Genomic DNA, 46,414 nt, shown 5'->3' on the forward strand with positions numbered 1-46,414 from the left:
AATTTAAACTCCTTCTATGCTTTCCAATTAATGGAAATGTAAAGGAGTTATTACTAAGCTAAAAATTTGGAGCTTTTTAAAATCGTGTAAAAAAGGTGGCTTATATGAACCAAATAAGGTAATATTCTCTTAGCTAGAAAATGTCTTTTTTTATACTCTTCAAATCGTCGTTTTATTAATTTAATCCCTCGTACTGTAGTTTAATTCCTGACCTATTTCCGGCTAATTTCGCCTATCACAGGTATTAATAAAATAAAGGTATATTGAAATGTCTAAAACAGTAAATGGGATTGTCAAATGGTTTAACGAATCAAAAGGTTTTGGTTTTATTGAGCAAGAGTCTGGTCCAGATGTATTTGCTCACTTTAAAGAAATTATAGGTTCTGGCTTTAAAAGTTTGTCAGAGGGTCAAAGAGTACAATTTGTTGTAGCTCAAGGTGCCAAAGGTCTCGAAGCAAAGAATATAATGGCGGTGTAATTAAGCTTTAATATTTTTACCACTACATTCCCACAAAATGTAGTGACTTAATAGAAATTTTAAGTTAATGCTGTCAAAATATGTCAGCATTAATTTTAAATTTATACTGTGTCCAGAACCCAACGTCTTTTTGATCTCATCCAAATACTGCGGCGTCATCGCTATCCGGTTAGTGGAAAACAATTAGCCGAAGAACTTAATGTCAGCCTTCGTACAGTGTATCGAGACATAGTCACTTTACAAGGGCAAGGCGCATCAATAGAAGGCGAGCCTGGGCTTGGCTACATGTTACGTCCTGGTTTTATGCTGCCCCCTTTAATGTTTTCTGAGGAAGAAATTGAGGCATTGGTGCTCGGTTCACGCTGGGTAGCACGTAGAACCGATAAGAAACTAAGGCTTGCTGCAACGAATGTCTTGGCTAAAATATCTGCTGTCCTTCCTGAAGATCTTCGCCAACATCTTGATTTTTCAGGGTTACTTATTGGTCCTGTAAAAACTACTATAGAAAATGATGACGAAAAAGAAGCCTTAATACGCCTTGCTATTCGTAAAGAGTATAAGCTTCAAATGACTTATGTTGATGTTAAAGGAGATGAGTCCCAACGGGTTATTTGGCCACTGGCACTTGGTTTTTTTGAAGAAGTTCATATTATTGTCGGCTGGTGTGAGTTACGGGGAAGCTTTCGTCATTTTCGTACAGATAGAATTGTCCATTTAACGCAGCTAGAGACACGTTATCCGAAGCCTCGCCAACCCCTTCTAAAAAAATGGCGTGAAATGAATATTCCTGAGTAATAAGTCTTTTCACTACTGACATAAACTGTCACTCTATGCCAGTAAACTACATTGGAACTTACAATGATTTTAAAAGGGAAAAACATGATGCTCGAACCAAGTGCTATTGTACTTTATGTTGATAATCTTTTAACAAGCAGTGCATTTTATCAGGATTTACTTGGAATAAAACCAGAAGAAGCTTCTCCCACATTTCATTCTTTCAAGTTAGCAAATGGAATGGGTTTAGGTTTAAAAGCAAAACATTCGGTTGAGCCGCCCGCTCATGAAAATGGCAGTGGTGAATTAGCGTTCACACTTGATAATAACAGGGGGGTTGATGAACTATTTGTAGAATGGCAAAGAAAGGAAATAAGCATGGCTCAGTCACCAACTCTTGTACCTTTTGGTTATACTTTTCTTGCACTAGATCCAGATGGCAATCGACTGCGGGTTGTCTCACTCAAAAAAGCATAATGTCAAATTTGATCGTGATTACCTCAACAGAACATGTCCAAAAAGGTCGATTATCAGGCTTCATGCAAGTTTGCCATTAATGATCAGGATATGCGACTGATTATTAAAGAGTCCCATTAACGATTAATAGGAGAAATCTAAATGTCAGCTATACAACCCGCATTGAAACCTATTGATGGCTTTACAGTAACAGGCTTCACGGTAAGAACTAAAAACAGCGATGAGTTCAACCCAGAAACCGCAAAAATACCTAATCTGTGGCAACAATTCTATTCCAGCAACCCCACCCCTAATACTATTTTTGCGGTGTATTCAGGCTATGAATCTGATGCAAATGGTTCTTACGACGTTACTGTAGGCACACTCAATAACAATCAAAGTGTTGAATTAAGTGCTGTTAAAATCAATTCAGGCAATTATCTTGTATTCCAGGGTAAAGGCCCGATACCCCAAACAGTCATTGAAACATGGAAACGCGTCTGGGATTATTTTACCGTAGAAACTCCCTATCAACGTTGTTTTATGACTGACTTTGAAGAGTATAAAAATAGTGATGAAGTAGCTATTTATATCGGCGTTAAGTAGTTAGTTACCTGAATTTTTCATTGAATAGAAACATCACCGGCACACCATAACCCGTCAAGCATTCTGTTGAGTGCGAGCGACAAGCTCAAACTGCGCGGGTTTTATGTCTATTCTTGACTCTACCCGCTAAGAGCAGCAAATAATACTACATTACAATAAAAATGCGTTTGAAAATAACAGGCCACCCCCTATAACTTTAAATACCACTTATACCACCCATTAGATATTTAACCGAAGAAAAGCCTGCTTCGAGTAATATATTCAATGCCTGAATACTTCTTTCGCCGGAATAGCAATATAAAATAATAAGGTGGTTTGGATTTAATTCGGTGAGCCGTTCAGGTAATTCAGTTAAAGGTAGCAATTCTCCGCCTATATTGTGAGCCTCGTGTTCTTCTGTTGAACGCACATCAACCAAAGTAACCCACTGTTTTTTTAGAAGCCTATGCATATCCTTTGAGGTTATAGAATAATTAGCCAAACTCAACCAATGAGCAGGCTTTGACGGATAGTGAAGATTTTGTAGGGGTTGATTATGTCCGCACAATTGGCAGTCCGGATTTTGAGAGAGCTGAATTTCCCTGAAAGTCATCTTTAATAAATCGGCAACCAATAATCTGTTTTCCAGTAAATGACCTATGCCCAATAGCCACTTAATGACTTCTGTTGCTTGAATAATACCCATTATTCCCGGCACGACACCTAATATACCGCCTTCATTACAGGGAGGGATAATTTTAGGATCCGGAGGCGTAGGGAATAAGCAGCGCAGGCAAGAACCTTGTTTGCGATGAAACAAAGAGCAATAGCCTTGGAACTGCGAAACACTTGCATACACATAAGGTTTTCTTTGTGAAAAACAAACATCATGAAGTAAATAATTTGTGTAAAAATTATCTGAACAATCCGCAACAATATCATACTCACTGACAAATCTTTCTACACTATCTTCTGTAAGTTTTTCACAATAAGTATCCACCTGAACAGTTGAATTTAATGCCAAAATTTGTGCAGAAGCTGATGCCGCTTTTGAATCAGAGATTTGCGATTGCCGATAAAGTACTTGTCTTTGTAAGTTACTTAATTCAACGGTATCAGAATCCACTAAACCGAGTCTGCCAATTCCGGCTGCAGTCAGGTAAAGCAATAAAGATGATCCCAATCCACCTGCTCCAACACATAATACACGAGCCTTTTTTAGTCTTTCCTGTCCAGATAGCCTTATTTCCTGCAAATGAATTTGTCTTGAATACCGAAGCAATTCTTCAGAAGAAAGTGAGTTATTCGCCATAGGCCTGTTCTCTTATTGTTTTTAACAATTGTTTCGTTACCCTGTCAGGGTCAGCGGCTTTGGTAATGGCTGAAATCAACGAGATGCCTTGAACGTTGGTTTTTAAAACGTTAGGGAGTCGTTCTAAACTGATTCCTCCAATAGCTACCAAAGGATATTGGAGTGTTCTACGCCAACGTTGGAGTTGTTCAATACCTTGTGGTTTAAAGGACATGACTTTGCTTGTGGTGGAATAAATTGGACCACACGCAATATAGCTAGGATTGAACGTATGTGCAGTTGCCACTTCATAATAGCAATGGGTACTTATGCCTAAGTACAATCCTGCTTGACGAATTTTGGTAATATCAGCTCCAAGTAAATCTTCTTGCCCCAAATGAACTCCTTCAGCCCCGTACTGAATGGCTAGCTCCCAATAATCATTAATAAATAATGTAGCACTATATTTTTTTGCTAAACGTACACTGCGTTTAACTTCCTCTGCCAGTTGCTTTCCTTGCAAGTCTTTTATTCTTAACTGAATCGTCTTAATACCTAAGGGCAATAGCTTTTCTAGCCAATGGCTTCTGTCAACGACTGGATATAATTCTGTGTGGCAGGTTTTAAAAGAGGGAGGCTCTTGCTTCAAAGGATTGGGAGAAAGATAGGGAAGATCAATTTGATTTTCAGGCCAGGCATCATGAAATACTCTTGCTGTGCCCTTCACAACTTCAATGGAATTACGAATTCCACGATGTACATACATTTTTGCAATAACAAGTGCATCTTTTATTGAATAACCTAGAGCCAAACAAGCTGCAATCGCAGAAGAAAGGGTACATCCTGTGCCACGATAATTTTTATTAGGCAAGCGTTTGTTTGCCAGCCAAAATGATTCTTGACCATTCGTCCAATAATCCTGGCTCAACAAACTATCTTTAACATGACCACCTTTTAGTAGAATATTTTTAGCACCAAGAGCCAATAAAGCATGCGCTGCTTCTTGAATCTCTTCATAAGATCCAAGTTGTCGACCCAGGATTTTTTCGGCTTCGATGCGATTGGGGGTTACAACGTCTACATAAGGAAATAAACGGATTAAGCTGTTTATATATTGTTTCTCATTTTCTAAAATTAATGAATTTCCTGTAGAAGAACTAAGTACAGGATCGAGGACTGATAACCCCGAATAATTTTCTAAAAATTGAAGGATTTTCTCATGCGTTTTAATCATCCCCAGCATGCCCATTTTAATGACATTTGGCTTAAATTCTTGCCATAAAGCATTACATTGAGCAGCGATATGATCAGCTGATAATGGTGCTATTGCGGTGACACCAGAGGTATTTTGTGCTGTAACTGCCGCAATAATGGCACATGACTCCACATTAAAATGTTTAAAAATTTCTACATCAACATGAGATCCTGCAAGTCCGGTAGGATCAACGCCAGCAATGGACCAAGCGATGGGTTTTTTCATGATAAATGCACCGATTGATGCCAAAAAGGAGTATCAATTAAAGCAGTACTTGGGTGTGCTATATCTCTTGCATGCATCATTCCGGCCTCAAAAGCCTGATGTCCTGCAACAATTGCATTTCGGAAAGCTTGAGCCATAATGATGGGATTAACAGCCTGGGCAACAGCCGTGTTCAATAATACACCGTCAAATCCTAATTCCATTACTTGCACTGCATGCGAGGGTTTGCCGATGCCTGCATCAACAATTAACGTTGTCTCTGGAAAGCGATGACGCAAAGTCTCTAAAGCAAAGGGATTAACTAATCCTTTACCTGAGCCAATGGGAGCTCCCCATGGCATTAATATTTTACAACCCACATCCACTAATTTTTGACAGATGACCAAGTCATCTGTGCAATAAGGAAAAACCTCAAACCCTTCATTAATTAATCGCTTGGCTGCCTGGACTAATTCAAAAGGTTCAGGTTGTAATAAATAGTCATCGCCAATCACTTCTAACTTAATCCATGACGTCTCAAACAATTCTCTTGATAACAGTGCCGTATTAATGGCAGTTTTTGCATCATGACATCCAGCTGTATTTGGTAGAAGGTGACAACCTAATCTTTTAACAGTCGACCAAAAAAATTCTCCATCTAAACCATTTGGCCCTTGACGCTTTATTGACAGGGTAAGGACTTCCGTCTCAGAAACTTTAATCGCTTGCTCCATGGTATCTAAAGATGGATAACATGCAGTCCCAAGCAGCAAGCGATTTTTTATACTTTTTCCGGCTAAATTCCACATCATTAGCCTCCTTGCATTGGAACAATAATATCTATCCTATCGCTTTCACGCAGCAAAGTAGTGCCGTAAGAGGGGCGAGGTATAAATTGATTATTTATCGCAATGGCAAAATGTAATTCAGTGTAATTATGAGCTAACAAAAACTCCTGCAAGGATAGCTCAGATTTTATCTGATATTTCTTATTATTAAGGTAGATATTGATCATCTGTAACACTCCCAAATTTCTGGATACCGAATAAAGCGATGATGGCTGTGAAGACGTCTTAGAATTTCCTCAACTAATGCGGGCGCGATTAGATATCCATGACGATAAAGGCCATTAACTGCAATAAGCCCTTCAGTAAATTTAATGCAGGGTAAATGGTTCGATAAAGTAGGACGGCAATGCGTTACTGTTTTAATAATACGCGCCTCTGAAAAACCTGCATGTACATAATAGGCTGCTGTTAATAACTCCAATGTGGTGCGAACTGAGATTGGACTATAATCATGGGCTTCAATTTCACTGGCCCCAACAAGATAAATATTCCCTGGGCGAGGAACTATGTAAAGGCTATAGCGAGGATGTAAAAAACGAATGGGCCGTTTTAATTGTACTTCTGGCGCATGCAACCAAAGTAATTCCCCTCTCAGGGCACGTAGATTACTAAACGTAGAATAAGCACCTAATCCTCGACAATCAAAAACCATGTCAAAAGGATGGGTACTGGTTTTTGTAGTAATTAATTGTGGCGCAATGGAGGTAATTTTTGTATTTACATAACATGTTAAGCGGTTAATATTAAAATATTTTTGAAGAGCAGACATTAATGCCTGGCAATCAATATGCGCTTCATTAGAAAAATAATAGGCTTTTTCAAATTGAGTTATCTCTGGTTCTAATTGATTTAAATCCAACTGGGTTAGTTGCTTAAATAGTGCCTGCTGAGTTGATTGATTTGCAATGCGTTGACTAAACATCTGCCATTCTGCTTGATCTCGAGGATGACATAACACAATAGTTCCTGAGCGCTGAAAATAAATTGATTCTGGCAACTGCTCAATAATACGTGGCCAATTCATGCTAATAGACTCCTGGCCAAGAGAAGAAATCAGCGCCGTTGCTCTATCTAATTCAGAAAAAGGCGTTAACAATCCTGCTGCAGCCAAACTGCAATTTGAAGTACCTGCTTGATCAAAGAGCGTCACTTTCCAGCCTGCGTTGTGTAATGCAAGCGCGAGCAAACGCCCCATGATACCCATTCCCACAATCCCTGCTTGCATCATTATTCTTCAAGACAACAAGCAATGGGTTTTAAATCGGAATAAGGGACTTTAGGTAAAAATTCATTGGTATAACATCGGGAGATATCAAAATTTTTATTAATGATATTCAAATGCTGGGTATAACGCCCTACTTTATTCCAATCTCTTTCTATATTGTGTAATGAGCGTGAGAAAAAAGGTAAAGTATGGGTAAAAATCTTTTGATACATGGGGGTGCGTAATTGCGGTTTGGCTTGACACATTAATTCATAGGCTTCTTCGGGTTGTTCCGTGGTAAACGCTGCTCCTCGTTGGGTTGCTTTAAGAAATCCTTGCACTAATTCTGGCTGTTGTAAGGTTTGTTCCGGAACAATAAATTGAATTGAGCAGAAGCAACAACAGCCAAGTCCTGCTAACTGATCAAGGCGCAAAAATACGGTTTCACCTTTTCGTTGTTCCAATTCAATACGTTGGAAATTAATAAATCCAATGCCTGTGTCAATAACATCCCGACAAATCGCATCCGTTACATTCATTCCAATTCGGATTGCTTGGTAACTTGTAGGATCAATCCCAGCAAGCTGCGCCAGATCATCAATAATTTTCTTACCAAACTCGCCGATGTAGCCAACTCGCTTCCCAACAATATCATGAAAGGAATTAATTCCACTTGATTTCAATGCAATCAATCCTGTTGGTGGCTCATCAAGCAAGGTGCCAATGGATGTAACAGGATAACCCTTAGCTTTCGCTGCAACCGTATGAATCATTGCTTTTACACCAAAATCTACGGTTCCTAATCCAACAAGCTCCGTAACATCACTTGGGTCGGCTGGTTCTAAAATAGCAAGTTTAATATTTTCCTGGGAATAGAAACCAAGTTGTTCAGCCACAAAAATTGGTGTGTGGTAGGGATTAGCATACCAATTCAGTAATAAAGTGGTTCTGGTAGATAAATGAGAAGACATAGCCATAACTCCTATAGGAATGTGAATGAATTCCGGAGATGGCAAAAGGGATCCTGTTCCATAAAATAATAGAACATGGATGTATTGAAGGCGTCCTTACGCTGATATGACTCAGATCAAGTTCGACGGGTAATTCTCAGTCGGTTTCCCGACACCCCGCGCCATCTAAAAACCAAAGTATGCTATATTCTAATTTCTTATTTGTCAAAGCATGTGCAAAAATTAGAGTCTTTTGACGGTTTATTTTGCGAAGCAAAAATGCAATGTCAACAGAATCTAAGGGAATCTGACCAAATGAAAACCACCAATCCATACAAAATAGAAGTCGTTGCTTACGACAGGCTTTGGCCAAATCTGTTTAAAGACGAAGCTAATCGTATTCAAAAATCTCTAGGCCCCTGCCTTAAAGAAATTTATCACATCGGTAGTACCAGTATTCCTGGTATGCCAGCAAAGCCCTGCATTGATATAATGTTGGGGCTTGATAATATAGATGACATCCATTTTATAGCGGAAAAACTAACTCAATTAGGTTATGATCCTGCTCGGCGTCAAATTATTCCTCACGTGAGCTTTTTTACACAGCGTCAAGATCAAGCAATTCGTTTTCATTTGCATTTACATGAAAGAGGCAGTCCCCAAATCAAACGTCATGTAAACTTCAGAGATTATGTGATTCAACATCCTGATGTAGCTCATGATTATGCACAGCTTAAAATGCAGTTGGCTACTCACTTTGCTGATGATATTTATTCTTATGTCGCAGGGAAAGACAAGTTGGTGCAAGAAATTGATGCTAAAGCAAAGCTCTGGAAAAAAAGAAAAAGAGATTATCCACCGCAAAACACAGGCCGTATGGCAAAAGATTGGTCTTATGAAAAGCTAGTTAAAGCAATGGAAGCCAACTTAAATGTCCATAGGACTCATTTCGCTCAATATTTGAATCAAGTGGAATTAGTCAGGGTACCAGGCTTTACTCTCGTTAATTCAGGATTAACAGATGACACGTTTAATTATGCACTAGATGCTGATTTTTCTTCATCAAACGCTAATAAGAAAATTTCAGAAGTAACGGATTATTTTACACAGAAAAATAATCCATTTTCATGGTGGATTAGTCCTCACGATAAACCCAGTGATTTATTCCTCTATTTAGAAAATAAGGGTTATGAGAATACAGAAAATAATCGCGCCATGTATTTTGATTTAGATGCCTGGGATGGTGAAATTTTTTCTATGCCAGAATTAAATATTATTTGCGCAACCGATGAAAAAACATTACATGACTTTGCATTAGTACTTACTAATGACGAATTCTCTTTCAAAACCTATTTTTCGTGGGTTGCTTCAATCTTAACCGATGACGATCCCATTGAATATTATGTCGGCTATGTGGATGGAAAACCTGTGGTACGAGGTTTAACCTGCTATTTTGCACAAGTTGCAGGACTACACTGGCTATCCACAGCCCCCTCTGAACGCAGAAAGGGTTATGGTAGAGCCATGCAAGAATATCGATTAAAGCGGGCAAAAGATCTTGGTTATCACATTGCTGTTTTACAGGCATCTAATGAAGGCTATCCGCTCTATCGACAGTTAGGATATAAAGCATGTGGTCATTTTCGCGAATACAAAATAAGACAGGCTGCTTCTTTAAAAAAAGCGCTTAATGTGGACAAAAGGTGAAACTCGAAAAACAAAGTGAAGGATGATATTTTCTCGAAGGCCCCAAATAGCCAAGAAACTTTAGTTGGCATGTCCTATACTAATTGTACTATTTTTATTCCAGAAAATCATGATCCCTATAGATTCGATCTTCTCTGGCAAAGAATTAGAGGAAAGGGCGAAAGAAATTTCGCAGGAAGAAAAGCAACTTTATCAAAAATTTAATCAGCTTTTCAATGAAAGTTATGATTTTTCCAAAAGCTTTGCGGAGCAGTCTTCTTCTTTTTTATTAGCACTGACTTCCTGTTATGAGGAAATACAACAACTTAACCAAAAACAAGTGCAATTAGCGACGCAATATTTTGCATTATCTGAGCCTGAAAGAGAGCTTTTTTGGAAAAATTATTCTCCTGATAGTAATAAGAAGCCCTCTTATGAAGCATTTGCGGCTCTTGTAGACAACAGCCCGAAGTTAAATGACGCTCAAAAAATTAAAACCAAGGCAGATGCCCTGCAACTGATGTTTTATGAGACAGGAACAAAAATGATTGCTAAAACGGTAGATCATGTAAGGAATTACGTCTCACAAAACAATCCGAATAATAAATTTTCAATTATCGCTGAAGGCTATTCTATAGGAATGCAAAGTGATAATAGTATGAAACCCTCTCCCGAAGCACAACAACATGTGGAAAATTTTTCATGGCAAAATAACTTCGCAAACTTTGCTGAGTTCAAAAAATTATTCCGCCATCCACATAATATTAAAGTCAAACCTTCGGGCATTTTATTGCTATCCGTGAATGAAACCGATGATGCTTTATATATATTTCCGGGCATTGAATCTCCTGACAGCAGCAAAATTATTTTATTTGCCTCCCCTAGCTATCAATCCTTATACCACGAACTTGCCCATCTTAACCGGGCATTTCGAGGCTCCGGCAAGTCTGCTTTTAGCATGCCCAGTTTATTTAGAAATCTTTACTCCCGCGATACAGAAGAAATTTGGAATATTAATCTGGGTAAATCCAGTGATAATAGTTTGCAAAAAGAGCGGAAAGCCCCTTTACGCATTGCTCACTCTCAAGGATTTACCTTAATCAAAAAAGACACCCAACTGGAAGTAGATCAAAATACTTTATTCCCCAACGTGGATTACGTTAGCACCTCCTTATGCAATGGCGAAGCGCTTTTTGGGAGACGTGATTTTAGCAACCTTGCTCCCAGGGATAATCAAATCATCAAACTATCATTACAAGGTATTAAAGAGAAAGTGGCATTGTCTAATTCTACGGTTGTTCTTTCAATTGTTTCGTCCACACTGGTTGAATCAGACTTTAGAAATGCAAATTTAATAGAACTTCATGCCTCATTTTCAAGCTTAACTCGCTGTAATTTTGACAATGTGCAAATAGAAAACGGTTCTTTTAGCAAATTTTGTGATTTAAGTGCTTCACAATTTAAGGGTGCCAATTTAAAAGGGACTGTATTTAGGGATTGCGACTTGTCGCATTGTAATTTTAATGGTGCTGATTTAAGTGGAGTGACATTCAAAGGTAAAATAGTCGGCATAGAAACCTGTTGCTTTGACAACGCCCTTATAACAGACATCTTATCACCCACGCTTCAAAGTTTGGTGGCGCGAAATGAAATGTCGATCAATAATGCCATTGAAACAGAAATTAAGCTCTCCAATCTTGTAGAAAAATTACAAACCTGTTATTTAGCTGATTTAAATGCCATTCTTTATGTGCTTAATTTTTTTAAAAAAGATGAAACACTGATAAAAATGGTTGGAGCCAATTCTTTAACCCCAGAAAATTTAGTGGAATTTTTAAAAGCAACGGGCATTGAGACAGGGGCTATCACCTTACTACAAACCAAAGCCGTACAAGAGGTGTTTGCTCAAGGAAATCCTGAAGCATTGCTTAACATCCTACGACAGGAAACCCATAAAACGATGAGTCTGGAAAAGTTGCATGCAATATTTAAACTGCTTGGCAACTCTGATGTCCTAACCACCTTGATGACTGAGAAAAAGCTCAGCCTTGAGCAAATTCATACCATTATTAAGCTGGACACCTATAATGCGGAACAATTTTTTGATGCCATACACCGATCTAAGGCCATCCGTTCTGCTCTTTTAAGTTCAGCGATTAGTGTTGACGCAATCATTGCTATAACTCAACAGAAGAAGTCATCAGAAGCGCTTAAACCCCTGGATGAACTCGATGACTCGGTAATTTCTATGGAAGAGCCTGTTACCTGCAAAAGTGTGCTGATTGAAGAAGTAAAAAAATTACTTGCCGCTCAGGCCTCTCAACAGAGCACTGCCTCCAGATCTCCCTGATCGTCATTTCGTAGAAATAAACATTAATCATTTTCTGGCGGGAAAGAATCAAATTCACCATCTGCCAAAGGATTATACTGTTCCTTTTGTTCTTTCTTCTCCTTCCTATTTTTATCCAGCTCACGAAACAGTGCATCAATGTCTTCAGGATGTTCCTCATCGCGCTCTGCTTTCTCTTTTTTTATCTTTTCCAGCGCTTCTTTGGATAAAATCGTCATCTTTACTCCTTATTAAACTCCTCTTAAAGCATAGCAGCTTAAAGCCATCGAGTAGTACTGCTTTAATCCCAAACGTATTCAGGATACCATAGATTCAACTTACACGATTGAGAATTCCATGCGTAGATTAAGCTTGTTTGATAGTCTTATCGATGAGATTGATGCGGCTTTACGTACCTTAATGCCACCGAAAACACGTCCAAGTACACGACGCACACCAGCAGCCTCTATTTCTGAAAAATCATTAAATGCTGCTGAAAAAAAACACGTAGCGGGCCTCATGCGTGTTAACCACTCAGGAGAAGTTTGTGCGCAGGCACTTTATCGCGGTCAAGCCTTAACCGCACAGCTTGTTGAGGTGAAAACGCAAATGACTAAGGCCGCCGCTGAAGAAATTGATCATCTTTCCTGGTGTGAGCAGCGCCTGGATGAATTGAACAGCCAACCAAGTTTGTTAAACCCCCTGTGGTATTTTGGCTCTCTTATGCTGGGAATAGTAGCAGGAGCTGCAGGCGATCGCGTGAGTCTTGGCTTTGTCGCTGAAACAGAAAAGCAAGTTTCAACGCATCTGCAAAAACATTTACGGAAACTGCCTGCTCAAGATAATAAAACCAGGCATATTTTAGAACAAATGCATGAAGATGAAATGCATCACGCAGATATTGCCATCGCCGCTGGAGCAGTTGAACTACCTGAATTTATTAAGCAAATAATGAGCGCTGTTTCCAAACTCATGACCTTTTCCAGCTATCGTTTTTAGCCATGATAACTCTAGTACTTATTCTCACCGGATTTGCATTAGTGTTGCTGAATGCTTTTTTCGTTGCCGCTGAATTTGGTATGGTTAAATTACGACAGACAAGAGTCGCACTTATCCAGGAAGAATACCCCTGGCGTGGAAGCCTTCTGGCAAAAGTGCACAGGAACCTGGACGCTTATTTATCTGCTTGTCAATTAGGAATTACTTTAGCCTCTTTAGGATTAGGTTGGATTGGAGAGCCAGCCTTTACTCGCTTACTATCACCAGCATTTGAATGGTTGGGTTTGGTTAATCCTACTCTCAACGAATTCATCAGCTTTATTGTGGCCTTTTCTCTATTATCATTTTTACACATTGTTGTAGGGGAGCTAATGCCCAAATCATTAGCAATTCGCCAAAGTGAACAAATTTCTCTTTGGACGGCAACGCCTTTGTATTTCTTCTACTGGCTTATGTATCCAGTGATATGGCTGCTGAATACCTGCTCTAATTTTCTTTTAAAACAATTAGGGCTGGACGTTATACATGCCGGCGAACAATTTCACTCCAGTGAAGAGATAAAATTAATTTTGCGTTCCAGTGAAATCCATGGAGAACTTTCTCAACAAGAGAGCAGTATTCTTGCCCATACTCTTGAGTTAGGCGATTTACGCGCAATTGATGTGATGCGCTCCTATGATGATATGGTTACACTGGAAACACCTATCAATAGTAATGAGCTGATTGAGACATTAAATCATTATCGATACAGCCGCTATCCTGTTTACGACAAGATCAAAAAACAAATTATCGGTATATTGCATGTTAAAGATTTGCAGCTTTTATTGCATAAAGCAACGTCCAATGCCGAGCTTTCACTTAATGAGATAGCAAGACCTGTTCCCAAAATTTCCTATCGACTACCCGCTTTGGCTTTGCTGCGACAATTTCAGGCAGGTATGCCGCATTTGCTTTGGTTTACGGTCGTCGTGGAGCAATTGTGGGTTTTTTAACCCTGGATAATTTACTCCACTTGGTGATTGGCGTTATTAAAGATGAATTTCATAAAACTCAGGATGAATGGATAACTCATGATGATGGCAGTATTACCGTCAAAGGAGACTGTCCATTATATACCATCGAAAGGGCTCTACAACGAGATTTGACTTTGGAGACGGAAGAAGAAGAGGAAATGGCGACCATTGCCGGTTTAATTATCCACAAATTAGGAAGAGCGCCCAAACAGGGGGAAACCATTGCATTTCATGACTTTTTTGCCACCATAGAACGCGTCCAGGCCTCTCGCATTCATCAGGTAAGGGTAATGCCGGTTATCACTGATTAAGGTATTATGTCCTAATAAGAGGCTTAAGCAACCTGTTTAGCGGGTTATGACATGATTGTATGTCTTGTGATTTAACGGGAACAAACCAAGGATTAGCATGACCACAGGCACTTTGTTCATCTTGGCCGTTATTATGATAGCTTATCTCTTTGATTTTATTAATGGCTTTCATGACGCAGCAAACTCTATAGCCACCATTGTAACTACCGGTGTTTTAACACCTCGTCAAGCGGTACTCTGGGCCGCTTTTTTTAATTTTATTGCATTTCTGGTATTCAATTTAATGGTGGCAAAAACGATTGGCAGCGGTTTAATTGATACAGCCATTGTTGATGCCTATCTCATTTTCTCGGCATTGATTGGTGCCATTTTTTGGAACATTGTAACCTGGTACTATGGGCTACCATCAAGCTCCTCCCATGCCTTGATTGGTGGTCTTGCAGGTGCAGCCTTAGCCAAAGGCGGTTTATCTTCTTTAAAATTTGCAGGCTTTGCCAAAGTCATTGCGGGTATTTTCATTTCTCCGGCTGTGGGATTAATCATGGGACTTTTACTCACTTTTGTTTTCACTCGGTTATTAAAAAATCATAGCGAGCAAGCTCTTAATAAGCTGTTTAAAGGATTTCAACTTGCTTCTTCTGCACTTTTAAGTTTAACCCATGGCGGTAATGATGCCCAAAAAACAATGGGTATCATTGCCGTATTATTATTCTCAGCAAATTGGCTGGGTGATAGCTTTTATGTACCATTCTGGGTGGTAATTTCCTGTCATTTTGTAATTAGCCTGGGAACCTTGGCAGGAGGCTGGCGTATTGTACATACCATGGGAACTAAAATAACTAAACTTAATACGCTGCGCGGATGCGCTGCCGAAACAGGAGCCGCCATCATGATTTTTACAGCGACGGAGTATGGAATTCCCGTCTCGACTACCCATACCGTCACAGGTTCTATCGCCGGTGTAGGACTTATCAATGGATTATCAGGGACTTATTGGCCAGTCATGCGACGTATTTTTCTCTCTTGGCTATTTACTATTCCCGCTGCTGCCATTGTATCAGCAGGACTTATGTTAACCATCGGCTAATATAAGCAATTATCTCTCCCGTCATATTAAAGAGGAAAAAACCATATAAAGCAGCGCCCACATAGGCACAGACAAGAATTACCCCATCCTTTTCAGCCAACCCCAAACCAAACAAAATAATTAAGGAAGCAAAAATGAAATTACTAAATGGGATAGGGAGTAATAAACAAAAGCTTAGCAGTAACATGACTACACCATGCAAACGCTCCACAGCAGGACGAGTAAAAAATAACCAGCGCGGCTTTAGCAATTTTTCCATATGCCTCAGATAAGACGTTGTTTTACTGACAACCTCTGCAAATTTTGCAAACTCTACACGATGATTAGCCAGTTTTTGCGGTAACCACAAGGTACGTCTGGCAATAATGATATGAATGGCGATGAGAACAATTGGTAAACCAAAGATAAAAGAAAATCCTGGAATGACGGAAATTGGCAATGCGCTGGGTAAAGCAAAAAGAATAATTATTAAACCAAAAGCTTGATCACCAAACGCTTTTACCAGCTCTCCGTAACTTAGTGAAGCCTCATGCTGGTGCTTTTCAATGACTTGCTGCAGCAGGTCGCTTATACTGGCGCGCTTTTTATTTTTCCCTTTGTTCAATTGTATCTCTCAGGTAATTATGCTCCGTCTCCTTGTTAAGAGCACTATGGGAGCGACCATAAAACCAATACAGAATAAGCCCTATTAACATCCAAATTGCAAATCGCAGCAGGCTTGCCACCGGTAAATTAATGAGTAGATAGGCACAACTAAGGATTCCTAAAACGGGAATAACTGGCATTAAGGGGGTTTTAAAAGGCCTAGGTAAGTCAGGATGAGTATAACGTAAGTATATTACCCCTGAACAAACTATAATAAAAGCAAACAAAGTCCCCACATTCACCAACTCGGCTAAATCGCCAATAGGTACCAAAGCTGCCGCTAATGACATAATGAAGCCACATAATACAACAATTCTAACGGGAGTTTTTCTGTGCCTATTCGTTACGGCAAAAAATCCTGGTAATAATCCATCGCGTGCCATGGCCAGAAATACCCGCGTTAGGCCATAATACAGCACCAACATTACTGTTGTTAGTCCTGCTATCGCGCCAACACCAACAAGGGCAGCTGCCACACGATAGCCCAATAGCAAAAGAGCATGGCTAATCGGTGAGGCAACATTTAACGTGGAATAATGCGTCATTCCCGTCAATAAACCGGACACCACAATGTATAAAAATGTGCAAATAAGTAAAGAACCAATAATGCCAATGGGTAAATCGCGTTGTGGATGAATGGCTTCTTCGGCGGCCGTCGATACGGCATCAAACCCAATATAAGCAAAAAAGATAAGAGACGCTCCCTCCACAATACCTTGCCAACCAAAGGGTATAAAAGGAGACCAATTCTCAGTTTTCACTTCGGTTGCTGCAATGACAATAAAAAGAAAAATAACAACCAGCTTTACCAATACCATTAAATTATTAAAGCGAGAGCTTGATTTTACTCCCCAGGACAGCAGTAAACCAAGTACAACAATAATTACGAAGGCTGACAAATTAAACCATCCTCCGCTTGCCGGCCCATGCAATAAACTGCCTGGCAATTGCAAGTGAATAGAGCGCAAAAAATCATTAAAATAACCACTCCATCCTACAGAAACTGCCGAAACTGCTATGGAATATTCCAGCAATAAATCCCAGCCGACAATCCAGGCAATACATTCGCCAAATCCTGCATAGGCATAACCATAAGCACTCCCGCACCCCCCCACCGCAGCAGCCAATTCCGCATAGGAAAGCGCTGCAAATGCACATGCTGAACCAGCAAGAATGTAAGAAAAAATAATTGCAGGCCCAGTTTGAGTAGCCGCGACAATTCCTGTTATCACAAAAATACCAGCACCAATAATTGCACCTACGCCCAAAAAAACCAAATCCAGAGCCGAAAGGCATTGCGCCAGATGAGAATCTGTATTACAAACCTCATTAACTGCTTTTTTGCGAAACAAGTCCATGATAGTATGCTCTTATTGATGAAGCTAATTCATTAACTTATAAATTCAACTTTAGCATTAAGCATGCCAGGTGCAGCCTCGGTTGGATAAATCAATGAAAAAAACCCTGATTAGCTTTTTTTTATTAATCTTTTTAAGTTGCGCCCATGCCAATCAGTACTACGAAGCCTGTGGTGGGTGGTTTTCCTGGTTTCGTCCCATTTGCTATCGAATGCATCAACTGTGGCATGAAGGTCATCATGAACTTTATCTCACAGGGTACGCCTGGCATAATCGTTACACCTATCCCAAATATAAGATTAAGTCTTATAATGAGCTTGCCTGGGGAGGCGGTCTAGGCAAAGGACTCTATGATGAAAAAGGAGACTGGCATGGTATTTATGCTCTGGCTTTTCTTGATTCACATCAAAATATAGAGCCTGCCTTAGGCTATGCATTTTTAAAAGTCGCCCATTTAAGCGAAAATACCCGCCTTGGCGCCGGATATGCTGTTTTAGTGACCGCTCGCCCTGATATCTTGCATGGTATTCCCTTTCCTGGAATTCTTCCCTGGATTTCCCTAAATCATCGAACTCTTACGTTATCAGCCACCTACGTACCCGGCTCAGGTAGAGAAGGGAATGTGTTGTTTATACTGGGAAAGTGGACTTTTAGTGGTATGTAATTTATGGACATCACTCCTGAACCATGTCAGGAGCTACTCAATGATTTGTGCACCAAAATCCATTCATAGGAAATAAGAAAAATATACTTCTAGCGTTTATAAACTTTTTAGAAGCCGGCTCCAAATTTGTCTTGCAAGAAAGGCGTCCCCTTGTTAGGCTGGCGAAGAGTTATTACTATCCAGGGAGTTAAAAACAATGATGTTCAAATGCAGGTTAACCGCCTTTGCCGGTGCATTAGTACTTACTGGCGCATCCTTTGCTGCCTTTAAAGCACCGCCTGTTTGTCCCAGTGTAAGCACTATCAAAGTAGAAGGCTTATCCAATGCAGAGGAATTGATGCCCCAGCTTTATTTTGCCTATGAAATAAGTAATTATGGCACTGACAATACATGGGTATTTGCCAGCGGCCCATTTGCAGGCGATGATGAAGAAGAGGCATTAGAAGAAGCCAACAAATCGCTGCGCTATTTAGCAGGTAGTCCTATTGCTGAGCCTGATGAAGGAGGCTGGGTTTGTCTGTATGAATTGGATGAACAGCATTTTGCCATCGCCCTACAATCAGATGTTATGCCATCGCCCTACAAAATCAGACGTTATTTAAGCAAAAAACACTAAGGGCTAACGACTATTGTGCAAATAACCAGGTACCACGGCTGTCCGTGGTACTACTTAAATACTCCAGCAGCAACTATTGTAAGCAGCATTAGCTGGTTAAACTACTTTATTTAGTGGAAAAGTTTATGCACCGATGTGACTGGTCTACAAAAGACGCGCTTTATACCCAGTATCATGATGAAGAATGGGGTGTGCCAGTTAAAAATTCACAAAAGCTCTTTGAAATGCTTATTTTGGAAGGAATGCAAGCGGGTTTAAGTTGGTTGACCATTTTAAAAAAGCGTGAGGCAATGCGCGAAGCTTTTCTAAATTTTTCAGCAGAAAAACTTGCCTTGTTAACCAGTGATGATATCCAACAGTTACTGCAAAATGAAACTATCATTCGCAATCGGCTAAAAATAGCTTCTGTTCGCACTAATGCACAATGCTTTTTAAAAGTGGCCAATAGAGAAGATATCATTGACTATTTCTGGCAATTTACCCAGGGTAAGGTCATCCAAAATGCCTGGAAAACTCTTGCAGATATTCCCACTGTGACTGCAGAAGCAACAGCCATGGTCAAGCAATTAAAAAAAGACGGCTTTTCATTTATGGGCCCCACTACTTGCTATGCATTTATGCAAGCAGTAGGAATGGTTAATGATCACCTTAGCTGCTGTTTTCGCTGGCGCGAAGTACAACTTTAATTACTAATTATTTGCTCAGTTTTTCAATGGTAGAGGTAATGTCTTCAACCTCTCCTGAATAATGGTAATAGATTCGGTTATGGTAACAATCTATAATGCACAGCGGCTCTTGGGCTTCATCGTTTCTTTGTTTTAGAATCCAGTAAATCCCATCCACCTGATTTTGTTGAATTTCTTTGAGTAAATCGAGCATTTTATTTTCTTCAAACTCAGCTTGTGTACAGACTAACCCTGCTGCGTGACTGGTTACTTTATAGGCAAAATGTTTTTCTTTCATGATAATCACCAATACCTTATTATATCCGTTGAAATTACAAGTTAACAAGCAATCGGTATATCAGTTACGTAACTTCATTTGAAATCTACTATTAGTATAGTTAGTTTATAATTAAAGCAGTCAAAGAAATCACTTCTGCCAAAGGAGTTGGCCTCATGAAAAAGGTACTTATTGGTCTTTCCTCATTGATAATTTGTTTTAGCTTTCCAGCGATTAGTCAAAAGATTCTTTTAAACCACAAAGCGATTCTTTTGGAACCTCATGGCGAATATTATAGCTTTCCGGAAAATTACAATGTCACAGCATCTGGCTATCACTTTGTGTTTGTGGGTGGTGTTTATCGAGTTTGTCATCTCAACCCTCAGCCTCAGCTTGCAAACTTGGACATGTTGCGGGTGCACATTGAGTTAGGTGAACAAAAGTTCTGGTGGAATTGCTATGCTTATGATTCCCGCTTTTTTGAAATTGATTTTTAATCTGAATTAACGATCTTCCTTAGATCTGATGCCTATTTTTGCTAAAATGTCTCTTTGAATTCTATCCTAGAGAAAACAATGAGACAGAACCAACAACTCCAGAAAAAATTTGATAAAACTTTATGCCTTCTAGCCGCTGTCAATTTGGTAACCTCTGTCTTCTATCTCGTTGATACTAAGTTTGGCTTAGCAGCAACCCTTGCTATCAGTGCAGGGACATTATATGCATTTCATGAGATAGGTAAAAATAGACGCGTTGGTTCAAACGCGCTGCATCGAGTGCACACCTTTTTTTCTGCCCAGGTGAACAGAGACAGCGCTGAGGTTTATAATGCTTATAGAAATATCATCAATGGTGGTGCAGCAGTTTACGATGAATTAATATTATCCAACAAGTGAGTTAACTGGCATCGCCACTCATTAACTTGTTGCAGAGTGGTTATAATTAAGGCTGCTTTCTTTTAATAACGCTGCTAATGATTCACGGATTTCAGACCAAACAGTGGGATTATAATGCTCTCCGGATTTTGGTCTTATTACAGTTACAGAGGAGTTTGCTTGTTCAAGCAGCAAAATAAATTCGTCGAGCAAATAAGAGGTAAACGAATGAAAGTTGTAGCGAGTTTCAGGAGCATAAAAGAAATCATCTAATTTTTTTAGCACAGCCTCAAAGGTATTGGCTTGAATTTCGCTAACACTTTGCGCTCTACTTTGACCCAACATGCGATGACGCAGGCCGCTCAGCCAGCCACTTTCTTGACGGGAAAAAGCCCCCTTTAAATAATGTTCCCTGTACTTAACTTGCGCACTTTTAATGGCCTGTGTAAGTTTATTGATTAAGTTCTCCTCAGACCCTGAAACCCCGGACTCTTGCGCAGTTGAAGTAAAAAATGTCGCTTCTCTGCGGGGGCGCGTTTGTGTGGGCAGTCTACGCTTGGGTCCCATTGCTCTTGATAAAGTAGGATGATTAAGCTTAACCACTGGAGCACTAGTTCTGGCACTGCTTTGCTTGAAAATTCCTGTCTCTGAAAAACCAGCTTTTAGCAATTCTTCTTTTCGGAGTGCTACCGTTTTATTCTCAATCTTAGTCTCTTGATGATTAGCTTTCGTTTGCTTCATTGCTCTTTTCCTTAAGTGAAACCTTGTTTAGATACGGCACTAAATTGCAAAAGCCTTGATTAAATTAATCGTTTAAAGGCTACAATATGCTGATAAGCGTCATTAATTCTTTCCTCCTTAATCTTTCCCTGTTTTACCTTGGTTTCAATGATATTAACTATTTCTTCTAGATCTTGTGGTTTATCTGAAAGTTGATTGCCAAACAAAAGCATGTCTGCTCCTGCATTTACAGACAAGGTAATTGCTTGTTCCAAGCCAAAATGTTCACTGATTGCGCGCATTTGCATGTCATCAGTAATAATTACGCCATTAAACTGCAGTTGCTCACGAAGAATTTCAGTCAATATTTTGTGAGATAACGTAGCAGGTAACCCACTTTCATCCAAATTACGATTGACAATATGCGCGGTCATAATCATGCCACAAGAGGTCTCGTTAGTGAGCAGAAGTTTATAAGGATCCAATTCATAAGCTTGCCAGGAGTCGGTGACATCAACAAACCCCAAATGGGAATCAGCATTTGCACTACCATGTCCAGGAAAATGTTTATAAACACATTGAATACGATGTTGTAAAAAATCTTGTGAAAAAATACTACTATAAAAGGCAACATCTTCCGGTTTATCTGAGAAACTGCGACCCAACAATCCTATAATAGGATTATCAGGATTAACATTAACATCAACATCGGGCGCAAAATCTAAATTAAATCCCGCGTCTTCCAGTGTTTGTGCCATCGTTGTTGCAACCTGATTAGCCTCCTCTGGCGTCATTTTGCCTATCTCGTTTGCAGCAACAGTTTGTGGGAATCCATATTCTGGTTTAAGACGATTCACTGCCCCACCTTCGTAATCGACTGAAATAAGTAACGGGAGCGGCGGGCGATGGTGCTTTTGATTGGCCTTCGCATTAGCACGTTGTAATTGTGCGTTTAATTTTTTAACTTGTTCAGGATTTGCTATATTTTTATCAAAAGCTTGAGTACGGTAGTTATAATCAAATAAAATAACACCACCGATGTTATTTTTATCTATAGCTTTAGCGACAGCAGAAGTATCATCAATGGTTTTACCTTCGAAACCAATGATAAGCATCTGTCCTATTTTATCGCGCAAACTAGGCTCACCAGCGTTAGCAATTCCCGCATTTACTAAACAAAAAACTAAGAAAATCTTAAGGTATTTCATAGGAATTGGTAGCCAGGTGGAAGGGTCACATGATAACAATTTGTGCAAAAAGGATCAAGAATGCATTAGTTACCAACCCAAGACATGTCTGCTAGCTTGGCCTTTCAAAAAGTCTGTGCTATGTTTTCATTAAACTTTTTTCAGGATGAGTAAATGAAAACATTTATTGAGCAGGCGCATTTTTATGCGGAATACCATCAAAAACCCGTGACTCTTTATACACATCTGGTGGGTGTACCTCTCATTATTTTCTCTTTGATGATTTTTTTAGGTTTTTTTCACTTGATTGTTCCCGGGGTAATGGACACCACCTTGGCGAGCATTGCAACAGTAGTTTTACTTATTTATTATTTTCTTTTAAATTGGCGCTTAGCCTTGGTCTTAACACCTATTCTATTTTTTCTGCTTTGGCTAGCCCACCTCATTAGCTGGGCTGGCCCCACCAGTTTTGCTTTGTGGACTTTTATTATCACCTTTGTTCTTGGCTGGGCATTGCAACTAGGTGGGCACTACATTGAAGGTAAGCGACCTGCTTTAGTGGATAATTTCTGGCAAACATTAATAGCACCACTTTTTTTAACGGCAGAGATCTTTTTTAAATATGGTCGAATGAAAACATTGGAAACAGCAATTCATGGTGAACCTGCTACTCCAACAGTAGTTAAAAATGCCACGGTAGAAAAACCTCCTGCTGATGACACGATGTAGGTCACTATTCCTCTCATTGTCAGGTGACTGCATTGTTGATGAACGACAGCGTATCTAGAATTTATTATATTACAGTTGCTTTTGATTCAGGGTGAGTACTCATCAATCATCCTTGCTCCGCTACATCGAATTAAGCGTTTAAACCTTGGTAATCCTAAAACAGTGATGGATACGTTTACTGCGTTTAAAATCTACATCTATTGTTTCTGCGCTGATATCCTGAACCTTGTATTTCTCACGTACGGAAAGAGAAAGTTTAAAATGCCGAAAATTAGTAGAGAAATATAAAACTCCCTCTTGATTTAACAAACGGACAGCAGCATCAATTAACTGCTCCTGATCACGTTGTATATCAAGAGTTTGCTGCATTCTTTTTGAATTGGAAAAACTGGGAGGATCAAAAAATATGACATCAAAACGATCGCGGGTGATCTTTAACCACTCCAGACAGTCATAATGAATAAACTGATGCCTCGATAAATCGAGGTGATTCAATTTAAAATTATCTTGCGCCCACTTTAAATACGTTTTGGATAAATCAACATTGACCGTGAAAGCACCCGCTAATGCAGCATGCACGCTGGCGCTGGCTGTGTAGCAAAAGCAGTTAAGAAAACGAGTACCTGGTTTTAACTGCCCAAAACGCATCCTTAAAGGCCTGTGATCTAAAAATAAGCCCGTATCCAAATAATCATATAAATTAACCTTTAGCTGGGCAGCACCCTCGACAACAGTCATTTCATGCTTTGTTTGATTCATTTTGTGATATTGATTGCTGCCCTTCTGTGGCCTGCGTTGTTTCACGATCAATTTATCAGGAGAAATTCCTAACACATCAGGAACAACTTGAATGACTTCCAGACTACGTTTTTCTGCTTTATGCAGAGGAATTGTAGCAGGAGGAGCATATTCCTGTAACACTGCATAATCATTATAAATGTCAATGGCATAAGCGTACTCGGGTAAATCCGCATCATAAACACGATAACAGCTGATTTGCTTACGGTGAGCCCATTTTTGCAAATGCTGGTAATTTTTTCGCAGACGATTAGCAAACATATGCGCACCTGAAGACAACGCATCGCCTTTACCCATTTTGAGGCGATTCGCACTTTCAAGTGCAACACAATACAGTTTGCATTCCAGTGGTCCGTTAAATAATGTATATTGCTTACCGGCTCGCAATCCCAATGCTTTGGCTAACAGGGCATTGGAGGTCAAAATGGCTGCCTGCCAACCCTGGTAATTATTATGCAAAGTCGTACCCAACTGCTGATAAAGGGGAATGAGCTGCGTGGCTTCACTGAGACGTTCACCGTAGGGTGGATTACCAATAACCAATCCCTTTTCGTAATGAGGCCGGCAATCTTTAACTGACATTACAGCGAACTCAACTAAAGGAAGCACACCAGCTCGTTCGGCATTGGCGTGAGCGATTTTTATTAACTTTGGATTGCTATCGGTTCCTCTTAATTTAACACTTAAGGGTTTAACCTGCTTTAATGCCAAAGCACGGACTTTTTCCCATAAGGATGACTGATGCTGCGCCCAATAATTGAGAGATTGATCTTGTCGTAACAAACCTGGAGCAATATGACTTGCCATCATTGCTGCTTCGATAACAATGGTTCCTGAACCGCAAAACGGATCATGTAAACTGTAGCCTTTTGCCGCTAGCTGAGGCCACTTCGCGCGCAGCAGCATGGCGGCAGCGATATTTTCTTTAAGTGGTGCGTCACCAGCTTGAGTGCGATAACCTCGTTGATGTAAACTGTAGCCGGTTAAGTCAAAACTTACCGTGATAATGTCATGTTTTAAATGGGCGTGCAGACGAATTTGTGGCTTTTCGCGATCGATGGAGGGGCGCAGCCCTTTAAATTGACGAAAATGATCAACAATACCGTCTTTAACCACCTGCGCGCCAAACATGGAATTGCGAATATGGGTTGATGAACCATGAAAATCGATGGCTAATGTTTTATCTGCCGTGAACACGGTTTGCCAGGGAAATTGATTGCAAAGTTGATAAAGAGTTTGCTCATTATGCGCCTGCCCAGTGAATAACAACAGTTGTACTCTATTAGCCAGGCGTGACCATAAACAAAGCTGATAAATAACTGCTATATCGCCTTCACCATAGACCCCTTGAGGACTGACACGCGTCACATGTAATCCCAATGCCCTTAGCTCTTCTTCAAGGAGATACTCTAATCCCTTTGGACAGCTTATAAATAATGAATATTTCATGCCACACAAGACCTTAAAAAGCGAAACAATGCCTTCGCAGCTCCGCTATGCTTATTGGTGCTTCTTTCATCAACTGCTTTCTTAACAAGCTGTCTTAATTGTTGCACATCATCAGGATGATAATGGTCAATAAATTCAGTCAAAGCTTCCTTACCTTCAATTATCAGACGTTCGCGCCATTGTTCTATTTCATGAAATATAGCAGTCTGCGCACTGTCCTCAGCAATAAGAGTTTCATAAGCCGCCAAAATAGCCTCGCTGTCAGAAGCACGCATGAGTTTCCCGATTAATTGCGCCTGACGCCTAATGGCTCCATGACTTTTAATTGCCTTGGCGTCCAGAATAGCCTGACGTAAATTAGTCGGCAATGGCAATTCATCAAGTTTGCTCGGACTTAAAGCGATTAATTTAACCCCCACTTTTTGCAAGGCTTCTGCTTCACGCTTTTTTTGGGTTTTACTTTTTTCTTCTTCCATTAACAGACCTTTTATGGAATATAACTATTCATTATAGAAAATTTTTTAATTGTTTTGCCCTGAGCATCACTTCAGCACAGAATAAATGCATCTAATTTCAAACACAAAAATGGCTTCATCTACTGTGCTTATGCACAATGTCCATTTGATCTTGCCTCAAAACACGCGCGGAACGTAGATATTAAATATGTTTTGCTAGATGCATTTACATGGCTTAAGCATGAACGCGTAAACACTCGGCGTATTCATTTTACCATTTTTAACTGCCTTAAAAATAGAATTTATTCAACCACTGCAAAACTGGCTTCTGGTGAGGCTATAAATTTTTTGGGGGGTCTGGCAGCCCAATAAGTACGAGTTATCGCATAAAGATTAAATATTAATATAGCAAGTAGTAGTGAATGCAACCACGTTACCGTAAGTTTAATGAATACAGGTAGGGTAATAAAAACACCAACGCATCCTGCCAGACTAAGAATTAACGTTTTTTTCAAAGGAATTTTATTTTGCTGTACAAAAACCAGAGTGGTTAGTGGTTGCTGCATCGCACCGGCAGTTGTCATAATAGGAAAAGCAACAACGGGGGAAACATTTAGCAGAAATAGTACAGCCTGTACCATCACAAATAAGCCTATTCCTACTGAAGTAAGCGCTCCACAAATGATCATCGCAAAAAAGCCGATGACCAGCTTCCAGGAGTGAAGTTCAACAATATCGCCCCCAACAGGCATCAAACGGAATTGATGACAAATAAGTAGCCCAATAATCACCACAAAACAACCTATCATCGCTAACCGAATAGCCTGCTTACTGAGGCGAGTCACTACACTGCCACCAATTAGACCACCAACACAAGCGCCCAAAACCAGGGTGAGCAAGGTCGTCAGATCCACATCAACAAGACGCATGAAGAAAAATGATTCTATGGTACCAGGAATAACCTGCGCACCATTATTGACAGCAGGTAATTCATCATCAGGAAAAGTTCCCAGCAATTTAGCCAAGGCAACATTAACTGCGAAACTGCCAATACCCAAGGTATCAGCAATAAAGGCAATAATTCCACTAAAAGTGAGTTTGACATAATCAAATAGCGACAACTTAACTGCAGGCTGTTTAAAAAATTTATAAATCATAGCAACCACACAAATTACGGTTAAAACTACAATTGATAAAACAATTAAAGTGATTGCCATTACACTCCCACCATCAGTTAAGTCAAGCCACTCTGTTTTTTCAACTTGAGAAAAAAAACAGATGACTAGCGATTATACATTATTTGCCATGTCCAGCAAATAGCAAAATGCACAAAATATAATCTTTTTGTTTATATTTTTGCGCTATCCTATACTTAATGCAATAGGAATATCAGAGTATGGAAGACACTTATGAAGAAGAAACTGATTAATCCGGTCAATCCCAAGAAAAAGCATCTCCCCCTTTTAAAAGCGCTATTAGAACAAACCAGCGATAATACACAAGGGTGGCATGAATCTAATTATTATCAAATTACTTATAAAAAGAAAAAAATTAAAGTAGCTTTGACAAATACGGTTATTAAAAGAGAAAGCAAAAAAGGCGAAAATCGTTATGAAGCCATTGATTCTACTCCATTAGGAAAAGGCGCGTATGGCATAGTCTATCCTGTCCAGGTAACCATGAAATTTGCTGAGAAGGAATTAATTATTAAAGAAAAACCTTTTGGTAAACGACGCATTGTTAAACAACGCCCCTACAACACTAAAACCATGGATGATGCAGTCAACGAATATACTCTTACCCGTATGACACCCCACTCTCATCCCAAAATACCCGTGCGATTCGGGGCTCATATTTACAGCATTTCCAGGCGTATGGAAGGGCGGGAATTATTTGATATTATCAACGATGATTTAACGGGAGCTCGCAAACTTACTATTGCCGAACGTTTTATGTTGAGCAAGCACTTGATAGAAGCATTACAAACGCAAGTATTTGCTGCAGACCTTGTTCACCGTGATTTGAAACCTGAGAATATCATGGTAGAACTGAGCGAAGGATTAATAGGAACTATTGATTTTGGACTAGCCAAAATCAATAATACTTACGTTGATAACGATGCTGTTGGCTCCCCCTTATATGTATCACCAGAGGTACTTTTAGGCAGAGGAACAACGCAGCAGAGTGATATTTATAGTTTGGGCCGTATCCTGGCATTATTATGGCACACTGATTTAGCGAGCTATGATACTCGTTTAAACGGCAAACAACTTCTTAAAGTTGCCAGGAACAATGATTATTCCCATTTATTTCATAATATTACTGAACTTGATGAGAAGGCCGCGCTTACTATAAAGAGAATAATTGAAGGCATGACCGCCTATGCTCCAGCAGCCAGAATGAGTCTGGAAAAGGCCTTAATAAAATTCAATAAGGCAGAAAATCTTCAATTCCCAGATATTAAACAGAAAGCCAGTCCTTCTGATATGACAAGAACAGCCATCACAAAAACGCCTAATCTCTTAGGAGCACACTTGAAAGAGGAAGAACCTCAAGAAAAGGAACCCCTTCTGGAAAAACCCAAGCAAAAGAAATGGGGGTGGTTTTTCAAAACATCCAAAGAAGAGCCAACGATTACTCCCCAAAAAGAACAACAATCTACCTCAAAAAATGAGCGATATTAGCCAAAGTTTTTTTTGTAATACCAGCCATAAGTTTGTCCTGAAAGCATGCCATTTGCTAACAAAGCCAGGGGTACTGTCCTTAGCCTCGCTAGCTCCTTTTGCTACTTCTTCGGCCATTGCTGCCACTGTCCATTACTCGAATAGTACAATCCAAAATTTGCCCTTTTCTCCTTAAAAACGGTTATTGCGATAATCATCCAATGCTTGCATAACTTCTTGCTGGGTATTCATTACAAAAGGACCGAGCCAGGCAATAGGTTCCTTTATTTTTTTTGCAGCGATTAACAGACAGCGAGCTCCTGCACTTCCTTCCAGACTAACAATAGACCCTTCACTTAAGTCTGCAAGTATTTTTTCAGCAACGACTTGCCCCTGGACAATTACTTCGCCGTTTAAAGTAAAAAGAATGGCCTGATGATCTTTAGGAATACTTTGCTTTAATGTTTCCTTTGCAGCAAAACTGATATCCAAAAAAATAGGCTCAGTAGCAATACCCTCGATAGGTGATCGAGTGCCTTTGTCTGTTTTTCCCGCGATAACTTTTATATTAAAACCTGAAGGGTGGGTTTCAACCGGTAGCTGGGTTGCCCTAAATTCCTGATATCGTGGAGCAACCCATTTATTGGCAGCAGGTAAATTAAACCACAGCTGTAATCCTGTTAGGCGTCCTTGGGTTTGTTTGGGCATTTCAGCGTGAATAATCCCGCGACCTGCTGTCATCCATTGGACATCACCGGGACCTATAACACCACGATGCCCGTGATTATCTTGATGTTCCATTTGCCCATTTAGCATATAGGTGACAGTTTCAAAACCGCGATGAGGATGTAGCGGAAATCCACCCATATAATCCATTTCATTATCACTATCAAAAAAATCCAGGAGCAAAATAGGGTCAAAATCATTTTGACGGATGAGGCCAATATAACGATGTAATTTTACACCTGCTCCTTCCCGCAATAAAGTACCCTGGATTAATCTTTCAACGTGTATTGTCTTCATAAAGAAAATAATTTAAAGAAATAATAGCTAGCATACTGAAAAAAGGAAGCTTGTTAAATCCACTTAAGGAAACGCATCTCAATATATGTCTACTCACAAGGCCTAAAGTACAGCATCCAGGCACAAAGGAATTGTTTATATTTTTTAAAATTTAAAGGCGTTTGTCCCTGCTTATCCCTTGAGCTGACAATCAACCATTCTTGTTCTATGCTGAAGAGTCATAAAGAGAGAAAAGGAGCTTCGATGGACACCAAAGAACACACTGAGTTAGGGAATTCTTTACGCTTTACCAGCATAGAAGGCAATCCCTATTTACGAATTGATGAGCAGGGAGTACTGCATTTAACGCTGCAGCGTTATCAAGAAAATAGCTTTCCTGAACCAATGAGGTTAGAAATGACTGCCGGGGAAATTATAGCGATGGCAGCTGATTTCTTTACCGACCGCGACTGGAATATGAAACTTGATCTTCCCAGTTGTCATAGCTTCGAAACAGCAGAAAATTTTTCCCTGGATGCTTTAAACAATAGTTTGGGTGATTACTTAATTGAGCAGCCAGTAACCGAAAAAGAAGAAGATGCGCTTCTTAAAGCGTACAACAACTTGGCCTCTCCTGATGTCAGCCGTGCAAATATTGATTTAATTTATAAAATTGATAGCAGCAATTATCTTCCTTTCTCTGCCACTTTAAATGATTATATGAAGCAATTAATGTTTTTCTTGCGTGTCAGAGATTATGGTGAAATGTTGAATCGCAATCAGACCCACTTCACCCCTTGGTCAGTGAGAGTATATACCCTAGGACATCATCTTGCGCTTAAGTATGCTCATATTGCCGCCGAATTAAAACAATTAATAGCCAACACAGACTACGAAGGAGTTTCTCTAGAGTCCCGCACTGTTTTACACGCGCTACGCAATCAAAAAAAGGACTTATCCACAGATTTGTTGCAGGATTTATTTTACCGCTACCAGGCATTAGCTTATTGTGTGGAATTGTTTATTTTTCATTATTATACCGATCATTTTGCCGCAGGACACATGTCAATGGTAGGTGATTTACGCGTTTTACTAACGGAGCGTTTTGGCACCTGGGGAAGTATTTTAGCCAATAACCTGCATAATGAATTAAATCGGGTGGGGGTTTATACGAAGCGTCCCTATGACCCCACACCCACGCCAACAGAAGCACCCGCTTCAGCGAGAGGTGACGGTGACTTTAATAGTTGCATTAATCATTTCAATAAGGCGGCTTGCATCGCCGGTATGCAATGTTCTCTTATGGATATCGAACATGTCATTGCTGGCGAGACAGTACCATCACAAAGAAAGTATGGAGGGCTTGAGCATTTACCCGATGTGGATCCAAATTATCGTCAATTACAACCACTGCTTGTTTTAGGTAAAGATACAAAAATTTATTACCGTGAAAATTTAAGTCATATTAAGACACTTTCTCCCTCTGATTATAACCAACTTAAAGCCACTCCATCTCAATGGGGATATCGTGAATTAAAAGGCAAATGGGATGCGTTTGTTTTAGTGGCCAAGTTACGCTTATTCCCCTACATTTACGATGGCAAAGTACAGCCTTTAACCGCCTCGGAATTAAAGCGCATTGAGGAAGAAGAACACGCCTTAAATCCAGAAAGAGAACCAATTCCAACGCCACCGTGCACACCGACACAAAGACCGCTGGACAAAATCCCAAACTGGCGCTCCTCAACATCCAGGCAGCAAATTCATGAAGGACTAAATCAGTATAGTGTGCTAAGTTCATCAACTAGATCTGACACTAAAGTAGACGAGGAAGAAAAAGAACTCACCAAGGAATCACTTACGCTGTAAATGCCGTAATCAACTCTTAACGGTATAAAACATTATTCAGCCCATAAAGCGTCATTCTGAACACAGTGAAGAATTCTCCTCATCTCGTACTGTGGAAATCTTCAAGCAAGCAGCTTGCGCTGCTTTCAGGATGACGTATAGAATACTAAGCTAATTGCTTAAATTTATCTTATACAGTGTCGTCTTTTTTGCGCGTCTGGATGCCTTTGGTGCATCTAAATTTGCTAAAAAATAGATGCTGCGTGAGATAAGTTAAAACTCAGGTGACCGATGACTCCATTTAAATCCATTATTGCTATTTGCCTATCCCTATTATGTCACTATGTCTTGGCGAGCAATACCATTTTAAAAACCATTGATGGCGAACAAATAGCATTTAGCAGCCTAAAAGGAAAATGGATTTTTATTAACTATTGGGCCAGTTGGTGTCAGCCCTGTCTTGATGAGATTCATGAATTAAATCGGTTTTATCAAAGCCAACACAGCAAGGCGGCTCTGTTTGCCGTTAATTATGATATGTTACCTCCTGCACAGCAATTGGAATTAGTCAAAAAATACAATATTCGCTATCCTAGCTTGCTTGATCCGGCCAAGCAGCTAGGACTGGGCAGTATCCCTGGCGTACCGGCAACTTTTGTATTTAATCCACAGGGAAAACTTAATGAAATTCTTTATGGACCTCAGACGGTACGCAGTTTAAAGCAAGCATCCCGAGCTACAGTTTCCTGATAAGTAACCGGTAACCGCATCTAATGTTTAGCACAAAAGACTCCTCTTTTGCCTACTTGCTATGCTTTATGCATAGCATCCATAGGATCTCATATCAGATTTATTTGCATTCCGCGCACCAAACACCAAATTACTCACTTGGAATTTAATCTGCACCGATTGACCTTTACCTGATTAATAAAATTGACATTTTTTTAATCAGCAAATAGTATATGCCCTATTTTTTTGGGAGTTTAAAATGTCATTAACCTTGGAACGCGGTACAGATAAACTAGCGACTGTCCAAATTCACAATATAATGGAGTCCAGCGCTCAAGAGATAGTAAAAAAAGCAACATCTACTTCATCTCTCCCTAATTTTAAACCAGATGGCTGTGGTGTTCTTCTGTTATTTCACACACCCGATCATAAAATTTATGGATTAGGTGGATTACGAGATAATCCTGCCTTAAAAGATGCGCGTACCAAAGATGGTAAAATTTTTCCACCCCAACTAAATACCACCATCGGTGGCCGCTTGTTTGATCCTGAATTACCTTTACTCCAATCAATTTTAAATGCTGTTAAATTTAAAACTTTTTTTGAGGAAGAGATAAAAGCCTCACCACTTTCTCAATCTCAACAAATACTTCATCAATTAGTAGATGTAATTAGCAATTCTGAGGGTTGGGGAGCTGATATTTGTGTTCACACTGATCACTGGACTAATAAAACCAATACTGAAGAGACGATGTGTTTTTTAACAGCTATAAAACATATTAATTGTACTGAGGAGGATTTAAAAGCAATAGAAGAAGCACTTGGAACTATTATGGCTTTCAAGGAATCGCAAGGTGAGCCTTCACGCAATTTATCCAATTTTAAATTTTATCCCTTTATTCCCACAATGACCAATGCTACTGCAGATGATTTCATTACTTACAGTGAATTGGAAAAAGCGCAAATTGCTTACGAAAATAAAGCGTTTGTTACTTTTAATGACTTAGCTTTGAGAGCATTTAAGATCAATAATAGCTATACAAATTACCAAAAGGCAGCTGAAGTGCAAATAACAGCGATAGAAAATGAATGCATTGTAAAACCTGGTTAGTCACTTCTGCTTTAACCACTATTTAACATTCCCCTTCCTGTTGGCAAAGCAACATCTTCTCTGGTTCGCCTTTTAAACATAGTGATTTATTTTGCTACAATTAAAGGGCAACCATACCCACTTTAAAACAGCTATGAAAAGAATTCTCATTCTTACCCATGCCCCTCAAAAAACCTTAGGCGATCCAAGTGCTGCAGCCAAATTGCAGTATTTATTGGAATCCTGGGGTGAAAATTCGGCGGAATTTGCCGTTACAGTGGTAGTACAAGTCCAAAAAGAAGATGAAATGCCTGTCCGTAATTTATTTCGCAGCGGGATGAACTATCAAATTATTCACAACATGAATTCTGAACCAGGTCAAAAAAAATTATCTCACGCGGTTTCACTCTCAGATCTGGTGGTTATCTACCCTACCCCTCACTTTCTAACTACCCCTGTGGCAATGCTACTCGCCGACACGAGAAAACCGGTGATTTCATTTACAGAATATGATTATGACATTGAATATCAGCACACAAACCAGGGTTCAATAACAGTGGTACCTGGCTCAACTTTTTTAACTTCAGGCATTGGCGAGAAAAGTTTGGGAATCTATGTAGAGCAATTTAACGAACCGGCACAAATTCATGCAACAGATCTGGCAAAACTACCTCCGGATATATTTTCAGCAAACAGAGTGCTCTATTTTGGCTATTTCAACAGGTTATTCAATTCACGCACGGGAGCAACGCCTGCCCGCTTTATTGCATTTGCAATCCTTGATTCAAAACAGAGAGAGTTAGACATTATTTTACCACTGCAGGTTTCACCTCATCAGGAGGTGAGCGCAGAAAGTAAAGCAAACGTGTTGGAGTCTGCAGATTTTATTAAAGAGTTAGAATCTTTTAATCAGGTACAAATAACCTACAGTCCTCAACCTAACAATCCTATTTATTTAATTTATAAGAAAAAGGAGGATAATTTTTTAATGAATGAAATATCGGCAGAAGAGTTCGAGGCGCAAAAATCTGCAGCCGATAAATTAGTGCGTATTATCAATCCCTTTCCCCTACATAAGGATTCAATGAGAGCATTGATGGAAAATTCAGAACCTATTAATCTTTTAACAGGTGATCAGAGTTTTTCAGAAGCCCTGTCTTTATCAAAAATAATTTTTTATCAAGCCATGGGCTGGAAGAAAAAATTTTACAATGCGCTAATGGTAACCTCCCAACAATACAAGATGCTTGGGGAATGGTTCAGCCTGGTTAATGAAAAATCCACGCCGGTAAAAGTTCTGGTTGATTTCTATACCAAAAATAAAGAGACCCTATTACTTGAAACACGATCACTACAAACTTATTTTGCTGCCGATAAAAATTTGTTAACGAATTTTTTGATGATTTTGCGTCATTCTTTAAGTAGTGAACCCTATCAGCAATTTATGGGATTTATTGATTGTCTAAAGCAAAATCCATTGTTTTATGCCGATGAAAAGCAACAAAAAACTACAGAGTATAGTATTAGTTCAGAAGCGCTAACTCAACATGTAAATTACTATCTCAATATTGCAGGTAATTCCCATGAGAAAAATCGAATATTAGCTTATCTCAATACGCAGCTAGATTCTCTTATTAACTTCAGTAGTTTTGAAAAAGTATTATTCTACAGGGCATTAAAATCAAAACATCCACAGTTAGAAATTACCTTTACCGCCTCATTGATGATTGACTACTTAAAAAATATATTGGAATTAAACTTGGAAATCTGTGATCTTCGAGGTGCCCCTATTCGTATAAATTTACCTCCCCAGGAAACTTTGGTTGACTCAGAAGAGGCAAATTCGCAAACTATTCTATATGAAAAAATGATAGGCTTGGGAATTGCTTTAACTCCTCTAAGTATTGCAACTTTTCACCAATTTACAGAGAGGGAAAAATTAGAGACTTTACAAATTATTATGCGTTGTGGGGCAGTACGTTACGACACACCACAAGCGGATAACCTAGTAGTTGATTTTTTAACAACTGAAACACATCCGCAAGTGTTGCGGCAAATATTAAGATTACTCTTTCTAACACCTTCTTATCAGTTAATTGATGATACTGTAATATTTAATCCCAAAGAACCCTGTCTATTTTTTTTGATTAAAAAAAATCACCCCAAAATAGAGGAAATGCTTGTGAATAATTCTTTAGCAATAAACCTATTATTCGAAGAATTATTTCTTACTGAAGGCTGCACTGTTAAAGCCAGCAATAACACATCAATCAACGACTTAGTTTTTAATGCTTTACTCTTCCCTGAATCCACTCGAAGAAGCTTTTCCAGATTCTTTCCTTCTTCACCAGCATTAGAGAAGAATGTACTGCTAAGCAAGATTCTTAATGCGGGAGAAAATTTCTCCCCAGCAATTAAAAGCGCGGTGCTGGCGAAACTAGCTCACAACTCTTCTAAGCTGGAACAACTTAGTGAATGTCTAGGTGATGATGCGTCCAATTATTTAAAGGATTTTTTCAGAGAAAATAAATTAAAAACATCTAATCACTAAGCGTTGCATTCTTTGGAATAAACCATTTTTTCCCATCTACCAATCGGGCAATAAGCATACTGCTGACAGTGTTACCTGTTACATTGAGCATGGTAGCTATTGGATCAATAATGACACTGATCGCTGCCACTGCAAGTAAAACCGAGGAGGGAAAGCCATAAACAGCAAGTATTAATAATTCCCCAATCATTCCTCCACTTGGGATGGCTCCCATAACAGTCCCTACTAGTATTGAGACGATAATTGCAGGTAATAAAACATGCAATCCGGTGAAATCCAGGTGAAACACAGCAAACAAAAAGGCAATTTTAAAAATGCCGCCAATTACTGAGCCATCTTTATGGACGATGGAACCTAAAGGAATGACTGTCTCAGAAATCTCAGGGGAAATGCCCATATTTTTAGTGGCAAATAAATTAGCAGGAATACTTGCTGCACTACTGCAAGTAGCCAATGCCGTCGTCGCCGGTAAAAAAATATTTTGCCAAAATAATTTAAGTCCTTTTAACTTGGCTGAAAAATATGCATAGAGGCTAAATACTATAATAAAATAAACCACCGAAGAAGCATAATAAATGACCCCAATACGAAGGTAATTTTCTACCAATTTTGGACCAAGTTCGTTAACCAATACCGCAAAGTAGGCAAAGAAACCAACAGGAGCGAAATACATGATCAAGGAAATAACCCGCATGAAAAGGATTTCCCCCTCCTGCAAAAATTTTACAAACGTGGTGCCCTTTCCATCAATAGAAGCAAGAGCCAAACCCACTATCAGGGAAAAAATAATTAACGCAGAAATATGCTCATGAGAAAACAATTGATTGAAATGCGAAACGGTAAAAATATTTACAATCTGTTCAGAAAAATCAGGCACTGCGGTGTTGGCTGGAGAAGCAAATTGTAATGAAAAATTATTTGCTAAAGGAAAAATCTTTACTACCAAAAGAGCATACAAAGCGGCGATTAAACCTGTCATAAGAAAGACCAGGATCATTCGAGAGAGAATTTTTCCAACTCTTCCTAATGAACCGGCTTTTGTAATGGCAGAAGCAATACTAAAGAAAACAAGAGGTACAATCGCGGTTAAAATTAAATTCAGAAAAATATCACCTATCGGCTTCAGCAGCTTAACCTGTTCAAACGAATAACCAACGATTCCTCCCAAAAGAATGGAGAGAAGTAGCATAAGAGAAAATAAATAGGAGCGAAGCATATTTCGAATAACCAATTATTAATGAGTCAAACAATAAAGGTAATTCCTGTCAAAGAAAAGTTAATTATCAACTTCTTAATGTACCCAGTTTTTTTAGCAGGTTTGCCTACATAAAAATAACATGTAATAAGAGCTATAGGACAGTTCACCGGCAACACATGCTTGATCTTATAACATCAAAAAGATACTATTTTTTATTTAGCACGTTCGGATAAACGCTGTGCAATTATTCTAGGATCAGGGATGAAATTTATTCGTAGCACACTGGGTCCATTATTTTTAATTTTAAGTTGTCCTCCTTTCGCCATTCTTATGTGGTACACCAATACCAGCTTACACGGCTCTTTAAATTTACTATGGCAACTCATTTTAAAAGAAGGCTTTTTTCAAACGGTATATACTATTTGGCGACCTGTTTTTTTTGGCTCTTCCACAGCTTGGGCAATTCTTTTTTCTTTTATCCTCTTTGAATTTTTATTAACTAAGTTAGTAAAAGGAAAACTATTCTATGGACCTGTGACTGCTAAAGGCAATATCCCCATTTACCGGGCTAATGGTCTTGCTGTTTTTCTCATTACCGTCGTTTGCTTTGGCGTTGCCAGTTTTTATTTGCAGCTTTTTCCGGCAACTATTATCTATGACAATTTTGGCGCTATTGTGGGGGCACTAAATTGCTTTAGTTTGATTCTCTGTGCTCTTCTTTATTTAAAGGGGCGCTTTGCCCCTTCATCCACAGATGCAGGCATAAGTCATAATCTTATTTTTGATTATTACTGGGGGACGGAACTTTACCCCTCGTTGTTTGGTATTAATCTTAAAATGTTTATTAATTGTCGATTAGGCATGATGAGCTGGGGGTTAATTTTACTTTCCTACGCAGCTAAGCAGCATGTTCTTTTCGGTTTAACCAATGCCATGATAGTGGCTGTTGCTTTGCAATTTATTTATATTACCAAATTTTTCTTTTGGGAAACTGGTTATCTTGGTTCTTTAGATATCATGCATGATCGTGCAGGTTTTTATATTTGCTGGGGCTGTCTGGTGTGGGTACCATGCATTTATACCTCTCCAACCATGTATCTGGTGATGCATCCTCATCCGCTATCTCACTGGCTTGCCATTAGCATTTTTGCTGCCGGAACAATAAGTATTTTAATTAATTATCTAGCTGATAGACAAAGGCAACTTGTACGCACCACTGCAGGAAACTGTAAGATTTGGGGAAAGATTCCCAGGGTTATGGTAGCTAGTTATTACACTGAAACAGGAGAGCAAAAACAAAATATCCTTCTAAGCTCTGGTTGGTGGGGTGTCTCTCGACATTTTCATTATCTGCCGGAAATTGCTGCTGCCTTTTTCTGGTCGGTTCCTGCTTTATTTTATCATTTCGCCCCTTATTTCTATGTCTGCTTTTTATCGGTTTTACTCTTCGATCGTGCCTTTAGAGACGACAAGCGCTGCTCTAAAAAATACGGCGCTTATTGGCAAATTTACTGTCAATTAGTGCCTTATAAAATTATTCCTTATGTTTTTTAATTGGTGAAAGGGGAGCAATAGATCCTTTGCAAGCGCTTGTGTCAGTGTGGCCTTTCTTGCGTCCATGCTACCCATACTAAGAAACATCGCCTAATTGAATTTCCACAGACGTTGTTTTTGTTCTTTTGTTAACTTAATTTTTAAACGCCAACCCCCTTCTATTTCCTCCTTTTCATCAATTACCGCATCCATCTCATAAAGCGTAGCTCTCAGCTTTGCCTCTGCAGGGGTCAATGAAATTTCTTCCTCGATGATTGCTCCTTGAAATTGAGTAGCAATCGCTTGCTGTAAGAGATTAAGACCTGCACCTGTCTTTGCCGAAACCCAGACTTTAAAACCTTCTTCCTGCTGCTCAAGTTTGGCTTCCCAATGTTCCTGTTGATCTATTTTATTAAAGACCTGGATCATGGGGAGATCTTTAACGCCTAACTCATCCAATACTTGCTCTACCGCAAACACCATATCTCGCCAATGAGGATCGGAAACATCAATAACATGCAGTAATAAATCAGCTTGCTGAGTTTCTTCCAGTGTTGCTCGGAAGGCTTCTATCAATTGGTGAGGAAGATCACGAATAAAGCCTACTGTATCCGTTAAAATTATTGAACCAGCTCCCGGTAATTCCACTTTACGCATTGTAGGATCAAGCGTGGCAAATAATTGATTAGCTGCATAAATGTTCTCACCCGTTAAGGCGTTAAAGAGGGTTGATTTTCCAGCATTCGTATATCCTACTAAGGATACAGTGGGTAATGCTGCTTTTTGTCGGGCTCGACGATTCTGATCACGACTGCGCCTTACCTTTTCCAGTCGTTTATTGATAGATTTAATTCGCTCACGTAATAAACGTCTATCTGTTTCTAACTGAGTTTCTCCAGGACCCCGTAGACCAATTCCTCCCTTTTGTCTTTCAAGGTGGGTCCACCCTCGGACCAGACGTGTTGATAAATGCTGCAGCTGCGCAAGCTCGACCTGTAGTTTCCCTTCGAAAGTTCTGGCTCGCTGAGCAAAAATATCAAGAATCAGGCCACTGCGATCAACAACGCGACATTCTAACAAACGCTCAAGATTGCGTTCCTGAGAGGGTGAGAGTTCATGATTGACTAACACCAGCTCCGCTTTATACGCCAATACTTGCTGTTTAATTTCCTCGGCTTTTCCTAAACCCACATAATATTTTGCTTCTGGAGTAGAACGAGCCCCTTCTACGCAAGCCATCACTTCCGCCTGTGCTGATACTGCCAATTCTTTAAATTCAGCCATCGCTTTTACAGTATCAATGCCGGGTAGTGCCAATTGTACCAGAATGGCACGTTCTCCTCCTTGTGGTCGTTCAAACAAGGCTTTACTTCCGCTTAAAATTAAAACAGCTAGTCTGCCACATTTCCGTCTTCGTCACCAGCAGGTATTTTTACCATGCGTGAAGGGACTACAGTAGAAATTGCGTGTTTATAAACCATTTGTGTGACTGAATTTTTTAACATCACCACGTATTGATCGAAAGAATCTACTATGCCATGCAATTTTATTCCATTCACTAAAAAAACAGAGACAGGAATTTTCTCCTTTCGCAATTCATTTAAAAAGGGATCTTGTAAGAGATGATTTTTAGACATTGCCCACTCCTTATTATTATTTTATTCAGGCAACTACTTATTATTGTTATTGTCGTCTGTGAAAAAAAAAACTTAAGTGCTCCCTAAAAAATATTTTTTCCTCTTCATCTTAATAAAAAAATATATTCGTTGGCTTTACCAAACGTAGTCTGCTGACTCAGATTCTCTCAAGGCCATGAACTAAAGATACTAATTTTCTGCTTATTGCATCCCTATTCGATTTCGTTACTATAGAAGAGCCTGTATCACAATTTATTGACCAATCGGTCTGTCGTCAAGGGCTGGAGTAATTTCAAACTCTTATAAGCTGTTCAAAGCGCAAGGTATTAAACAGTAGAGCATCATTTAGAGGCTGGATATACCAGTTATTGGCTATGCAACCACAGGCAATATTATGGAGATTAACATGAAATATTCACTGCAAGAGTTAGTTGAAATGGAAAATCCCTATGAGTTACTTATTACTAAAGATAAGGGAGCCTCATTAAATGAAAGTCGCGAAGCTATTCAACAGCTAAGTGTGAAACAGCGAACAAATCTTATAACCAAACTTATCTTGCAATGTCCAGGTGATGGCTTCAATAAGTTAAATCAAACTGTTCATCACTCTTTATGCTATGAAAAATTTGCTGAAGCGGTGGGTCGTGCCTGCATTTTAAATCGATTAATACAACTATTGCAGGGTGAAGAGCCACATCTGGTTTTTAACAGCCCTGAATATAGCATCTCACTATTCCATGAATTCTCTGGTTTGGTCGCTCATTTGATTCCTGATAGAAAAGCTATTTCTGAGCGATTAGCAGCAGTAACTCCCAAAGAGCAATATTCCCGTATAGCAAGACAACTTGATGCCATATTTTCTGTAACCTTGGCAAAAGTTGATGACAGAGACATCCCATTTGGGGCTATTGTGGAAGAACAAGCTTTAACTGCCCCTGGACGCAATAGTATATTTGCTATACCTAGCTCTCCAGATGAAAAAGAGAAAACAACGGAGAACCAATCAACAACAGAAATAGGTTTAAATTAATTCTTTGCGCCCTGCATTAAGGGCGTATTATTTTAAATATTCTGGCTGCTCCGAAGAAAATGCCTCTTCATCTTTGAGAAATTTCTTACAAACTATCCAGCGAATTCCTTGATGACAGTTTGTACAAAGGAGATATACTGAATACATAAAGGATGACAAGGATTGTCTGACAGGAAGTCAAACTAGGGACCAGCACAATGGATGTGCTTCGCCGCAAGGATGCGGCTTTTTTTTATCTGAACTATCGTAACCTGCTTCCTCTTCATGTACTTATCAAGATATTTTAAGTCAAATTGGCTTCGCTTATAAAGCATTATCATGACTTCCTTTTAAGTAGTGGCTGTCTTGCACAAACTGATACGAGGAAATCAATGAGGTCTAGAGAAGATTTTCTGCATCGAAGTTATCAGAAGACAGTTACAGTTAACCATTTTGTTGAAACATAGTTCTCTCACTGTTTGAGACACCCTTAAAAGCGGCCATGACGCCACTTTCAAACGAATGCATGAAACATGCTGAAAAGTACCCAACGAGAAGACGCATAAAGAGGAATTATTGTTAAATATCAATATTTTCAGCTTCCAAGGCATTACTTTCAATAAATTCACGCCTAGGCTCAACCTGATCTCCCATTAAAGTAGTGAAGATTTCATCTGCGGCCACAGCATCTTCTATACTTACTTGCAGCATACGCCTTACTTCAGGATCCATGGTAGTTTCCCAAAGCTGTTCTGGATTCATCTCTCCAAGTCCTTTATAACGTTGAATAGACTGCCCCCGTTTCGCTTCCTCCATTAACCATGCAAGGACTTCCTCAAAAGATTCTACTTCCTGACTTCTCTCACCGCGTTTGATTACAGCTCCCTCTTCTATCAGAGTAGCTAATTTAGAGCCAAGACTAGTTAACTCTCTATAGTCTTTTGAAAAGAAAAATTCTGCATTCAAACGAATGGGAGTTTCCATTCCATGCTGAGTAATAGTGACCTGAGGTAAATAGTGATCTGTTTCTTTATTATGAATCACTTCTACTTTGTATTGCTGCGTCTTGCTCCCTAACTGCTGTAAACTTAAATGAAGCTGATTAGCCCAGGCATTAATTTTTTCATGATGATTAAAATCATCCACCTGAAGCATGGGCAAGTAAATCATTCTTCGCACAATATCTTCGTTATAGCGTCTCGCGTGGCGTTTTATTATTTTTTCAACCCGCCGGTATTTTAATACTAAATCTTCCAAAGCTACTGGTGCAATTGCCGGCAAGCCTTTACCAGGATAAAGCTCAGCGCCATCCAAGGCACTTTGTGTTAAATATTCAGATAAAGCTTCATCATCTTTTACATATTGCTCTTGTTTACCACGTTTTACTTTGTATAAAGGTGGTTGTGCAATATAAATATATCCGCGCTCGATAAGTTCTGGCGCCTGACGATAGAAGAAAGTCAACAATAATGTGCGAATATGTGAGCCATCGACATCAGCATCAGTCATAATAATGATCCGGTGATAACGAATCTTGTCAGGGTCATATTCATCAGGACCTATACCACAACCTAAAGCTGTGATCAGAGTAGCTACTTCTTGTGAAGAAAGCATTTTATCAAACCGCGCTTTTTCAACATTCAGTATTTTACCTTTAAGAGGCAAAATAGCTTGAAACTTTCTATCACGACCTTGTTTTGCAGATCCACCTGCTGAATCTCCCTCAACAATATAGAGTTCAGAGTGCGCAGGATCCTTTTCTTGACAATCTGCCAGTTTTCCAGGTAATCCAGCAATATCTAACGCACCTTTACGGCGAGTCATTTCACGGGCACGACGAGCGGCCTCACGAGCCCGTGCAGCATCAATGATTTTGCCAACAATAGATTTGGCAATGGCGGGATTTTCCAGAAGAAAATCATTTAATTTTTCAGAAACAAGAGATTCAACAGCTGCTTTTACTTCTGAAGAAACTAATTTGTCTTTTGTTTGCGAAGAAAATTTTGGATCTGGCACTTTAACTGACAGTACTGCTGTTAATCCTTCTCTTGCATCATCACCAGTAGTAATCACCTTGGCTTTTTTAGCAAATCCTTCATTTTCAATGTAGGTATTAAGAGTACGAGTAAGAGCAGCTCTGAACCCCGCTAAGTGGGTACCTCCATCTCGTTGCGGAATATTATTAGTGAAGCAAAAGATTGTTTCCTGGAAAGAGTCATTCCATTGCATAGCCAGTTCAACACTGATGTTGTCTTTTTCACCAATTAAATTAAATACTACCGGCATAATAGGTGTTTTATTACGATTTAAGTGCTCCACAAAAGCTTGAATACCCCCCTCATAACGGAATGTATCACGCTTTTGTGTTCTCTCGTCATAAAGATGAATGCAGACACCTGAGTTGAGAAATGAAAGTTCTCTTAAACGTTTGGCTAAAATATCGTAGTGAAACTCTATGTTAGTAAACGTGTTGGCACTCGGTTTAAACCATACTTGCGTACCAGTCGAAGTTGCATCACCTGTCACGGCCAGTGGTGCATCCGGAACTCCATTCCGATAATGCTGTTCATGTACTTTACCATTACGACGAATTAGCAAATGCAATTCTTCAGAGAGGGCATTCACCACTGAAACCCCCACGCCATGGAGCCCGCCCGATACTTTGTAAGAGTTATCGTCAAATTTACCACCAGCATGCAATACCGTCATAATGACTTCAGCTGCCGAACGACCTTCTTCTTTATGAATATCTACCGGGATACCTCGACCATCATCTTTTACAGTGATCGACTCATCACTATGAATGATTACATGAATTTCACTGCAATATCCTGCCAAAGCCTCGTCAATGGAATTGTCAACCACTTCAAAAACCATATGATGCAAACCAGTCCCATCGTCAGTATCTCCAATATACATTCCCGGACGTTTTCTTACTGCATCCAATCCTTTCAATACTTTAATGTTTGACGAATCATAACTGGCGTCAACGCTCATAAGAGTCCTCTTTGCCTATAGGTACTAAATAGTTTATTGTATCACAGCCCAGACTTTTTTACATGATGATAAAGGTTTAAGTCCTCTATTCCTTAGGTAAGAAAGCGGGAAACGTTTCACGTGAAACATTTATTGTTGGGTAACATTGCCATCAACAAGTGAAAACATTTTGCTCTTCGTTTGGGAGGTTAAAGAATCAACAAGAGGTAGCGTTGATGTTATAAAAAATTGACCCTCTAGGGTAAGAAAAAAATTAAGCAGCCGTTCAATATGAACTTTATCAAGTTCCGAAGCCAAATCATCACACAGATAAATACATGGCTTAGACATTATACTTGCTTGAGCAAGTTTCAAAGAAAAAAGTAAAATCTTTTGCTGGCCTCGTGATAAGTATTGTTTAGCCGTAAATTCCTCACTGGCAACCGATAAGTCTGCCTGATGTGCTCCGTATTGGGTAAATTGACGAAGCACATCCTTCTGATAATTTTCCTCCAGAATAATTGCCAGTGATTTTCCGGTATCACGTTTGTCCCAGCCTTTATAATAACTAAGCGAACAATGAAAACTGCTAAGCTGCTCTAACGTTTTTTCAAATTTAGGCCGTAATTGCAGGAAATAATTTTCTCTTGCATGATGCAATTGAGAAGCAAGATCATCAAGAATTCTATTCCATGGTAGAAGTTCTTTTGGCGATGCTTTTTGTTTTAAAAGAAAATTCCTTTGTTTTAGAGCTCTTTTATAGTCTTTCCACAAAGAATGATAATCCTGTTTCACGTGAAACAATCCCCAGTCCATGACAGAGCGACGAACAGATGGACCGGCGTCAATTATTTGAAAAATATCTTGATAAAAAACCTGACAAGGCAAAAAACGAGCCAATTCACTACTACTTTGACAGGCTAATTTATTAATACGAACCTGAGTGGGGGAATGGAGCGACTTTTGAATACTTATCGTTTGTTGATCAAAAGTGCGAGAAAAAACAGTCATGGTTTCTTCACCTTGACTTATCAGGGGTAAAATTTCCCGCGTTCGAAAAGAATGACCGCTACCTAGCAGATAAATTGCTTCCAGAATAGAGGTTTTACCACTCCCATTAATACCGGAGAAAAAATTAATATGCGGATGAAAATCCAAACGAGCAGATTTGAGATTACGGAGATTATGAATCTGCAATTGAGCGAGGCTCATAGCTTCATTGGCATGATAATATATTGATAATGTTCATCTTGAACGGATTCCACCAACATACTGCTATCTGTAGTAGACATGGATAAGCGTATTAATCCTTCATCAAAAAAGTTTAACACATCCAATAAATAGCTGGCATTAATACCGATTTTAATTTCGTTACCCTCGGTATGTGCTTCCAAAATTTCAGTTGCCTCTTCTTGTTCTTGATTATTGGCAATTAAAGTAAGCGAACCAGACTGCATGTGTAAAACTACAGCACGGGACTTCTCATGAGCAAGAATAACAATACGAGCCAAAGCACGCTTAAGTAAATCACGGTCAATAAGAACAAATTTATCCTGCTGCTTGGGGATCGCCTTGGCATAGGGAGGGAATCGAGCTTCAATTAATTTCGACTGAAAAGTATATTTTTGCGTTGAGAGCTTAAAATGTCCCTTACCCGCAAAAATAACAATCTGATCATCATCAATGTTATTTAATAATCTTAACATCTCTTGCACTCCCTTCTTGGGAATGAGAAAGCGATGGTGAGAATTGTTTAATTCCGAATTCAATTTACAAACAGCCATGCGGTGTCCATCAGTTGCCACCACAGTGATATTTTGTCCATCTAGTTCAAAGAGTAAACCATTTAAAAAAATACGGACATCATGTTGAGACATGGCAAAATGGGTTGATTGCAATAAATGAATGAGATCTGCTTTCGCAATCTTAAACTCCACTTCGCTTAATTCATCCTCACTAACTGGAAAGTCATCAGCAGGAAGGGTGGCTAATTTGAATTTACTGCGACCAGCACCAATAATCACCGTATTAGCGTTTAATGTCATGGTAGGGGTAGCATCGTCATCAAGGGAACGAATGATATCAATAAATTTCTTAGCAGGAACAGTGATTTTGCCGGCAGAATGGCTTACCTCACAATCTATTCGGGCGGTAATTTCCATTTCCAAATCAGTTGCGATGAGTAATAATTGATTATTCTCCAGACAAAGCAAAATATTTGACAAAATAGCCAAGGACTGCTTCTTATCAACGGCACCTGCTACAGTCAA

General features: G+C 39.4%; 45 protein-coding genes and 1 riboswitch. Of the genes, 23 read left to right on the forward strand and 22 right to left on the reverse strand.

Translation table 11 applies throughout. The features are described 5' to 3' along the window. Positions 1-268: 268 nt before the first annotated feature. The 4 genes from clem_RS14440 (at position 269) to clem_RS14455 (ending at position 2,314) form a co-directional block, all read left to right on the forward strand. On the forward strand, positions 269-478 hold the full coding sequence (locus clem_RS14440; protein ID WP_094092183.1) for a cold-shock protein: 210 nt from the start codon (positions 269-271) through the stop codon (positions 476-478). Between the two features lie 108 nt (positions 479-586). Next, on the forward strand, positions 587-1,273 hold the full coding sequence (locus tag clem_RS14445) for a helix-turn-helix transcriptional regulator (protein ID WP_094092184.1): 687 nt from the start codon (positions 587-589) through the stop codon (positions 1,271-1,273). A gap of 84 nt (positions 1,274-1,357) precedes the next feature. Beyond that, positions 1,358-1,729: a VOC family protein gene (locus clem_RS14450; protein WP_094092377.1), complete on the forward strand. Its 372-nt coding sequence runs from the start codon at positions 1,358-1,360 to the stop codon at positions 1,727-1,729. 141 nt (positions 1,730-1,870) lie between these two features. Continuing rightward, on the forward strand, positions 1,871-2,314 hold the full coding sequence (locus clem_RS14455) for a GyrI-like domain-containing protein (protein ID WP_198333141.1): 444 nt from the start codon (positions 1,871-1,873) through the stop codon (positions 2,312-2,314). A gap of 196 nt (positions 2,315-2,510) precedes the next feature. On the opposite strand, the gene moeB is transcribed toward clem_RS14455, so the two are convergent. Genes moeB through clem_RS14485 form a run of 6 tightly spaced genes read right to left on the reverse strand, consistent with a single transcriptional unit; the run spans position 2,511 to position 8,072 of the window. Continuing rightward, a complete protein-coding gene (gene moeB / locus clem_RS14460) occupies positions 2,511-3,605 on the reverse strand; it encodes a molybdopterin-synthase adenylyltransferase MoeB (RefSeq protein WP_094092185.1) in 1,095 nt (364 codons plus the stop codon). Next, on the reverse strand, positions 3,595-5,064 hold the full coding sequence (gene thiE / locus clem_RS14465) for a thiamine phosphate synthase (protein WP_094092186.1): 1,470 nt from the start codon (positions 5,062-5,064) through the stop codon (positions 3,595-3,597). Before thiE ends, moeB begins: the two co-directional genes overlap by 11 nt. Further along, on the reverse strand, positions 5,061-5,852 hold the full coding sequence (locus tag clem_RS14470; protein WP_198333282.1) for a thiazole synthase: 792 nt from the start codon (positions 5,850-5,852) through the stop codon (positions 5,061-5,063). Before clem_RS14470 ends, thiE begins: the two co-directional genes overlap by 4 nt. A 2-nt stretch (positions 5,853-5,854) precedes the next feature. After that, complete coding sequence (gene thiS / locus clem_RS14475; RefSeq protein WP_198333142.1) at positions 5,855-6,058, reverse strand: sulfur carrier protein ThiS; 204 nt, start codon at positions 6,056-6,058, stop codon at positions 5,855-5,857. After that, positions 6,055-7,116: an FAD-dependent oxidoreductase gene (locus tag clem_RS14480; protein ID WP_094092188.1), complete on the reverse strand. Its 1,062-nt coding sequence runs from the start codon at positions 7,114-7,116 to the stop codon at positions 6,055-6,057. Before clem_RS14480 ends, thiS begins: the two co-directional genes overlap by 4 nt. 2 nt (positions 7,117-7,118) lie before the next feature. After that, positions 7,119-8,072: an ABC transporter substrate-binding protein gene (locus tag clem_RS14485; protein WP_094092189.1), complete on the reverse strand. Its 954-nt coding sequence runs from the start codon at positions 8,070-8,072 to the stop codon at positions 7,119-7,121. Between the two features lie 70 nt (positions 8,073-8,142). Then, positions 8,143-8,235: riboswitch (TPP riboswitch) on the reverse strand. A gap of 44 nt (positions 8,236-8,279) precedes the next feature. Between clem_RS14485 and clem_RS14490 the strand changes: the two genes are divergently transcribed. Beyond that, on the forward strand, positions 8,280-9,752 hold the full coding sequence (locus clem_RS14490) for a bifunctional GrpB family protein/GNAT family N-acetyltransferase (protein WP_232505509.1): 1,473 nt from the start codon (positions 8,280-8,282) through the stop codon (positions 9,750-9,752). A gap of 109 nt (positions 9,753-9,861) precedes the next feature. Then, positions 9,862-12,081 (forward strand): pentapeptide repeat-containing protein, encoded by a 2,220-nt coding sequence (locus clem_RS14495; RefSeq protein WP_094092190.1) that lies wholly within the window; start codon positions 9,862-9,864, stop codon positions 12,079-12,081. Positions 12,082-12,104: 23 nt separating this feature from the next. On the opposite strand, the gene clem_RS14500 is transcribed toward clem_RS14495, so the two are convergent. Then, positions 12,105-12,299, reverse strand: coding sequence for a hypothetical protein (locus clem_RS14500; protein WP_094092191.1), 195 nt, complete (start codon positions 12,297-12,299; stop codon positions 12,105-12,107). 118 nt (positions 12,300-12,417) lie between these two features. On the opposite strand from clem_RS14500, the gene coq7 reads away from it, so the two are divergent. From coq7 to clem_RS14515, 4 genes are all read left to right on the forward strand, one after another. Then, positions 12,418-13,059 carry a 2-polyprenyl-3-methyl-6-methoxy-1,4-benzoquinone monooxygenase gene (gene coq7 / locus clem_RS14505; RefSeq protein WP_094092192.1) on the forward strand — a complete coding sequence of 214 codons (642 nt, stop codon included), beginning with the start codon at positions 12,418-12,420 and terminating at the stop codon, positions 13,057-13,059. A gap of 2 nt (positions 13,060-13,061) precedes the next feature. Then, the gene (locus tag clem_RS14510) at positions 13,062-14,051 is read left to right on the forward strand and encodes a hemolysin family protein (protein WP_232505510.1); all 990 of its coding nucleotides are present in this window, start codon (positions 13,062-13,064) and stop codon (positions 14,049-14,051) included. Then, positions 14,039-14,383: a transporter associated domain-containing protein gene (locus tag clem_RS15260; protein ID WP_232505511.1), complete on the forward strand. Its 345-nt coding sequence runs from the start codon at positions 14,039-14,041 to the stop codon at positions 14,381-14,383. The genes clem_RS14510 and clem_RS15260 overlap by 13 nt, the downstream gene beginning before the upstream one ends. A 97-nt stretch (positions 14,384-14,480) precedes the next feature. Further along, a complete protein-coding gene (locus clem_RS14515) occupies positions 14,481-15,470 on the forward strand; it encodes an inorganic phosphate transporter (protein ID WP_094092193.1) in 990 nt (329 codons plus the stop codon). Here the strand turns inward: clem_RS14515 and clem_RS14520 are convergent. Together clem_RS14520 and clem_RS14525 are read right to left on the reverse strand one after the other, a co-directional pair. Beyond that, on the reverse strand, positions 15,451-16,074 hold the full coding sequence (locus tag clem_RS14520) for an exopolysaccharide biosynthesis protein (protein ID WP_094092194.1): 624 nt from the start codon (positions 16,072-16,074) through the stop codon (positions 15,451-15,453). The genes clem_RS14515 and clem_RS14520 overlap by 20 nt on opposite strands. Then, positions 16,055-17,473, reverse strand: a complete 1,419-nt coding sequence (locus tag clem_RS14525) for an amino acid permease (protein ID WP_094092195.1) — start codon at positions 17,471-17,473, stop codon at positions 16,055-16,057. The genes clem_RS14520 and clem_RS14525 overlap by 20 nt, the downstream gene beginning before the upstream one ends. A 94-nt stretch (positions 17,474-17,567) precedes the next feature. On the opposite strand from clem_RS14525, the gene pagP reads away from it, so the two are divergent. The 3 genes from pagP (at position 17,568) to clem_RS14540 (ending at position 19,439) form a co-directional block, all read left to right on the forward strand. Next, complete coding sequence (gene pagP, locus clem_RS14530; protein WP_094092196.1) at positions 17,568-18,137, forward strand: lipid IV(A) palmitoyltransferase PagP; 570 nt, start codon at positions 17,568-17,570, stop codon at positions 18,135-18,137. Between the two features lie 196 nt (positions 18,138-18,333). Next, positions 18,334-18,753: a DUF4949 domain-containing protein gene (locus tag clem_RS14535; RefSeq protein ID WP_094092197.1), complete on the forward strand. Its 420-nt coding sequence runs from the start codon at positions 18,334-18,336 to the stop codon at positions 18,751-18,753. Positions 18,754-18,878: 125 nt separating this feature from the next. Next, positions 18,879-19,439, forward strand: a complete 561-nt coding sequence (locus clem_RS14540; RefSeq protein WP_094092198.1) for a DNA-3-methyladenine glycosylase I — start codon at positions 18,879-18,881, stop codon at positions 19,437-19,439. Positions 19,440-19,446: 7 nt separating this feature from the next. On the opposite strand, the gene clem_RS14545 is transcribed toward clem_RS14540, so the two are convergent. Beyond that, entirely contained in the window at positions 19,447-19,716 is a 270-nt protein-coding gene (locus tag clem_RS14545) for a hypothetical protein (RefSeq protein ID WP_094092199.1), read from the reverse strand. Positions 19,717-19,871: 155 nt separating this feature from the next. On the opposite strand from clem_RS14545, the gene clem_RS14550 reads away from it, so the two are divergent. Both clem_RS14550 and clem_RS14555 read left to right on the forward strand, forming a co-directional pair. Continuing rightward, the gene (locus clem_RS14550; protein ID WP_094092200.1) at positions 19,872-20,192 is read left to right on the forward strand and encodes a hypothetical protein; all 321 of its coding nucleotides are present in this window, start codon (positions 19,872-19,874) and stop codon (positions 20,190-20,192) included. A 78-nt stretch (positions 20,193-20,270) separates the two neighbouring features. Beyond that, a complete protein-coding gene (locus clem_RS14555; protein ID WP_094092201.1) occupies positions 20,271-20,591 on the forward strand; it encodes a hypothetical protein in 321 nt (106 codons plus the stop codon). 21 nt (positions 20,592-20,612) lie between these two features. On the opposite strand, the gene clem_RS14560 is transcribed toward clem_RS14555, so the two are convergent. Both clem_RS14560 and clem_RS14565 read right to left on the reverse strand, forming a co-directional pair. After that, positions 20,613-21,311 carry a hypothetical protein gene (locus clem_RS14560; RefSeq protein WP_094092202.1) on the reverse strand — a complete coding sequence of 233 codons (699 nt, stop codon included), beginning with the start codon at positions 21,309-21,311 and terminating at the stop codon, positions 20,613-20,615. A 59-nt stretch (positions 21,312-21,370) separates the two neighbouring features. Beyond that, positions 21,371-22,498, reverse strand: a complete 1,128-nt coding sequence (locus tag clem_RS14565; protein ID WP_094092203.1) for a glycoside hydrolase family 3 protein — start codon at positions 22,496-22,498, stop codon at positions 21,371-21,373. A gap of 153 nt (positions 22,499-22,651) precedes the next feature. On the opposite strand from clem_RS14565, the gene clem_RS14570 reads away from it, so the two are divergent. Next, complete coding sequence (locus clem_RS14570; protein WP_094092204.1) at positions 22,652-23,206, forward strand: Mpo1 family 2-hydroxy fatty acid dioxygenase; 555 nt, start codon at positions 22,652-22,654, stop codon at positions 23,204-23,206. A 138-nt stretch (positions 23,207-23,344) separates the two neighbouring features. On the opposite strand, the gene rlmKL is transcribed toward clem_RS14570, so the two are convergent. The 3 genes from rlmKL to clem_RS14585 all read right to left on the reverse strand — a co-directional run bounded on the left by rlmKL (position 23,345) and on the right by clem_RS14585 (position 27,125). Further along, complete coding sequence (gene rlmKL, locus clem_RS14575; RefSeq protein WP_094092205.1) at positions 23,345-25,453, reverse strand: bifunctional 23S rRNA (guanine(2069)-N(7))-methyltransferase RlmK/23S rRNA (guanine(2445)-N(2))-methyltransferase RlmL; 2,109 nt, start codon at positions 25,451-25,453, stop codon at positions 23,345-23,347. Beyond that, positions 25,450-25,929: a ribosome biogenesis factor YjgA gene (yjgA, locus tag clem_RS14580; protein ID WP_094092206.1), complete on the reverse strand. Its 480-nt coding sequence runs from the start codon at positions 25,927-25,929 to the stop codon at positions 25,450-25,452. The genes rlmKL and yjgA overlap by 4 nt, the downstream gene beginning before the upstream one ends. 281 nt (positions 25,930-26,210) lie before the next feature. After that, the gene (locus clem_RS14585) at positions 26,211-27,125 is read right to left on the reverse strand and encodes a TSUP family transporter (RefSeq protein WP_094092207.1); all 915 of its coding nucleotides are present in this window, start codon (positions 27,123-27,125) and stop codon (positions 26,211-26,213) included. 192 nt (positions 27,126-27,317) lie between these two features. On the opposite strand from clem_RS14585, the gene clem_RS14590 reads away from it, so the two are divergent. Then, positions 27,318-28,592 carry a protein kinase domain-containing protein gene (locus clem_RS14590; protein ID WP_094092208.1) on the forward strand — a complete coding sequence of 425 codons (1,275 nt, stop codon included), beginning with the start codon at positions 27,318-27,320 and terminating at the stop codon, positions 28,590-28,592. Between the two features lie 171 nt (positions 28,593-28,763). Here the strand turns inward: clem_RS14590 and clem_RS14595 are convergent, their stop codons facing one another. Next, complete coding sequence (locus clem_RS14595) at positions 28,764-29,594, reverse strand: pirin family protein (protein ID WP_094092209.1); 831 nt, start codon at positions 29,592-29,594, stop codon at positions 28,764-28,766. A 243-nt stretch (positions 29,595-29,837) separates the two neighbouring features. Here clem_RS14595 and clem_RS14600 point away from each other — a divergent pair, with 243 nt between their 5' ends. From clem_RS14600 to clem_RS14615, 4 genes are all read left to right on the forward strand, one after another. Continuing rightward, a complete protein-coding gene (locus tag clem_RS14600) occupies positions 29,838-31,442 on the forward strand; it encodes a type IV secretion protein Dot (protein WP_232505512.1) in 1,605 nt (534 codons plus the stop codon). Positions 31,443-31,712: 270 nt separating this feature from the next. Continuing rightward, positions 31,713-32,171 (forward strand): TlpA family protein disulfide reductase, encoded by a 459-nt coding sequence (locus clem_RS14605; RefSeq protein ID WP_094092210.1) that lies wholly within the window; start codon positions 31,713-31,715, stop codon positions 32,169-32,171. A gap of 238 nt (positions 32,172-32,409) precedes the next feature. After that, positions 32,410-33,261, forward strand: coding sequence for a hypothetical protein (locus tag clem_RS14610; RefSeq protein ID WP_094092211.1), 852 nt, complete (start codon positions 32,410-32,412; stop codon positions 33,259-33,261). Positions 33,262-33,394: 133 nt separating this feature from the next. Continuing rightward, positions 33,395-35,791, forward strand: a complete 2,397-nt coding sequence (locus clem_RS14615) for a hypothetical protein (protein WP_094092212.1) — start codon at positions 33,395-33,397, stop codon at positions 35,789-35,791. Here the strand turns inward: clem_RS14615 and clem_RS14620 are convergent. Continuing rightward, positions 35,781-36,980 (reverse strand): dicarboxylate/amino acid:cation symporter, encoded by a 1,200-nt coding sequence (locus clem_RS14620; protein WP_408606872.1) that lies wholly within the window; start codon positions 36,978-36,980, stop codon positions 35,781-35,783. The genes clem_RS14615 and clem_RS14620 overlap by 11 nt on opposite strands. Positions 36,981-37,250: 270 nt before the next feature. Between clem_RS14620 and clem_RS14625 the strand changes: the two genes are divergently transcribed. Further along, positions 37,251-38,543 (forward strand): phosphatidylethanolamine N-methyltransferase family domain-containing protein, encoded by a 1,293-nt coding sequence (locus tag clem_RS14625; protein WP_094092214.1) that lies wholly within the window; start codon positions 37,251-37,253, stop codon positions 38,541-38,543. Between the two features lie 90 nt (positions 38,544-38,633). On the opposite strand, the gene hflX is transcribed toward clem_RS14625, so the two are convergent. Together hflX and hfq are read right to left on the reverse strand one after the other, a co-directional pair. Then, positions 38,634-39,884 carry a ribosome rescue GTPase HflX gene (gene hflX, locus clem_RS14630; RefSeq protein ID WP_094092215.1) on the reverse strand — a complete coding sequence of 417 codons (1,251 nt, stop codon included), beginning with the start codon at positions 39,882-39,884 and terminating at the stop codon, positions 38,634-38,636. A 29-nt stretch (positions 39,885-39,913) separates the two neighbouring features. Beyond that, on the reverse strand, positions 39,914-40,159 hold the full coding sequence (gene hfq, locus clem_RS14635; protein ID WP_094092216.1) for an RNA chaperone Hfq: 246 nt from the start codon (positions 40,157-40,159) through the stop codon (positions 39,914-39,916). Positions 40,160-40,565: 406 nt separating this feature from the next. Between hfq and clem_RS14640 the strand changes: the two genes are divergently transcribed. Continuing rightward, complete coding sequence (locus clem_RS14640; protein WP_094092217.1) at positions 40,566-41,189, forward strand: hypothetical protein; 624 nt, start codon at positions 40,566-40,568, stop codon at positions 41,187-41,189. 558 nt (positions 41,190-41,747) lie between these two features. On the opposite strand, the gene gyrB is transcribed toward clem_RS14640, so the two are convergent. The 3 genes from gyrB to dnaN form a co-directional block, all read right to left on the reverse strand. Further along, positions 41,748-44,165: a DNA topoisomerase (ATP-hydrolyzing) subunit B gene (gyrB, locus tag clem_RS14645; RefSeq protein ID WP_094092218.1), complete on the reverse strand. Its 2,418-nt coding sequence runs from the start codon at positions 44,163-44,165 to the stop codon at positions 41,748-41,750. A gap of 129 nt (positions 44,166-44,294) precedes the next feature. Continuing rightward, entirely contained in the window at positions 44,295-45,356 is a 1,062-nt protein-coding gene (gene recF / locus clem_RS14650; protein WP_094092219.1) for a DNA replication/repair protein RecF, read from the reverse strand. After that, positions 45,353-46,414 (reverse strand): DNA polymerase III subunit beta, encoded by a 1,062-nt coding sequence (gene dnaN, locus clem_RS00005; protein ID WP_269766799.1) that lies wholly within the window; start codon positions 46,412-46,414, stop codon positions 45,353-45,355. The genes recF and dnaN overlap by 4 nt, the downstream gene beginning before the upstream one ends.

It is taken from the genome of Legionella clemsonensis (genome assembly GCF_002240035.1).
In the GTDB taxonomy this organism is placed as follows: Bacteria; Pseudomonadota; Gammaproteobacteria; order Legionellales; family Legionellaceae; genus Tatlockia; species Tatlockia clemsonensis.

Bases quoted from the DNA above. Each gene is read 5' to 3' on its own strand.
- clem_RS14440 (WP_094092183.1), top strand. From the start codon at position 269: ATGTCTAAAACAGTAAATGGGATTGTCAAATGGTTTAACGAATCAAAA.
- clem_RS14450 (WP_094092377.1), top strand. From the start codon at position 1,358: ATGATGCTCGAACCAAGTGCTATTGTACTTTATGTTGATAATCTTTTA.
- clem_RS14455 (WP_198333141.1), top strand. From the start codon at position 1,871: ATGTCAGCTATACAACCCGCATTGAAACCTATTGATGGCTTTACAGTA.
- moeB (WP_094092185.1), bottom strand. From the start codon at position 3,605: ATGGCGAATAACTCACTTTCTTCTGAAGAATTGCTTCGGTATTCAAGA.
- thiE (WP_094092186.1), bottom strand. From the start codon at position 5,064: ATGAAAAAACCCATCGCTTGGTCCATTGCTGGCGTTGATCCTACCGGA.
- clem_RS14470 (WP_198333282.1), bottom strand. From the start codon at position 5,852: ATGTGGAATTTAGCCGGAAAAAGTATAAAAAATCGCTTGCTGCTTGGG.
- thiS (WP_198333142.1), bottom strand. From the start codon at position 6,058: ATGATCAATATCTACCTTAATAATAAGAAATATCAGATAAAATCTGAG.
- clem_RS14480 (WP_094092188.1), bottom strand. From the start codon at position 7,116: ATGCAAGCAGGGATTGTGGGAATGGGTATCATGGGGCGTTTGCTCGCG.
- clem_RS14485 (WP_094092189.1), bottom strand. From the start codon at position 8,072: ATGGCTATGTCTTCTCATTTATCTACCAGAACCACTTTATTACTGAAT.
- clem_RS14495 (WP_094092190.1), top strand. From the start codon at position 9,862: ATGATCCCTATAGATTCGATCTTCTCTGGCAAAGAATTAGAGGAAAGG.
- clem_RS14500 (WP_094092191.1), bottom strand. From the start codon at position 12,299: ATGACGATTTTATCCAAAGAAGCGCTGGAAAAGATAAAAAAAGAGAAA.
- coq7 (WP_094092192.1), top strand. From the start codon at position 12,418: ATGCGTAGATTAAGCTTGTTTGATAGTCTTATCGATGAGATTGATGCG.
- clem_RS14510 (WP_232505510.1), top strand. From the start codon at position 13,062: ATGATAACTCTAGTACTTATTCTCACCGGATTTGCATTAGTGTTGCTG.
- clem_RS14515 (WP_094092193.1), top strand. From the start codon at position 14,481: ATGACCACAGGCACTTTGTTCATCTTGGCCGTTATTATGATAGCTTAT.
- clem_RS14525 (WP_094092195.1), bottom strand. From the start codon at position 17,473: ATGGACTTGTTTCGCAAAAAAGCAGTTAATGAGGTTTGTAATACAGAT.
- pagP (WP_094092196.1), top strand. From the start codon at position 17,568: ATGAAAAAAACCCTGATTAGCTTTTTTTTATTAATCTTTTTAAGTTGC.
- clem_RS14535 (WP_094092197.1), top strand. From the start codon at position 18,334: ATGATGTTCAAATGCAGGTTAACCGCCTTTGCCGGTGCATTAGTACTT.
- clem_RS14540 (WP_094092198.1), top strand. From the start codon at position 18,879: ATGCACCGATGTGACTGGTCTACAAAAGACGCGCTTTATACCCAGTAT.
- clem_RS14545 (WP_094092199.1), bottom strand. From the start codon at position 19,716: ATGAAAGAAAAACATTTTGCCTATAAAGTAACCAGTCACGCAGCAGGG.
- clem_RS14550 (WP_094092200.1), top strand. From the start codon at position 19,872: ATGAAAAAGGTACTTATTGGTCTTTCCTCATTGATAATTTGTTTTAGC.
- clem_RS14555 (WP_094092201.1), top strand. From the start codon at position 20,271: ATGAGACAGAACCAACAACTCCAGAAAAAATTTGATAAAACTTTATGC.
- clem_RS14560 (WP_094092202.1), bottom strand. From the start codon at position 21,311: ATGAAGCAAACGAAAGCTAATCATCAAGAGACTAAGATTGAGAATAAA.
- clem_RS14565 (WP_094092203.1), bottom strand. From the start codon at position 22,498: ATGAAATACCTTAAGATTTTCTTAGTTTTTTGTTTAGTAAATGCGGGA.
- clem_RS14570 (WP_094092204.1), top strand. From the start codon at position 22,652: ATGAAAACATTTATTGAGCAGGCGCATTTTTATGCGGAATACCATCAA.
- rlmKL (WP_094092205.1), bottom strand. From the start codon at position 25,453: ATGAAATATTCATTATTTATAAGCTGTCCAAAGGGATTAGAGTATCTC.
- yjgA (WP_094092206.1), bottom strand. From the start codon at position 25,929: ATGGAAGAAGAAAAAAGTAAAACCCAAAAAAAGCGTGAAGCAGAAGCC.
- clem_RS14585 (WP_094092207.1), bottom strand. From the start codon at position 27,125: ATGGCAATCACTTTAATTGTTTTATCAATTGTAGTTTTAACCGTAATT.
- clem_RS14590 (WP_094092208.1), top strand. From the start codon at position 27,318: ATGAAGAAGAAACTGATTAATCCGGTCAATCCCAAGAAAAAGCATCTC.
- clem_RS14595 (WP_094092209.1), bottom strand. From the start codon at position 29,594: ATGAAGACAATACACGTTGAAAGATTAATCCAGGGTACTTTATTGCGG.
- clem_RS14600 (WP_232505512.1), top strand. From the start codon at position 29,838: ATGGACACCAAAGAACACACTGAGTTAGGGAATTCTTTACGCTTTACC.
- clem_RS14605 (WP_094092210.1), top strand. From the start codon at position 31,713: ATGACTCCATTTAAATCCATTATTGCTATTTGCCTATCCCTATTATGT.
- clem_RS14610 (WP_094092211.1), top strand. From the start codon at position 32,410: ATGTCATTAACCTTGGAACGCGGTACAGATAAACTAGCGACTGTCCAA.
- clem_RS14615 (WP_094092212.1), top strand. From the start codon at position 33,395: ATGAAAAGAATTCTCATTCTTACCCATGCCCCTCAAAAAACCTTAGGC.
- clem_RS14620 (WP_408606872.1), bottom strand. From the start codon at position 36,980: ATGCTACTTCTCTCCATTCTTTTGGGAGGAATCGTTGGTTATTCGTTT.
- clem_RS14625 (WP_094092214.1), top strand. From the start codon at position 37,251: ATGAAATTTATTCGTAGCACACTGGGTCCATTATTTTTAATTTTAAGT.
- hfq (WP_094092216.1), bottom strand. From the start codon at position 40,159: ATGTCTAAAAATCATCTCTTACAAGATCCCTTTTTAAATGAATTGCGA.
- clem_RS14640 (WP_094092217.1), top strand. From the start codon at position 40,566: ATGAAATATTCACTGCAAGAGTTAGTTGAAATGGAAAATCCCTATGAG.
- gyrB (WP_094092218.1), bottom strand. From the start codon at position 44,165: ATGAGCGTTGACGCCAGTTATGATTCGTCAAACATTAAAGTATTGAAA.
- recF (WP_094092219.1), bottom strand. From the start codon at position 45,356: ATGAGCCTCGCTCAATTGCAGATTCATAATCTCCGTAATCTCAAATCT.